This window comes from Sporosarcina sp. P2 (assembly GCF_002743255.1).
Lineage (GTDB): Bacteria > Bacillota > Bacilli > Bacillales_A > Planococcaceae > Sporosarcina.
The window spans coordinates 1-57,245 of the sequence record NZ_PDYY01000008.1 but is presented as its reverse complement, the minus strand read 5'-3'; the positions used below and the strand labels follow the sequence as shown (position 1 = coordinate 57,245).

Below are 57,245 nucleotides of genomic sequence, written 5' to 3'. Positions count from 1 at the left end.
CCTATGATTGAAAAAGGAGCTTCTAAGCGCGATATCCTCGAAAAGACTGGACATACAGTAGGTGTCTATAACGCCAACATGGAAATCATGGAAGGTGAAACTTTCGTAATTATGGGGCTATCCGGCAGTGGTAAATCAACACTTATCCGTTGCTTCAATTTATTGAACAAACCTACATCAGGTGCGATTTATGTAGATGGTGAGAATATTGTCAATTATAATAAAGAGCAGTTAAAATTTTTCCGTCAGAAGAAAGTCGCAATGGTCTTCCAGCACTTTGGTTTATTTAGTCATAGAACGGTTATTGAGAACATTGAATACGGTCTGGAAATTCGCGGTTTATCGAAAAGCGAGCGTCGCGATATCGCACAAAAGCATATCAATACGGTTGGCCTGAAAGGGTATGAAAATCAATATCCTGATGAATTATCAGGTGGGATGCGTCAACGTGTGGGTATTGCCCGCGCCTTGACGAATGATCCGGATATTCTGTTGATGGATGAGCCGTTCAGTGCTCTTGACCCACTCATACGAAGAGAGATGCAAATGGAACTTCTAGATATCCAGACACGTCTTCAAAAAACAATTATCTTTATCACGCATGATGTCAACGAAGCATTCCGTATCGGTGATCGTGTGGCAGTTATGAAAGATGGTCACGTAGAGCAAATCGGTACACCGGAAGAGTTATTGGAAACACCCGCAAACGATTATATCATTGACTTCACCCGTGAAATTGATCGCTCAAAAGTGTTACAAGCAATGAATATTATGTCTAAACCACTAAGTGTCATGAACGGCAAAGATGGCTTACATGTGGCGATTAAGAATATGGAGGAGCACGGTATTTCCAGTGTCTTCATTACGAATCGAGAACGACAGTTGCTTGGATTGGTAACAATAGATGGTGCGATCGAAGGCGTGAAAAAGAAGAAAACGTTAGAGGAAGTTATGACAACCGATGTCTTGACAGCAAATCCAGAGGAATATGTTCAAGATATTATTCCGCGTGTACTAGTTTCTAAATATCCACTTGTTGTCGTAGATGAAACGAACCGAATTGAAGGGATAATTTTACGAGTTCATGTACTTTCCAGCATTATTAGCCACTCTGCTGATGATGAAGAGGAAGGCGACGAAATACTCGGTCCATCCGTTGAAACAGTTGAGATAACTGAATAGTAAATAGGGAAGAATGAGCATCGCTACTCACTCTTCCCTTTTTCATTAACTTTTCCCTGAAACACCGGCACTTTCAAATGTAGCCATTTCATTGACCATCAAAACAGCGGATTGAATGATACTACATGCAACTGCTGCGCCTGTACCTTCCCCTAAGCGCATGGACAAGGACAAAATAGGTTCTTTTTCTAAGTATTGAAATGCCTTTTGATGCCCTGGTTCCATCGATTGATGACCGAGCAACATATATCCAGCTGCGCCTTTGCTTATGGTCTCCGCTACGCAAGCTGCAGCAGTCGAGATAAAGCCGTCTAAGATAATCGGGATGCGTTTAGATGCTGCCGCGAGCATTGCACCTACCATCGCGGCCAATTCTAGACCACCCACCTTACGAAGCACGTCAAAGCCATCTGAAGGATTTGGCTGATGAAGAGCTAGTGCCTCCCGTACTACTTTAATTTTATGAAGATGTTGATCAGATGATATTCCGGTTCCGTAACCAACCAACTCTGCCGGATCTAGCCCTGTAATAGCCGCCACTACAGCACTGCTTGTCGTAGTATTACCGATTCCTACTTCCCCTACTACTAGAAAATCAACACCTTTTTCAAATAGCGCAATCGCTTCTTCATAACCGATTTCCAGTGCTTTTTCTACTTCTTCTTGAGTCATTGCCTCGGTATGTAGAAAGTTCTCCGACCCTTGTCGAATCTTCCGGTCTATCACGGGTTCTGCAAATACATCCCCTATTACACCCACATCAACCAATGAAAATTCTGCTTGCTGCTGTCTGCTGAATACATTGATTGCCGCACCACCTACTGCCATATTCTGTACCATTTGACGAGTAACTAGTTGAGGAAATGCCGAAATCCCCTCTTCCACAATTCCATGATCTGCTGCAAATACCAGTACACCTAGTTGGTTTATGCTAGGCAGTTTTCGACCTTGTATCTCGGCTAATGTGACCACGATTTCTTCAAGCTTTCCTAAACTTCCGATAGGTTTCGTCAATGTGTCTACATACGCCTTCGCTTCCGCTCCTGCAGATACATCCAATGCAGGGATCGTATACTGTTTCAAGTGATAACCTTCCTTCTCATTATGTAAAAACACTCATCTTATTTCACTTATAAGTATATCAGTAGATCGTAATAAGTATCCAATTAAATATCTGGCATGCAAATTATGTCGTTTACAGGTATACTGTAAACAGCGGACATGACATACATTACGCTAGTTACGTTACCATCAGAAAAGGGGCGATACACATGATTAGCGAAAAATTAGCACAAGCTTTGAATGAACAAATGAATAATGAATTTGCCGCGGCACAAACTTACTTATCCATGGCATCTTACTGTGAATATCGAAATTACAGCGGATTTGCGCACTTCTTTCTACAACAAGTAGAAGAAGAGCGGCATCACGCAATGAAAATCTATTCTTATTTGAATGATCGTGGAATCCGTGCGATTATTACAGAAACACCTGCACCAGCTACTTCTTTTGATAACTTGGTACACACGTTTGAAGTGGCATTAGTACAAGAAAAAGAAGTAACCAAATCATTCTATCAAATCATGGATATGGCCTGGGAAGAAAAAGAGCACGCAACGATTTCCTTCCTGAACTGGTTCCTTGACGAACAAGTAGAAGAAGAAGCAACCTTCGATAGACATATCGAGTATTTGAAGCGGATCCGTGAAGATAAGAACGCATTGTTCATTTACGAGAAGGAGCTTTCCACACGTTCGTTTGAAGCCGAATAAAAAACAGGCAAGCTAGAGGTTCATAGACCTTTTGCTTGCCTGTTCTATTTTAGTAATACGGATCAAACACATTTCACATATACACTGTTTATAAAGATGTTCTTCTGGTATTTGCCGAAACACTTCTTCCGGGAAAATCTTCTTTGTACACCAGCAATGCTCATTACTCTCGGTTGAAGTACCACATAAATTATTCCCCAGGCAAATCGGACATTCATTTTTCATATAATCCTCTTCCTATAACCGATGCTTGTCCAGCTCAGCTGTATTTTTCTTCTCTAACTCTTCTACCCGATCTTCCAATTCCTTATTTCTTTTCATACTTTCCATCGAATACAAACCAGCTAGTAAAGCGACCACAAATGTTGCGTAGTTAAACCACTCCATACATCCCGCCCCTTTTTACTTTTGTTTTTTCAAAAATAGTTCATATACTTTTTTCAATGTGTCTGGTGTGAGTTCCATATTATTTTCATACATGTATTTCACTGCATATCCTAGCGCAACTGTCATAGAACCTGCAACACTCGCAGCAACGACCATTCCTGCGCCGGGAATCACTTTAACAATTTGTCGAAATGCTGTTTTCCCGATATTTCCTACAATCGTTGCTATGATCAACTCTTTCGCATGGTCTTTTGTAATCGGTTTTCCATACAATGTCGACAGCTTCAACATGAGGCCCACTTGCAATGTCGTCAATGGAATAAAGTCAGCTCCTGGAATGGGTACTGCTCCAATCGTAGCCGCTGATGCACCGGCTGCGAGAATCCATCGTTTGGCAATCGATGACTTATCCGCCATGTTTGCTGCGAGTAATAGATCCTTATTTGCATCTTTTAATTGATGAAGGATCTCCTTTTGTAGGAATTCCATTTGCTCTCCTGTCTTCGAAGAGATTGGAATAACTGGATAAGCAAACCCAGTATGCTCCAAAACATAGTTCACTAAACTCGGAATATCATCAGCTGCATCTATTTTATTGAGCACGAGAATGATTTTCTTGTTGAGTGTAGCAATCTTATTTAATGACTTTAGTTCCGTATCTGACAATACAGTACCTGCTGCATTCAAGAAAAATAAAATCACATCTGCTTGATTATAAAATTTCAGCGTCTCATTTGAATGTTCTTGATAGATATCATCAAGACCGGGTGTATCAACAAATAGTATATTGTCCGTGTAATAAAACTTTTTAACTTCCTTCGTTTCACCGGGTTGCGCACCCACTTCCGCAACATCTTTTTGCATAAGACGATTTAGTGTAGATGACTTTCCTGCATTAACGTCGCCCACCATTGCTAGTAGAATTTCTTTATTTAATTGCTCATTGATAAGATCAGATTCTTGTTTAAACACTTCATCAAATGATTCATCTGACATAAATTTTGGAGTTTTCATTACAGCACGTCCCTTCAATCAATTTGATTATTCAGATTACCCTATTGTAAAAAAGAGCATCAGTCATTCATCCACTTTTGACTGATGCCCTACGCTATTTATCTGGTTACTTAATAATAAGGTGAAATCAAGATATACACAAGTACCCCGGTGAAACTAACATATAACCAAATAGGCATCGTCCAACGTGCAATTTTGCGGTGACGTGGGATCTCCATATTCCATGCTCTTGCTACACTTGTTAGTGCTAACGGAACGATTGCAGCAGCTAACACGATGTGTGAAAACAGGATGAAGTAATAGAACCCAGCCAAGAAACCACTGCCGCCAAATGGTGTAGACTCCGATAAAAAATGATATGCGACATACGTCACTAAAAATAAAGCGGTTGTGCCAAATGCTGCATAGATAAAGCGTTCATGCAGTTTGACATTTTTCTTCAAGATCGCAACTAAGGCACATACGAGAAACAAAAAAGTGAAACTGTTAAATATGGCATTCAATAAAGGTAAAATCGTAATATCGAATGCTGTGAAATTCTCTACACCTGGCATACCTGCTAAGATGCCAATCGCACCGATAAGAATGACTGAAATAATGATAATCGCCGGACGGTAATTCCGCTTTTTGAAATTCGCGTGCGGTGTTGTTTGATTCGTATAGTTCATCTAGTGACACCCCTAATTCTATATTCATAACTACCCTATATCGTACCATACGTAACACGCTATGCAGGTCAAATTTGTGTCGACTTTTGAAATTGCTCATCTGTTTTTTCTTTGAATTCATCAATAACTTTTATGAACTTAGCAATAGTCGGCGTTAAATAGGAATCAGCACGTCGTACAAAAACGGTTTTAATCTGACCGTATTTCGGTGGCAAATGATAGCAATAGACTAAACCTTGATCTAGAAGATGAGAAACAGTTGATTTCGGAACGAATGTTACACCTAATCCTGCTGCCACACTTCCAAGAATCGTCTCCAGTGTTCCGAACTCCATCATTTTCGTTGGCTTAAACCGCTCATCTTCAAGCCATGACTCTAAACGCGCCCGATAACCACAACCCTTTCTGAAACAAAGAATTGGCTCATCTTTAATATCTTCTATCGATTGAAACGGTTTACTCGAAAGTAACACAAGTTCTTCTTCAAGAACATCGTGTACAGCTAGGTCGGGATGCGTCGTTCCTTCCGATATAAAAGCTCCATCAAGCTGATGGTTTAGAACTTTAAACTGCAATCCTTCTGTTACACCTGTCAATAGTGAAATATCGACTTGCTTATATTTTTTATTATATCTCGATAGAATAATAGGTAATTTGATGACAGTTTCTACCGATCCTAGCTCAAGCTTTCCCGAAGGCTCTTTGTCATTTTGCACGACTTTTCTCATTTCATTGGTTAGTGATAATATCTTCTCGCTGTAAATGAGAAGTCGTTTCCCTTCAGGTGTCAAGATCATTCCACGGTTGTGTCGGTTAAATAATGGGGTCTTTAGTTCCGATTCGAGCTTTTGTATTCGGGACGTGATATTTGACTGTACATAGCGTAATTCTTTAGCAGCCGCTGTGATCGTCCCCTTCTCTGCGACCATCTGAAATATCTCTAAGTCTTTAAATTCCATAAGAACCCTCCTACTAAAAACTCTAATATACATGGTATCAATAAAATCGATAGTTGTCATCAGTATTATTCGTTTTACGTGATGTCTAATATAGTGTTTACTAGATATAGTACTTCAAGGAGGTTAAACCAGTTGAAAAACAAAATTATCTGGGGAGCGTTTCTGTGCTTTTTAGCCAGTGTGTCATGGGGAGCAATGTTCCCAGTTGCCAATAGTGCATTCAAAAATATCGACCCGTTCTATTTCACATTAATTCGTTATATTTCAGTAACATTACTACTTGTTGTCATACTATGGTTTAAAGAAGGTAAACGAGCTTTCCGCTTTGAGAAGAGAGGGTTATCCCTTTGGTTCTTCGGCACGATGGCATTCGTTGTCTATAACCTTTTAATTTTCTGGGGACAAGATCTAATGGGACAACCTGGAACTATGGTGGCGTCTATTTCAGAGGCCATGATGCCGATGATTTCTATTGTTCTTGTATGGGTGATTAGTAGACATAAACCACATGGCTTCACGCTCGCTTGTGTGTTTACTGCATTTGTTGGTGTAATGCTTGTCATCACAAAAGGTGACTTACGTACATTCTTCACGGCAACAGACGACATTGTACCTTCATTACTAATCTTCATTGCGGTAATCGGCTGGGTAATTTATACAATGGGTGGGAATCGTTTCAGTGAATGGTCGGCGTTGCGTTATTCTACGTTAAGCTGTTTACTTGGTACAGTAACTGCTAGCATAATAGTCTTCTTCGTAACATGGACAGGTTATATTTCTGTCCCAACTGTGACAACATTACAAGTGGTAACACCCCATATGTTGTTTATGATTATATTTCCAGGCATTATTGCATTAGTAGGTTGGAATGTGGGCGTACGTATTTTGTCTCCATTAAATGGTTTATTGTTTATTAATTTTGTACCGGTGACTACACTAGTGATTTCATATATACAAGGATATCAGCTAACGATTTTCGATTATATTGGCACACTATTTATCATTGCAGCGCTGTTAGGAAATAATATATTCCTCCGTTTACAGCAGAAACGTAAAGACGAAGCTCGTCAATATAAAAAACATAGTATGCAGCCTAGTGTTTAATTCAAAGTTAGAAAGCTACTATTTAGTCGATCAAAAAAACAAAGATACATTCCAATAATTCGGAGTGTTTCTTTGTTTTAATTTACTATTTTAAATGAAGATCAAAAAGTAAAGCGGTGGACGATACGACTTAACGCTGTTGCTTCGTCTGTTAGTTTGCCTGCATCACTTGCCAACTGCTGGATTCCCTCTACTTGTTCATCCATACCGGCTACAGTTTGAATAACACTTTCTGTGAATTGTTCAGAGATCTTAGTAATTTGTTCAATAATTTTTTCGATTTGCTCACCGTCTTTGATTAATTCTTCCGCGTGAAGACTATTGTTTGTAACGGCTGCTTTTGTATCTACTACAGCGTCATTCATATAATGGATCGATTGTCCGGCTACTTTGACGATTTCTACGCCTTCATCAATAGTATCCGCATTCGATTCTACATGTTGTACCGCAATTTTCACTTCGTTATTTGTTTGTTCTAACGTTCGCACAACATCGTTTGCGAATGCATTCGTTTCTTCGGCTAGTTTACGAACTTCGTTTGCCACGACTGAGAATCCACTCCCCGCTTCTCCGGCTCTTGCTGCTTCAATGGAGGCATTGAGTGCTAATAAGTTCGTTTGTTCAGCGATTTTCGTAATAAGAGAAACTTTTTGAATGACTTGATTGATATCCTCAGCGACCTGCATAATTTTTCGTGAAGATACGTGAACGGCTTCATTGATTTGCCGCATCTTTTCCTCTGTTTCTTCAATTGCTTGACTACCTTCTGTTGCAGCAATCGACGCATTTTCGGACTTGGAAAGTGTTTGCTGTATGCGCAATTCCATTTCCCGAATTCCTGCCATCATCGTTTGAACCATCGCATTGGCGGATTGCAGTGAAGATAGTTGTTGCTCTGTTCCACCTTGGAAGTTTTGCATAGTTTCTCCATATGAAGTGAAGACATTTGATAATCGACCCGCTTCCGAAGCCTGCACTTTACTAATTTGATCCACGATTTCAGAGGAGCGATCGAGTTCCGTAACGATATTCTTTGTCCCAATCACGATTTTATTAATTTCAAAACCAATTTGATTAAATTCAGATCTAGATTTTGCAGTTACTTCGGCTGTTAGGTCACCCGATGAAATTTTCCTTGTAACTTTGCGCCAAGACCGTACACCTTTCATAACCATCTTATAAAGAACAGATGTGAAAATACCCGTAAGTAGTAAAGACGTACTAACAAATGCTACGCCCTGTAGGATAGATAGATTAAATATATACGCAAGTGTCCCCATGGCTAAAGCCGGCAATACAACAGCTAAAGTCGCTCCATATAGAATATATCTTTGATGATTTATTCTGCCTAATCGCAGTGTGAATTGCCTGTTTCCTATTTGAATGATCGGCATAGCCGCATCGATAAGTCGCTCACCGGATTTTCTATCGTACACTTGCAGTAACGGCTTGGTTGTATTTGCAGCACGCAAGCCAATGGCATCGGAAAATACTGTACCTTCCCATAACCGATTAGTATGAATATAGCTTCGACCCATTTCATCCACAATGACAAAGTATTCATCTTCTTTCAGCTGTTCATCCAATAATTGATGAAGTACTTGATAATTCAAAGTAAATGATTGTTCGTTTTCTATTAATGGCTGAATGCGTTTTGTGACCCGTTCTACTTTTTTAAGCGCATTACGTGCAGAAGATGTTCTTAAAAGCTTTTCCAATCACGTCACCTCTTTAGGTCCTTTTATACTATATAATTACTATATCATAAATTATGAGAAAGGTCTTAATGTTTCTTTTGAAGTGTGATTATTCGTAATGTTTGGATATCAAAAAGTATATTCTAACTTGTTTAGTAACATATTACTTCCTCATGGATGTACTACTTTACTCATTCTATTTTTACATTAGCTTTTCGTGTATATGCCTTTCATTAAAGTACGAGACACTAAAAACGTACAGACATCATTGTCTGTACGTTTTCCTCATTTTATATATCTTCTAGCTGAAACATATTCTGATTTATACGGTTCCGCAGTCATTGGAATGATCTCTACAGTACGTTTAGGATTTGGAGCATGGATCATTTGACCGTTCCCTGCGTACATCCCTACATGATGAATGATTCCTTTCCCTTTATTATAGGCAAAGAACAGTAGGTCGCCAGGTTGTAAATCTTTCTTCTGTATCAACGTTCCATTCAGCGCTTGCACGGATGCATCACGTGGTATATCAATACCATGTTGCCGATAGACAGAGTACGTGAATCCAGAACAATCCAAACCAAATCCCGAAGTTCCTGCCCATAGATACGTTAATCCGTCAAAGAGCTTGGCTGTTTCCATGATTTGCTGTGTTGTTGGCTTTGGCATGACACCATCCGCTCTTACTATTTTCACTGCACTTTTATCAATATACTTCACTCCGTCAGCAGGTGTCTGAACAGCAAGTTTATTATCCATGACGTTTACAATAGGCAATGTTGTGTTGAAGCTAATTGAACGAAAAGGCCGCTTGCCATTTTCATCAATCGTAAGTGCGGCTGATTTCGTCGCCACCATGGCTGCGTCGCATGTTGCATAGTTAGGATATACTGTCGTTAAATGATTTTTCAGCATCCATCCTGGATAACCTGCTGCGTTTTTAGGAGACTTTTGGTCCACTACTGCTACTTGAACCCAGTCACCTTTTGTCTGCAGGACTTTTACTGTTTGACCATATATTGCTTGAGTTTCTAATTTACCTACTAGCCATTGTTTTTCACGCAAACTCATCGTAGCAACCCATCTCGTGATATCAGGCGATTTATTTATTGCGTAAGCATCAACTGTTCGTGATTTTCCTGGCTCTTTCCAAAGTGTCGTAACAGGAACATTCACTGTTTGCACTGGTGTGTTATTCGGCTTATAACAAGCAGATTGTTCTCTGAAGTCTGGATCAAGAATTCGTGCAAGAAATACTGCAAAGTGCCCACGTGTTAATGTTTGATTCGGCTTAAAAGTGTTATCTAAATAGCCTGTCGTAATGGCATTTACAGATAATTTTTGTATATCGGATAACCCCCAGTATGTTGTAGGTACATCACGGAATCGATATGTCGAATTACCCGTCAAGTTGAATGCCCGAACGAATACCGCTGCCATCTGTCCACGTTTCAAATTGCCATACGGTTGAAATTCATTTTTCTCGTTACCCATAAAAATACCTTCCTCGACCATTGTGGCGATCAGTGCGTAATGTGGGTGAGACTGCTTTACGTCTGACAGCTTTACTTCTGGTCTATTATCTACAGAGATTTTTAGTGCGCGTTGGATCATTCCTGAAGCTTCGAGACGTGTGATTGGTTCGTTTACACGGTATTTGGCGTTCGGTTTTTCTATGATAATATCATTTTCAACTAGGTATTGTATTTCTTCAGCTGCTGAGTGCTGAGGACGTACATCTTGGAAGACGGTGGCAAGTGAATTCGTTGGGATTGCCAATAGGACTAGCATCATCGTTAGCACTATTGCACTTATCTTTTTCAATTCTAGGACACTTCCATTCTCTTAGGTAGTTTTGCCTTAACTATACCTGAGCAATAATTCTTTGTATAGAAAGAATTCGAAAAATGGATATGATTTTCTTTCGAAAAACTTTTAAAGGAATAAGTGTAATGGAGTAGTATAGTCAGCAAGGACGTAGTTATTACTGGTTGCTATTCATCGATGTTTGAATTGTAATTAGTTTACATCCGACCTGAACTTACACCCACGCAAAAAAGATCTCTCTCGAAGCATTTAGACTTCAAGGGAGATCTTTTGTTTACTGAATAGCAGTTCACAGACTACTTTAATTCAAATATTTCTTAAACCAATATATTTTTTAATATCGCCACTGCCTGGTCGATTTCTTCTTTTGAAACCGTCAATGGTGGTAATAGACGAATGACATTCGTTCCAGCAGGTACAAGGAGCAAGCTTTGTTTTTCGGCTTCTTGGATGTATGAACCGATTTCATTATTTGAATGAATTCCAACTAATAAGCCATTACCGCGAATCGAATATTTATCATTTGGTAGTTCTGATTGGAGTTGTTGCTTCAGATATGCAGACTTTTCTTGAACATCCTTTAAGAATGCTGGAGCAAATACATGATCGACTACTGTTTGGGCAACTGAGATCGCTAATGGATTACCCCCAAAGGTTGTACCGTGTGTGCCAGGTCCGAATGTATTGAACAGCTCTTCTCCAGCTAGCAATGCCCCAATCGGGAAACCGCCACCAAGACCTTTAGCAAGTGAGACGATATCTGGTTTTAGTGCAGTCTGCTCGTAGGCATAGCGAGTTCCTGTGCGTCCAATTCCTGTCTGCACTTCATCGATAATGAGGAGAATATTATGTTCATTACATGCGGCCATAACCGCTTCAGCGAAAGCCGGTTCAATAGAATTGACTCCACCTTCTGCCTGGATGACTTCTAGCATGATGGCAGCTACGTTATCGTTCGTCGCTTGCTTCAAAGCCTCGACGTCATTAAATGGCAATGCTTCAAAACTCTCTAGCATCGGACCGAATCCTTTTTGGATTTTATCTTGACCGGTAGCCGCCATTGCGCCAAATGTTCTCCCATGGAATGACTGTTTGAACGATAAAATGTGATGCTTGCCTGTATGTTTACGTGCGAGTTTAATCGCAGCTTCATTCGCTTCGGCCCCACTGTTACAAAATAACGCATATGACAGATCTGTATTTCTCGTCAATGATTCAGCAAGTTTTTCTTGCTCTGGACTTTCGAATAAATTGGAAATATGCCAAAGCTTTTCACTTTGTTCTTGTAATGCTTTAACAATCGCAGGATGAGCATGACCTAAACTGACGACCGCGATACCGCTAGTAAAGTCTAAATAGTCTTTCCCTTTATCGTCTGTTACTACAGTACCTTTCCCCTTTACGAGATGTACCGCGCGTCTTGCATAGTTATTGAATAAATACGTCACACGATTGCCCCCTCATTGGTAATGACCGTGCCTTTTAATTTTTGACAGACAATTTGTACAGATGGAATACCCGCTTCTAGACAATCGATAGCCGCCATAACTTTCGGGATCATTCCTCCGTAAATATCTTCTGTTTCAATCCAGCCATAAATAGCTTGGGGTCCCACTTCTGCTTGAGGACGATCTTGAATGCGGATTCCCGATGTATCCGTAACTAATAATAAACTTTCTGCCTCGACAGCTAATGCAATTCGACTCGCGACTGTATCCGCGTTAACATTTAGTGGTTCTCCAGAAATCGTTGCACCGATACAAGAAATAACAGGAATAATTTCTGCATCTAGTAGCGCATCCAAGACTTTCGTTTCAACTGTTTTTATTTCTCCCACATAACCATACGTTTCAAAATCCAGGACATCACATGTAAATAAGTTCGCATCGAACCCGCTTAATCCAATCGCTTTGATTCCCGCGTGATTGAAGCGGTGTACGAGCGCTGGATTTACTTGACCTATCATGATTGACTGGACGATACAAATCGCTTCAGCTGACGTAACGCGAAATCCTTTAACTACAGTCGAAGTGACTCCACGATTTTCAAGCTCTTGATTAATATTCGGTCCTCCACCATGAACAATAATTACTTGAACACCATCTTGCTGTAATTTTTTCACACCCTGAAAAAAATCGTCACTTAACTCGTCTAGCATACTGCCACCTAGTTTAATAACCTGTCGTTTACGTGCGGTATGTTGCGTTGATTTGGACGTAGTCATAAGTAAGATCGCACCCCCATGCCATTCCCTGACCAGCTCCCTGGTTTAGTTCTATTGCAAATTTCACTTCGTGTTGTTTAAGATAAATCAACAATTCTTCTTCTGAAAACGGAATAGGTTCCCCGCCTTCTACTACTACAGTGTCACCGATATAGATTTTGATATCTTCAGGATCTATTGTCGCACCGCTATATCCGACTGCCGCAATGATTCTCCCCCAGTTAGCGTCACAGCCAAATACTGCCGTCTTGACAAGTGGTGAACCTACAACAGATTTTGCAATTTGACGCGCTTGTTCATCAGAAACTGCACCCGTCACTTTTGCTTCGATTAATTTGGTAGCACCTTCCCCATCTTTAGCGATCATTTTTGCCAAATCACGTGATACGGCATGCAATGCATCGACGAAAGATTGCCATTCGGGATGATCTGGAGTTAATGAATGATTACCCGCAAGTCCGTTTGCCATAACGAGTACCATATCATTCGTTGATGTATCACCGTCTACTGTAATAGAGTTGAAAGTTACATCCGTAATTTCTTTTAATGCTGTTTGTAAATGTTCTGACTCGATATGGGCATCGGTTGTAATGAAGCCTAGCATCGTCGCCATATTCGGTTCAATCATTCCCGAACCTTTTGCAACACCCGCAACTACTACTTCACGATCATCAATCACCGTTGCATATGCAGTGTTTTTCGTTACGGTATCTGTAGTTAAAATTGCTTGGGAAAATTGAATGGAACCTTCTAATGTATCCAACGGTTGAAGTTTTTCGATACCCGATAGTAAAGGTGCCATATTCATTTGTTCACCTATTACACCTGTTGACGCAATCCCTACAAGATTTTGGTCAATACCTAGGTGATCTGCAGTTTTACGTTGCATACTCACTGCGTCTCGCATGCCTTGCTTTCCAGTACATGCATTGGCGTTACCAGAATTAATAACAATCGCTTGCATTTTTTGAGTTTCGTAGACAACTTTCTTTGTCACTTGAAGTGGAGCTGCCTGGATTACATTCGTTGTGAAGACACCCGCAACACTCGCTGGCACTTCGCTGACTAATAGTGCTAAATCATTTTTCTTATGCTTTAGCCCACAGTGAATGCCGACTGCCTTGAACCCTTTTGGTGAGATAATATTTTTACGCGAGATGCGCTTCATACCTTCGATAGTTTCCATAATCGTGCTCCCCTCAATTCTTGTGTTCAAATTATTTGTTTAAATCCATAATGGAATGAGATCGATTCCTGTTTTTTCATTTAAACCATATTGGATATTCATATTTTGTATAGCTTGTCCCGCGGCGCCTTTCACCACATTATCAATGACTGCTATAATCGTTGCTTGATTTGTGCGTGGATCTACTTTGACATGTATATCGCAATAATTGGAGCCATATACCTGTTTTGTGCTAACCTTTTGCACATCTGTCAAAATCCGAACAAACGGACTATCTTTATATGTCTCTTGCAAGCAATTTATAAGCTGTTCTTGCGTTACTTGTCCATTTACTTTCGCATAGCTCGTCGTCATGATACCTCTTGTCATGGGAACCAGATGCGTAGTGAACATAATGGGTTCCGGCTGATCAGCAAATGTATTCATTGCTTGCTCAATTTCTGGTATATGCTGATGCTGATGAATCTTATATATAGAGAAATTTTCATTCGTTTCACTGAAATGTGTAGCTTGGCTTGGCTTATTCCCCGCACCAGATACACCACTTTTCGCATCGATTATTAATCGGCTCCCATCAATTAGTTTATTTTTCAATAATGGAAGTAAAGATAGTAGAACTGCTGTCGGGTAACACCCTGGATTCGCAATAATTTCCGCATCGGCAATATGATGTTTATTCCATTCAGGAAGTCCATATACACTTTTCTCCAAGTGTTCAAGTGGCGGTGCATCTTTTTGATACCATTGCTCAAAAGCCGCTTGATCTTTCAGTCTAAAATCTCCCGATAGGTCAATTAATTTAGCACCTGCACCCACCAATGGTGGAAGTAACTTAGTTGTTACGCCAGCTGGTGTACTGAAAAACACCGTATCTAACTTGCTAATATGTTCAGGTTCTATAGCTTTCATCGATTGATCGTGAATATTCACGAGATGTGGATATTTCTGGGAAAAGACCGTCCCCACTTCTGAGGAAGTGAATAAATCAATTTGTTCAATTTCCGGATGGTTTTGTAGTAACCGTATTAACTCTAGGCCACCGTATCCAGACGCTCCTACGATTCCAACCTTCAACGTCATCACCTCTTTATTCATTACAGACAAGTATACGTATGTATAATTATAAAGTCAACTGTATTTTTATTTATTAACAGTTAATTTAACGATTCTATTTCCGTTCTTTTAGAAAATCTATAACTTCTTCCTCACTATATGTTATTATTATGGAGAGTATAATATGATCAAATGAATAATAAGATTTCAGGAGGCTATTATGGTAGATTTATTAAAATTATCCGGTAAAAACATTGTGATTATGGGTGTTGCGAATGAACGTAGTATTGGTTGGGGAGTAGCAAAAGCATTATTCTCAGTTGGTGCGAATGTCATTTTCACATACCGTAAAGATCGCTCTCGTGATAAATTAGAAAAAGCATTGGATAAAAGCGAATTTACAGCCACGAAAATTGTTCAATGTGATGTGAATAGTGATGAAAGTATAGAGCAGGCTTTCAAAACGATTGGCGAACAAGTTGGTGTGATCCACGGGGTAGTTCACTCCATTGCATTTGCACATCAACAAGATTTGCATAATCCATTCGTGGAAACGACCCGTGATGGATATGCGTTCGCGCAAGATTCCAGTGCTTATTCATTGGTGGCAACAGCACGTGAAGCCCGTCATTATATGACAGAAGGTGGAGCGATCATTACGATGAGTTATTTAGGCGCAGAACGCGTTCTTGAAGGCTATAATGTAATGGGTGTTGCAAAAGCCGCACTTGAAGCTTCAGTACGCTATTTAGCATCCGAGCTAGGTGAACAAGATATTCGTGTAAATGCGATCTCTGCCGGAGCGGTTCGTACATTGTCCGCAAAAGGTGTTCCTTCCTTTAATACAATCCTCAGTCAAATTGAGGAACGTGCGCCATTAAAACGTAACGTTAAACCTGAAGAAGTTTCGGATATGACCGTGGCGATGCTAAGTAATTTATCGACTGGTGTGACAGGTGAAGTCATCTATGTAGATGCTGGCTACCACATTATGGGGTAATCTTATAAAGGATTCTCTTAGGAGAATCCTTTTTTATGGGCACTTTTCATTAAAATGCCATTAATAATCGAAATACATACACTTTTCAAAGTACCTCAGGAGGAATTACAAATGAATAGATTTACAAAATTCGATACGTTTAAACTGGGGCTGACGATGTTTGCTCTCTTTTTCGGTGCAGGAAATATGATTTTTCCACCGTTACTCGGTCAACTAGCTGGAACGCAAACATGGATTACACTAGCTGGTTTTTTAATAACGGGAGTCGGTCTTCCCTATCTAGGCATAATTGCAGTCACTATGAGCGGCAATCAATTAAATGATTTGGCCAAAAGGGCGTCGCCTTTATTCGCCATGTTTTTTCCATTCGTTATATATTTGGCACTTGGACCGTTCTTCGGAGTTCCTCGTACAGCAACTGTTTCATTTGAAATTGCGGTTTCCCCATTTATGCCCGATTCGTATTCTAAGTTAGCATTGGCGCTCTTTTCCATTTTATTTTTTGCAGTGACGATTTGGCTTTCCTGCAAGCCGAATAAAATTGTCGATCGATTCGGAAGTATTTTAACTCCAATATTGCTAGCTATCGTAACGATTATTGTCGTGATTGGAATGATCAACCCAGTGGGTGAAGCAGGCGCGCCACAAGGATCTTATGTAGAAGATTACTTTTACAAAGGATTTATTGAAGGTTACGGAACAATGGACGCAATGGCAGCGCTCGTCTTCGCTATTATCGTAATTAATGCCGTGAAGGCAAAAGGTATTACCGACAGAAAAGCAATCACTTCCATTACGATGAAAGCAGGATCCATCGCAGTACTCGGGCTGAGTTTTGTTTATGCCGGATTAGCATATTTAGGGATGACGAGCCGCTCTGTAGCGGAAGGTGCAACGAACGGTGGAGATATTTTAGCAAAACTTGCATATGCTTTGATGGGTAATAACGGATTATACCTACTTGGACTTGCAGTAACACTAGCTTGCTTAACAACATCTGTTGGATTGACAACCGCTAGTGCTACATACCTCTCCAAAGTCGTACCTAGGATTTCCTATCAAGCATTCGTGTTTGTTATTTGTTCGTTTTCTATGATACTTGCGAATGTCGGCCTCACGCAGTTGCTTGCAGTGTCCATTCCTGTACTAGTTGGAGTGTATCCTCTAGCCATTGTCCTCATAACTTTCAGATTGTTACATCCGTTATTTAAAGGCTATCATGAAGTGTATAATTACGGTTTACTAGCGGCTGGTCTTATTGGATTCTTCGATGTGTTACGTGCATTCAATGTCAATCTGGTACCGGTTACATATATTTTGGAATTCCTACCATTATATGAACAAGGTATTGGCTGGATTTTGCCTGCAATCGTGTTTGGCGCGGTAGGATTTATAGTCGCTTCTGCCCAAGGCAAGCCCCGTGTTGAATAATAAAAAGCCTGCGGATATTCCGTAGGCTTTTTACATGCTAATTATTGTTTAGTTTTACTTAGGAAGTACTCTCTAGTGTTAGTAAAAAAATGGCTTCCTTGCTAGAATTACTGTTCTTTCATCAATCCTTTGTTACCTTTTGAAATAATTTCTTCATAATCAATGTATTCGTAGATATCCTCATCGATATGATCGCTGTACTTTTTAAGTTCCCCCACTGTTAGATCTTCAATCGCTTTGTTTTCCTGTTCACAATAAAGAATAATTTTTCCGACCACTTCATGAGCATCACGGAATGGCATACCTTTTGCGACTAAATAGTCTGCCACTTCTGTTGCATTTAGGAAACCACCTTTAATCGCTGCTTTCATTTGATCTGCATTTACCTGTAGAGTATCGATCATTTTAGACATGATTTCCAAACAATCCAGAACTGTATCAAGTGCGTCAAAGAATTGTTCTTTGTCTTCTTGCATGTCTTTATTATAGGTTAATGGCAATCCTTTCAACGTCGTGAGTAAAGCGAATAGAGAGCCATATACACGTCCTGTTTTTCCACGGATCAGTTCTGCTGCATCCGGATTTTTCTTCTGTGGCATGATGCTACTTCCTGTTGAATAGGCATCTGAGATGGTGATGAAACGGAACTCTTGGCTGCTCCAAAGAATCAGTTCTTCACTTAAACGGCTCATATGCATCATTATGATGGAGAAATCGGACATCAATTCTACTAAGTAGTCGCGATCACTGACCCCGTCAAGGAAGTTATCAACCGGTTTATCGAACCCTAGTAATGCAGTCGTCACTTGACGATCAATATTATGTGTCGTTCCAGCTAATGCACCACAGCCAAGTGGATTTTCATTCAAAATCTCGGCAGCATTTTGCACACGTTTCTTATCGCGTTTGAACATTTGTGCATAAGCGCCCAAATGATGTCCAAACGTGACAACTTGTGCGCGTTGCAAATGTGTGTAGCCTGGCATAATAACATTGTTTGCTTTTCCCTTTGACTCAAGTGAATCGATTAGGCCCTGAAGCGCGTCTATGACGACAGAAGTTTGATTTCTCGCATATTGCCTCATATCGACAGCTACTTGATCGTTTCGACTACGCGCTGTATGTAATTTCTTGCCTGTCTCTCCTACTCGCTCTGTTAGCTTCATTTCAACGAATGAATGAATATCTTCATAATTACCTTCAATTTGTAATTCGCCCGATTCGATATCCGCCAAAATCGACTGTAAGCCGTTTACAAGTAATTCGCCTTCCACGGGTGACAGTAAATCTGAATGTACTTGCATCGTTACGTGTGCAATACTACCCGCGATGTCTTCTCTGAATAGACGATAATCAACAGGCAAAGAGCTGTTGAATTTCTCCATAATCTTATCTGCTTTGCTACTAAAACGACCGCCCCAAAGTTTCATTATTCATCATTCCTCTCAACGTGTATTTTTATTCGTATTTCTGTATACTGATTATCCCTATTGCCAACTTGCATCAGATCTATTCTTTTATTTTGACACAGTGGACGATTTTTTTCTACTTTGAGTAATGTTGTGTCCGCTTGCATAAACCGTATATTTATGTGATAATAATTGAACAATAAATGAATGAGTGATGACAATGAGAAACTTTTTCCCAATCCAACAATTAAAATTACGTATGACCTCGCCTAAGCTAAGCGAGGTTTTTTTGTTGCTTGTAGGAAACACTCTTAGAGGAGGGAAACTTTTATGACAATTCATATACGCGAACATTCTACTTCTGCCATTTTAGCTATCTGGATTAGTTTATTAAGTAATATCATCTTGACTGTATTAAAACTGGTAGTCGGATTTGTTTTCAGAAGTCCTGTTTTACTCGCAGACGGTTTCCACAACGCAGGTGATGTGGTAGCTTCTGCCGCTGCACTGACATCTATGCAAATTTCAAAACGTCCTGCAGATGAAGATCATCCGTATGGACACGGCAAAGCGGAAGTCATTGGTTCAAGCATAGTCGCTATTATTTTGGGGTTAGCCGCAATCTATATTGCTTTCGAAGCTATAATGGCTTTATTCGAAGATCCTGCTAAAGCGAGTAAAATTGCCTTAATCACTGCGATTGTGTCTCTAATTTGGAAATATATACTCTATGTCTACACCATTCGAATCGGTACCGCGGAGAACAGTAAAGGTCTGATCGCAACGGCCTATGATCACTTGGCAGATGTCTATGCCTCACTTGCCGCAGTGGTAGGAATTGGACTTGCTTTAGTTGGAGATGCTTACGCATTGCCGCTACTCACATACGGTGATCCCATTGCAGGGATTATCGTCTCGATTCTTGTCTTAAAAATTGCTATCGATATCGGTAAGGAAAGTATTGATATATTAATGGAGAAAAGTGTAGGCGATGAACGATTAGTCGCTTTTGAAGAATTGATTCAATCCATTCCAGAAGTGAAACGAATTGATCGCTTGCGTGCAAGAGAACATGGTCATTACGTATTGGTGGATATTCGTATCGGTGTCAGTGGTGATTTAACTATACAAGAAGGTCATGTTATTTCGAGTAGATTACGTAATTTGATCATGGCAAAAAATGAAGATGTCGACGAAGTGTTAATTCACTTAAATCCGTGGTATCCCGAAAAGCAATCCGGTATACTTACAAACGAGGAGTGAAAAAATGAGTACAATAACAATTAAAACAATAGAAGTATGTGTAAAGGAAACGGAGGAAATAGTACGCACTGCGGATGAACGTTTTTCACACGAACCCATCTCGTATTTGAAATCTAATATAGCTGAGTTTCTTTTTGTCGAGTCACCTGAATTTGATGAAATCCAAGTTGATTCGCTAGCACTTGAAGTGGACGATATTTTCAAAACGTATATGGCGTTATTTGGTTTACGAGGCAAGAAAAAAGAAGGCGAACTAATTCGTACATTTATTGAGGAAAAACTTCAGCACAACTTAAATGGTTTTAGTATTTCGTTTTCGGATAACGAAGGTTTCTGGGAATTGAATGTTCCGTTTGATTCTCTTAATGGATTTGATGAGGCGATGTCCATAAAAGATGCATTACAACTTCTATATGTAGTACTGGATGATTTGCATAAAATGAGAGCAAATAGCTGATGGCATTGCAGTTTATCTACACGTATATTCGACACCGTGATGAAAAAGAATTATGTCGGATGGAAATGCGGGCTTTTTTCGGCCAGGACGTAAAGGATAACGTGATCGTAAGTGATATTGCGGTTGACCCGTCACGAAGTCCGTTCATACAAACACGACTCGAAGTCTTACTGGATGCGGACAGCTTGGAATTGCTAGCTGACAAAGCTTCTGAATTGGAGATCGATCAATTATTTAAAGCAGTCTGCTTGAACGATATAACGCTTGCGGAAACAGCTAAAATTGGTCATGATACTCGTCGTGACATTGAGCGCACCATAGGATTACAGATTAACGGTGAACCAGAACTCGATCATCCAGAAGTGTTCATTGGCATTATGAAATTAGATAATCACTGGTACGCAGGGAAATTACTTTATAGTTCTTCTGACTGGCATGTGCACCAACAGAAGCCGCACATGTACTCCACTGCGCTGGGTACCCGTTTAGCTAGAGCCGCCGTCAATATCGCAGTGCCACACCCTGAAGGGAAACGCGTCATCGATCCTTGCTGTGGAATTGGAACTGTCCTTGTTGAAGCACTATCTATGGGGATACCTATTGAAGGTCGTGATATTAATCCACTTGTCGTCTATGGTTCGCGAAAAAATATCGACTACTTCGGTCTGAAAGGCAATGTCACAATAGGTTCAATTGCCGATGTCGTCGAAGCATACGATGTGGCGATCATTGACATGCCGTATAATTTATTTACACATATTACTGCAGAAGGTCAACTCGAGATTTTGAAAGAAGCTCGTCGTTTTTCAAAAAGCTGTTTAATTATCACCATTGAGAATATGGACGAAATGCTCGAAATTGCTGGATTTGAGATAGTAGATCGTTGTCTTGCACATAAAGGTACGTTTTCGCGTGAAGTTGTCCTATGTAAATAATGAAAGACGAGTGAGTTTTTCTCTCACTCGTCTTTTTCATTGTGTATAACTATTTTCTGAAATATGATAAAGACAGATTGGAGGTACGATTATGAAACGTTTTATATCAGCGGTTATAGCCGCTATCTTATTCGCAATTATTTATTCAGCCATTTCCTATGTACCTGAATCACAGCGCGAACCGAATACCTATTATTTTGGGTTCGCTGAAACAATGATATTCGTTATGTTATACGCAGGGCCAATCTTTTTACTGATTGGAATTCCCTTATCTATCATGATTGATAAATTAATGAAAAATAAAAGATTGCAGTATGTAAAGAAGCTAGTTTTTTATTCAGTGGCTGGTCTTCTAATTGGTGCACTATTCCCTCTAATTCTACTGCCCGGACTGAATTCAGCGTCGCTGATTGTCTTATATGCCGGTGTTGGTCTCATGGCGGCGAATATTTATTTTCACACTTTTCTCTTATTGCCTCCTCATAATAACATTTCAACAAATAAAGAGAAATAATCCCATTCGTTCAAATATACGAAAACAGTAAAGAAAGTGTAATAGTTTTTACTGACTTGGATATTCTACTTATAATTTTTATTAGAAGAGTGTGAATTTTGTAAAATAGGGGAAACAAAAGTATCAGAGCATTTATCTATCGCGTCATTCTTTTATACAGGAGCTCTTATTACTATCCAAGGAGTGAAGTCTATGTTTATTAGTATTATGAAGCTTTTGAGTGTTCTCTATTTATGGACATGGTTCGTCTGGCCGTTCGTTTTTGTTATTTCTATAATTTATGCGATCAAGGAGCTCGTGCAGGAAGAGCCTGCATTTATGAAGCCAGCCATTATTGCGTCGGTATCCTTGCTAATCATCCTCTCAGGAATCGCCTCCCCTGCTTTGTTTTTATGAGTCTTTGAAAAGAAGTGATCGAAGTCGTGGTTTTATGACTTCGATCACTTTTTTGTTCTTAATTACATGATTTGCAGATTGTAGATAGAGAGAATGGGTAAGTGTTGGGATGAAGATTGAGTGCAAAGATGTTATCCTAATACTTCACTTTCACTCGCAAAAGCTGCCCTACGCGCCAATCCCTTGCAATGCGGGTGTATGATACTTTTTGCTGTGCATAGAATTTAGAATTGTAAACTATTTTGAACTTGAACTCAAATAAGTTTAGACACAATAATAACTTACATATTAGTTTCAGTGAGTGATCTAAGTACCACCACTCAATAATTAGGATGGAAGCGTCCGCCAACTGGAGCTTCCATCCCCTCGCAGACACTATTTAGCGCTCCTCTTCCAATACTCCCAACCAACACAAAAAAGGATGCCCAGTTAGGACATCCTTTTAAATATTACTTATTTAGTCAATGACACTGTATAATCCGCAAGCAAACGTGCTCCATAGCCTGTTGCAGATTTTGTGTAATACCCCTTCGATTTCTGCTTATCCATGACACCTGCCATGTCCACATGCAACCAGTTATTCTTCGGAGCGAACTTACGCAAGAAGAGACCAGCCGTGATCGAACCTGCCACAGTTAAAGAACTAATATTATTGCAATCCGCATAGGCGCTGTCAAGTGATTCCTCATATTCATCCACTAGCGGAAGTGGCCAAACGAAGTCGCCGTTTTGATCGCCGATTTTCTTCAGTTTATAAGACAACTCCTCATCACCAAAGACTCCACCGACTTCTGTACCTAGAGCAGCTACAACCGCTCCGGTCAATGTAGCGATATCGACTGTGTAATCGGCATGTAATTCTCCTGCTCGAATTAATCCATCAGCCAAAATCAAACGTCCTTCTGCATCTGTATTACCGACTTGTACACTGATGCCGTTCTTATATTGAATCACTTCGCCCGGCATTACAGCGTCGGGTCCAGGTGTATTTTCAACCATTGGAATCAGCACGACTACATTTACTTTTGCATCTGAATGAGCTAGTAGTGATAATGCACCGCTGACAGCTGCTGAACCGCCCATATCCATACGCATGTCACTGTCATCGCGTCCGCCCTTCAAGCTAATACCGCCTGAATCGTACGTTACGCCTTTTCCGACAAGAGCCACGAGTGGTTTTGACGCATCTGTCTGCAAAGTCATCTCAACGAATGAAGGCTCATACTTACTGCCACGGCAAACTGTTAATACGCCGTTCATTTCGTGTTCTTCGATTTCTTTTTTACCTAGTACATTGATTTTCACTTTTGTTCCTATGAAATGGTCTTTTAATACTTCTGGATATGTCTCTGGGTTCAATACATCAGAAAGTTCATTCATCAAATCCCGAGAAAACGCCATAGCGGCAGCACGTACTTCTCCTGATTTGACTGCTGCTTGATCTGCACCTTTTACATCTAACGTAGTGACAGGATCCGCCTTTTTAGATTGGTAGAGATCAAAGTTATAGGCGCCAAGGTGCCACCCTTCAACGAATGCCGTGACTGCTTCGTCTACAGACGACCATTTTTGCGCTAGCTGATCTGCTTGAATCGATGCAGAATGTACCTTTTGTGCCGCGAGCTTGCGAGAGATTTCACCTGCAATACTGCGAATTGCATCTACTGTTTTCCATTCTTTATTTTTTATAACGACTAACTGTTTTCCATCATGTACAAACGTGGAAAATTCTCCAGCTTGATTGTCGACAAATTGCTTCACCAAAAGGTTCTTCGTTATTTGTCCATCAGTTGAGAATAAAATTTCTACATTAATTTGCATAGCTATAATCGCTCCCTTCACTATTTCGGTTTCCTAAATAGTTTATCACTTTTTACCTGATAGAGCTAAGAAGAGAGTGGCCAGCGGTCCTAAAAATAAAGAAAGTATAAACCAGTTCAATCCACTTCTGTTTTTCCCCTGAGCCAATACGGCATTGATTAAAGCTAATGTACCCCATCCTACGAAATATCCTTCATTCATTTTTCATCACTCCGTTATGTAGTTGTATCGTATACATACGATTTGCCTAACAGGTTAGTTTCATTAATAACGGTTAACGCAAAAAAGGAACATCCGTGATGTCCCTAGTATTTTGCATGAATTTATTAGCTACCTATTGATGTGGGTGCGATATCCTCAGTCGCATTTCGGTAGTTATGATTACCGACCTTAGCTCTAACTTCTTCTTCTGTTAACGGTGGTGGAATTTCGTGATCTGCCAATACTCTGTTTTCAAGCGGCACTTCTACGTTCTCCATGGCAGCATTCTTTGCATCCATTTCACGTCCATATTGCTCACGTTGTTCTGCAGTTGTCTGTTGTTCTTTTGATAAATCAGCCACTTCATCACCTCAACCTCATGTTTTTACTTATCTTTCCCGATATTTGCTATACTAAACCTACAAAGAGAAGTAGGAGGAGAGGGATAACGTGACAATGATTTTAGTGGATGCAGATGGCTGTCCGGTAATTAATGAAACGATCGGAATTGCGAAAGAATACGGCCTACCTTGTGTATTAATATGTGACACTGCACATGAAATGCATCGGGAAGGCGCTGAGACGATTACTGTTTCTAAAGGTGCCGACGCAGTCGATTTTGTATTAGTGAACCGTATAAAAAAGGGGGATATCGTCGTCACTCAAGACTATGGATTGGCTGCTATGGCGTTGGCGAAACAAGGTTTGCCTCTTGATCAGAACGGTAGATGGTATACAAATGACAATATTGATCAATTACTTGCAGCACGTCATAAAGCACAGAAAATCCGCCGAGCAGGAGGTCGTTTACGCGGCCCCAAAAAACGAACTGCTGAACAGAATGAAGGATTCGTTTCCAGTTTGCGTGAATTATGTAAAACAATTCAGCCTTAAATTAGTCTACATAATAAACAGAGACTACAAGTACTACTTGCGGTCTCTGTTTATTATCTTCACGGCTTTACTTGAATAACTAAAACGTCTGAATCCTCTACCGCATGCAAACTATGTCTTTCTAGCGGCACCATATGCAAGACATTGTCTGGCGTTACATCAATCGCCTCGCCTTCCACTGTGAATCGTACTTTTCCTTTTCGCACAATGATGAATACTTCTTTATTCGCATCATGCTCTGCCACTTCCTCACCTGCACGCAATTGAATATTCATCAAGATTGCATTGTCGACATCCGCCACTTTTTCAATATGTTTTTTCTTCTCAGTTAGCTGATTCTTAGTATCGATTACATTCATAACTTATCTCCCCTTTCAAAATTTCTTGCATAATCAGTTTATACGATTTTTGTTTACCATAAAAGTGATACGTAATAGAAACAGGCATGATTCCTTAGTGGTTGCACAACGCATCTAACACTTTATAGTTTTCTGCTACCTTAAAAGGGGAATAGTGGGATAGCATGACAACGCCCGATCCATTTTGGATGGTCGAAGTACTGCCAGATGTAATAGGATATTAATCTACTATACTTAATTCTATCTTTAAGACAAGTCCTTCTCTTCTATTGCATATAGTTTACAAGAAGCTACGCCATAATTTACTGCTCGCGCACGCTATTAATTTTATCGGAGGTAACCCTATGCCAATTATTCAATCTGTCAGTACCGTTAGGCCGCCTGTTGATTTACCACAGGAAGAGGCTATGACATTTGCCCGCTCTTTATTTTCGGATTCATTTAAAGATATCGATCGCTTGTTGAAAGTGTTCCAAAACGGTGAAATTGATTCACGACAAGTATGTATGCCGTTGGAATGGTATGCGGAGCCACATGATTTTGAAACAAAAAACAACTTATACATTCAGCACGCCGTGACTCTTGGCAAGCGAGCAGTCGAACAATGTCTCAACAATACAACTTCGCTTGAACGTCCGGTGAATGCTGCTGAAATAGACGCGATATTCTTTGTTTCAAGTAGTGGTATTGCCACACCAAGTATCGATGCCCGTCTTATTAATGAATTACCATTTCGACATGATATTAAACGTATCCCTATTTGGGGTCTTGGTTGCGCAGGTGGGGCTTCGGGTATGAGTCGGGCTTTTGATTACTGTAAAGCTTATCCTGAATCGAATGTTCTCGTTCTGGCTATAGAGCTTTGCAGCTTAACGTTTCAACGGGATGATGTTTCGAAAAGTAACTTGGTCGGTGTTTCATTATTTTCCGATGGTGTTGCTTGTGCACTTGTTTCTGGAGAACAGTCTACCGTTAAAAGCACTCGTCCGATGCCGCATATCCGTGCAACATCTTCACGTTTCATGCCCAATTCAGAGGACGTGATGGGCTGGGACATTAAAAATGATGGCTTGCATGTGGTCTTTTCAAAGAGTATTCCAAACGTTATCAAGAGTTGGTTAGGACCCTTCGTGCATCAATTCGTAGAAGATCATGATCTGTCAATGGAAGACGTACAGCATTTCGTTGCCCATCCAGGCGGTAAAAAAGTATTGGATGCTTATCAAAAAGCCTTGGATATGAATCAAGAGCAAACCGCTACGTCGAAAAAAGTATTGCAATATCATGGGAATATGTCGTCTCCTACTGTGCTCTACGTACTCAAGGATTTCATCGAGCAGCAGCCTGCTAAAGGGGAATACGGGTTAATGGCAGCACTGGGTCCAGGCTTCTGTGGAGAACTACTGTTGTTGGAGTGGCAGTGAAATGGGTAGGCTCTTCCTGTTTGTTTTTATCATCGTCGTTATGCAACGATTAGTAGAATTAGTCGTCGCTAATCGTAATGAAAAGTGGATACGCAGTAAAGGCGCAATAGAAATCGGCGCATCCCATTATAAATGGATGGTTCTGATGCATACGGCATTTTTCATTTCCTTGCTTATCGAAGTTCTGTTATTCAACCGTTCCTTATCACCATTCTCAGGTGCCTTTGTTGCAGTCTTCCTATTGATGCAAGTTCTGCGTGTCTGGTGTCTGTTATCATTAGGGAAGTTTTGGAACACTAAAATTCTCATACTACCAGGAGCGAATGTACGGAAAAAAGGACCTTACCGCTGGATCCGCCACCCGAACTATGTCATTGTCACAACTGAACTGATTGTCTTACCTTTACTATTCAGTGCATACTTCACAGCGGGTCTATTTTTAATACTAAACATCTGGATGCTGTCCGTTCGCATTCCCGCTGAAGAACGTGCATTGCGGGAGTTTACGGATTATAATGAAGTGTTTTGAAAAAAAGAATGAAGGCAATTCCTTAATAAACAGGATTTGCCTTCATTCTTTTTTATTAACATGTATATACAAAAATGCTACGCCCGTAACCGGTAAATGGAAAGCGTTCGCTAATGCGTTCCTTGTACTTACTTCGTATTTCTATTCTTAACAAGCTTGTCCATCACTATTGCCATCTAGATGTTCTTTATATGCAGGGTGTCCTTTCGTAACGCCCTTCGGATATACTTTACGCAGTTCTGTACAATTCTTAAAATCCTGTGTTTCACCATAGACAGGTATCTTCACAGAATCAGCGGGATATTTCTCACTATCAAAACCTCGGTCTGTTGTATAATCTTCCAACGTCCAGATCCCTATGCCTGATTTCTTGGCTTGTTGCTCCGCTTTTTCAAATGCATCCAGATGCCGTGTGTTAGGTGGATACACATAAGCGACTCTCGCTAATCCCTCTTTCAATAACTGCTCTTGCACACTCTTGCCGTCTATGTAAATATACGCTAATAATCTGCCGTATTTATCGTATTTTCCGCCTACATCAAATTCGATTTCAAGACGTCCTTTTTGCAGTAGCTCTTGGTTACGCACTTTAGCTTGCTGCCCGTAAGGTTGCTTGCCAAGACGGGGATGGTTCGTTTCTGGTGTATCAATTAATAGATACCTTACATTTTCTTCTTTACCTTCATACATAATCTTGATCGTATCACCGTCAATTGTTTTGACTAATTCAACAGGTATAAGACCTTGACGACTCGGTTCTTTTTCCTCATCCTCAAATAGTTCTGGGAAATATATTGCAACTATCGCAACCCCTAAAGCAATCAAGAATGATGTAATCATTTTCTTGCGTTTATTTTGTTTCACTTTGGATGTCGTTTTCTTACTCATCAGAACCTCTTTTCTATAAGCTAAAACCTAAAAAGGCCAAGCCTATCCCCACTATGAACGTTACAAGTGTATAACAAATAGCTTGGAGCTTTTGACCTCCAGCCCAGAACGTCCAAATCTCTTTCATTAACGTAGAATAGGTCGTTAAAGCGCCAGCCACACCCGTTGCAGAGAACAACGTCCAACTGAGTGAAAGATTTGAACCTATAATCCAACCAATGAAGAAGCTTCCAATTGAATTAACAAGTAGCGTTCCATATGGCATACGTTTTCGATTGAGCTTGGAAGATACCTCAAAACGCAATAGCGCCCCTATAAATCCGCCACAACCAACTGCTATGAAATGCCAGATCATACCGTTAACCTCCTAGCCAACGAAAAGCCAAGTGCCGCCATAGCTAGTCCACCTAATAAACTGCTAAAAACGTAGGCAACAGCAAGTCCAAAAAATCCATCACTTAGTAATTCAACTGTTTCTACACTGACCGCTGAAAACGTCGTAAATGCACCAAGGAATCCTGAAGTTATCACTGTCACTGCTAGAGAGCTAAGACTACCCAAAAGACGGGCACGTTCCACTATGTAGCAAAGTATAAACGTACCCATCATATTCACTAAGAATGTAGCGATAGGAAAAGAAGCACTGACGATCAACAGGTGACCGATCAGCAGCCTTGTGCTCGCTCCAAAAGCCCCAGCCACACCTATGTACAGACGTTCTCTCATATGTTCACGACCTTATTTCATTCGATAATATATCCTAGCGAGTGAAGCACATTATGGATGAATGATAGTGTATATAAATAGATCCCTTCTTGCTCAGGTGCTTGGATGACATCGTGCTCAACATCTTTCCATCGTTTCCATTGCAGTTCAGATAGATTTTGTGCGAATGCCCACTTGCGTGTGTAATCGGTATTGGTGATTTGATCCGCTTCCCCCGTATGCAGTAATAATGGTACGTCCTGGATAATTAGATCAGGTTGCATAACTGATTTCATAAGCGTCTGTAACTCGCGGTACCAGCCGCCCGTCACAATGGATACATACATTGGATCTTCCGCATATTGCTCCAAGAATTCAGGATTGCGTGATAGAAGTTCAGGCGTAATTTCATGATCCAATGTCATCGTTTGAGACCATTTTGTAAACATTTTCGCACGGATCGGCGGATGATGTTCCAAATGTAGCCAAGGCGATGTGCAAATGACTCCTGCACAATCAATTCGTTCCATCTGTAATAAACGAAGTAAGAACGTCGCACCCAATCCATGTCCAAATAAAAACACAGGCAAATTATCATCTAAACCGCTACGGATCATTTTTTTGATAAATCTACGGTAGTCTCTAAATGCCTCAGCATGCACTTCAACATTTTCTTTGCCGTGACCAGGTAAATCTCCTGCTACGACATGAAAGCCGTCACTTCGAAATTTTTGTATGAGCCATACATATCTTCTATGATGTTCATATGCGTTATGTACAAGAACGATAACACCTTTCGCCTTACCTTCTGCTTCCCACTTCCACAAAGTTACCACTCCTTATTTGACTAGCTTATTCTATCCATTTCATTATTATGTTTCACAAATACTAAATGTTTGTTACGATAAATTATACATGATTATTTAGAAATGAGGAGATTTGATTGATTTATCCATACGAAGGTAAATTACCAGAGATTGACCCATCCGTCTATATTGCGGACTATGTAACGATTTCAGGGGATGTAACTATAGGTCCTGAATCGTCTATATGGTTTAATACCGTTATACGTGGGGATGTATCTCCTACTATTATAGGACGAAGAGTAAATATACAGGATTTCTGCTGTCTACATCAAAGCCCAAAGTACCCATTAATTCTTGAAGATAATGTGACGATCGGTCACAAAGTCATGCTCCATAGTTGCACAATTAAAACCGGTGCACTTGTCGGTATGGGCGCTACCGTTCTCGATGGGGCTGAGGTTGGTGAAGGGGCATTCATCGGTGCTGGCAGCTTGGTAACTCCAGGCAAGAAGATTCCGCCTAACACATTAGCAATCGGTTCTCCAGCTCGTGTTGTTCGTGAGTTGACTGATGAAGATCGCGCAGATATGACAAGAATCGTCAATGATTATGCACGTAAAGGTCAATTATATAAAGCCTTGCAAGAAGAGAATTAATTGAAGCACCCGTAATTAGCGGGTGCTTATTTTAATATCGTCTAAATTTTCGCGGATATTTCGAATGTCGTTGCTTATACATCTACTTCTCCACTATATACATAAATTCTACACTCCACTAACATATCATATTTTGAATGTCTTTTCGTTTCGACTGTTTTTTTTAAGGATAAGAGTGTTACTGTCTTTATTCTGACCAGTTAAAATTTTTCACACTACTTATGACTTATGATAGACCAGAAATGTTTCATCTATATAAGTTGAACTTAAGAAGTAATCATCTCATGGAAACCGTTGATTTCCGTTCCAGGCGGACGCGTTCCGCGGGCACGGCCTCAATCTCCTCGTCCGCTACGCTACCTGCGGGGCTTTCAGCTCGTGCTGTTCCCGCTGGAAGAGCCGTCACGAAGAACGGCTTTTGCGAGTAAAAGCGAAGCGTTAGGAGCACATCTTTGCACTCGCCGCCTTCCTCTCCAATCAACTTAGTGTATCCTAAAATCTTTAATTCAATTTATATACTTATAAAATTAGTAGTTGGCGTTTATTTATAGAAACAAAAAAGCAGCCCGAGAGCTGCTCTTTGTTGAACTTATTTCCAGCCTACTTCATTCATTAATTCTACAGCTTTCGGATTATACTTACCGTAATCTGCGAAGTCCACTTCTTGTGGTTTGAATGTACCCCATTCAGCCATCACTTCTGGTAATTTCGCTTCTTTATTAACTGGGAACTCAAAGTTTTCTGCCGTGAATTGTTCTTGAGCTTCCACAGTCGTTAAGTACTCAATCAATTTTACTGCATTTTCTTTGTTTTTACTGTGTTTAATCAAGCCAGCACCACTAATATTAATATGTGTTCCTGTAGTTTCCTGGTTCGGGAAAAACACACCAATCTGGTCGAACACTTTCACATCTTCTGCTTCGTCTGAAACAGACATGTGACCTACATAGTAACTATTCATAATCGCAACATCACCAACACCTGCAACGATTGCACGCGCTTGGTCGCGGTCTCCACCTTCAGGTTCGCGCGCCAAGTTATTTACAATACCTTGAGCCCATTCTTTCGCTTTGTCTTCGCCATCAATTGCAATCAATGATGCCATCAATGACTGGTTATACAAGCTATCAGATGAACGAACAAGTAATTTATCTTTCCATTTGTCTGTTGCAAGGTCTTCATAAGTTGATAATTCTTCCGGCTTCACGCGATCTTTTGAATAGACAATCACACGCGCACGAGTAGATAATCCAATCCATTCGTTGTCTGTGTCGCGAAGCTCTGCTGGTACTGCCTTATCAATTTCTTCAGATTCAATGGGCTGCAAAAGACCTTCTTCTTTTGCTGTGTTCAAGATCCCGCCATCCACTGTAATAAATAAATCAGCAGGTGTATTTTGTCCTTCACGCTTGAGACGCTCAATTAACTCTGGTGCTTTCGCTTCAATCACATTTACTTTAATGCCAGTCTTTTCTGTGAACTCTTCATAAAGAACTGCATCCACGTCATAGTGTCTAGCCGTATAGACGTTTACTTCTCCGCCCGTTTTCTTATCTTCTGTTGCATCAGTTGTATCTTCAGCAGGAGTCTCTTCTTTTACTGGTTTGTCCTTTTGCTCCTCTTTATCGGAACTTGAGTTACATGCTCCTAGAACTGCTGCAAGCATTAATAGAGCGAATGCCCATAAAAATTTCTTCACATTGATTTCTCTCCTTGTTTTCTCATATCCGTTGCATATCTCCAAACGGTAATGAGAATCATTTTCAGTACTAAAGAAATTGTAATACAATATCGAGTATAAGTCTAGTATTCATTTTCTTTTATTTCTATAAATAAAAGGAGAGTATCGGAAATATATCCGATACTCTCTAGTACAACGTTAAACGGTTATTGATTCTTTGTCCGATCCAATATACGTTGCACAATCAATATAGATGATTCGATCACAAATCGCGTCCACATCAGCTTGATCATGTGATACAAACAGACATGTAATATTTGCCTTTTGCAAGATATCTCGAACTTCCATTCGAATCAATGACTTCAAATTCGTATCCAGATTACTAAACGGCTCATCCATCAACAGGATGGAAGGTGAAGGCGCCAAAGCCCTTGCCAATGCCACACGTTGCTGTTGTCCCCCGCTAAGTTCATGGGGATAACGTTTGGCAAACTCTTGCAATTGAACAAGTTCCAACATTTCATCCAAACGCTTCTTTTTCTCAGGACGCTTCATCTTGTGCAAGCCAAAGCAAATGTTTTCGCTGACTGTCAGATGCGGAAATAGTGCATAGTTTTGAAACACCATACCCACACCGCGCTTCTCTGCCTCGATATATGTGTTATCTCCTACAATCAATCTGCCGTCAAGTTCGATACTGCCTGCCGTAGGATCTTCCAAACCTGCAAGCAATCGTAGCAAAGTACTCTTTCCACTACCACTCGCACCTACAATCCCTACGATTTCCCCTTTTTTAATCGTAAATGAAAAGCGATCAATGACAGGCTGTTGTTTTTTTGAATATCGAAATGATAAGTTTTGAATGTCTACGAACATTGTTCTCACTTCTCCTCAAATCTTAAAATTATAATCACCGACAAGATGCTTAGACAAATTAATAACAGAGAGGATGGTGCAGCTTCATATATTCTTTCATCAATTGCATATTGATATGTCCGTGTCGCGAGCGTATCAAAGTTAAAAGGTCGCAACAGTAAGGTCAGCGGTAGTTCCTTCATAATTTCGAGGAATGCTAACGCAAATCCAATTAAGATCGAACCGCGTAATAATGGAAACTCTACTTTCCAAAATGTGTATGTCATACTTCGTCCTAGTAAGAATGAAGCTTCACGATAAGATGGTGGTACTTTTGTATAACCTGACTCAACCGAGTTGAATCCTTGCGCCATAAACCGAATAACGTATCCTGTGATCAGCATAGCGATCGACATACTTAATACGAGTGAGCCCGATTCTACATCTAACAGTTTCGGATAAATAAATGCCAGTTTCTCATCTAGCGTAATAAATAAAGCAAGTACGCCAATTGCAACGACTGCTCCTGGCACCGCATAACCGGACGTCATAATACGCGCAAGTAAATTTGACGAAGCGGATGGATACAAGTTAATCGTACGGGCAGCCAAAATCGCAAAGAAGCTTATAATCAATGCACCGATGAGGGCGGCTACTAGACTATTGGTTATTAAGGTGATGAAGTCTGCGCGCCATACTTTTTCATATGTTTTTAGTGACCAATAGATCAGTTGAACAAAAGGAATTAAAAAGGCACTGAAGAATACAATAGAACAAGAAAGGGATGCTAACCAAGCAGTCCATCCACGTAATTTTTTACGTGCGAGTGGTCTGCTTTGTGTCACGTTTGTATCATACTTCCGACCTTTTCGTAAAAAGCGTTCGAGCATGAAAATCCCTAATATAATGACGAGCAACCAAGCAGCTAAACGCATAGCCGCATTGATATCATACATCCCGAACCACGTCTGGAAAATCGCCGTGGAAATCGTACGTACGCCAAAGAAACTGGCTACTCCATAATCACTTAACACTTCAAAGATGACGAGCATCGATCCTGCGATGATGGCAGGTCGCGCAATAGGTAATCCCAAACGGAAGAACATTTGGAAACCATTCAATCCAAGAGTTTTAGCACTCTCAATATACGATGCACTTTGTTTTTCAAAATAATTGAGCGCAATCATATACACATACGGGTAAAGGAATAATGTGAGAACAAAAACCGCTCCACGCAATGACATGATCTCGATCGTGCCCGGTGTGAATTGATAATCAAAATAATTACGGAACAACGATTGAATGACGCCAGTATAGCTTGTCATTGTACTGTATGTATAAGCCGCTATATAAGGCGGTATAGCCAAAGGTATTATCAACAGCCATTTAAACTGTTTCCGTAATGGAAATTCATAGGCCGCGACAATCCAGGCCAGTACTAATCCGATGGTCGTCGAGAGGAACCCGACAGATCCAACTAAAATCACTGACCCTTTTACATAGTCAGCAAGCAAAAATTCTTTAATATGTTCCCAGTTTTCGCCTGTCGGCTGGAAGAAACTTAGTACAACATAGGCGACCGGCATAATAATGACGAGTGCACCAAGCATTGTAATGATGAACCAGCTATTTGCCCGACGACGAATCTCTCTTAGCCATATAGATGTTTTCATATACTATAATACCAACTTTACTACGCACGATGGCGGTTATGGTGTACGTTCATGATGACTTGAATAATATAAGTCACACTCAAGTATATACAAACTCTCTGTACATTCCAATGTTTTCACAAGAATTCAACAAATCTTTACTGGTGACGTTCTCCAAAATACTACATGATTATCGAGTGGGATTACACAGTGAATATGTTTAATGTGATGCTTCGTATATAAAAATGAAGACAAACTCTTTTAACGGAGTTTGTCTTCATATGAAAATACACGACAGATTTTCTACTCTAAGCCAGTTTCTCATTTTCCTTTCTAAAGAAACCGAAAATACCTACTGTTTGTACGATATTGGTAAATGCTTGCGGATCCGTCTCATTGATAATCCGTTCCAAGTCGTATAGTTCATATCTTGTGATCACGACATAAAGCATGTTCTTATCTTCTTTAGAGTAAGCACCTTTAGCGGGTAGTATAGTAATTCCACGTACCATTTGACGATGGATTGCTTGTTGGAGATCGTCTGCTTTGTGCGTGATGATCATCGCAGTTACTTTTTCATGTCGCGTATGAATCATGTCAATCACTGAGGTAGTAACGTATAACGCAACCATTGTGTAAAGTGCATTTTCCGGTTCATATAGAATCCCCGCGAATACGATAAGAATACCGTTTAGCACTAGAAAGTATACACCGATTGGTTTATCCTGCATGCGAGATAGGATCATCGCAACGATGTCCATTCCGCCAGTAGACGCACCTAGCTTCAAGGAAATCCCTACACCAACACCTGCCAGTACCCCGCCAAATACCGCATTCAGCATAATGTCTCCTGACATAGAACGCAGTGGCAATAATTCAAGGAAAAGTGTAGTGAACGCAACGGATACTATACTGTAAATAGTGAAACCTTTCCCTACTTTAAACCAACCCAGAATGAAGACCGGTATGTTGAACAGTAATAATAAAATACCTGTACTAATTGTCATGCCTAAGTGGTCTTTTAGAACACTTGATACTAACTGGGCTGCACCCGCAAATCCACTCGCATAGACATTTGCATTGATGAGAAAGAAATTTAATGATAGAGCCATAAGTAGCGATCCAAAAATAACTACCGTCACTCGTTTTGCTTCAATGAAAAACATAGCGACCTCCCCTGGTAAATAACAATTTAATGCACGAACTAGATTATATCTATTCTTACCTCATAATGGTACCCCTAAGCATCATTGGTTATAAAAAAGCCGTTATGAATAGAACTATTCTCTTTTTCATTTTTACCATTCCACTATCGGGTTATTAAGAATGTACTATAAAGCACAAGTGCCTATTACACTGCCAAAACGATATACATAATTAGTAGAACAGTTCGAAAGTTTCAACTATGAATTATACGGTTTAATTCGGGAAAATAACGGCTATATTTAGAGTGGGAATCAAGGAGGAAATGCACGATGAAAACAAACAAAAAGGTAAGTGAATCGAAACGAGACAAAATGATTGAAGAGCTTGTTTCAAATGGGGTATTTAAAATTGATGGGAAACAACTGTACGAATTACCGCTTCAATTACTAATGCAAGAATATGAAGCATTCGGTCAAACTGACATTCAAATGTAATGAAAAGAAGACGTGCCAAATATGGCATGTCTCCTTTTCATTTTCGTTTAGCGATCACACGGTCATTGTGAAGAGAATTCACCGTGTCGTGTGATTTAACGTTAATCATTAGGAACAAAATCTCTTATCTAAAAACAGTCAATGGTATTTTACTATTCTCTACACTCTTACTCGTTTATGCTATGCGTCATATTAAACGGAGCTTTCTAACAGACAGCAGCACTTAAAACAAACAGAATAGCTAGTAAAATCTCATTTGCATGGGTAAACCCAAGACACTACTATCTGGCCAATAGAAAAACTGAAGAACCCCCTTTATTGGCTTGCTCTTCAGTCCCAGATAAAACTTATTCAATTATTAGCGATGTAATCTTTTTTCCACGTCGTTTACGATGTCTTGTACAGAATTGCCTTCAATGCTCACCACAGGAAAGTCGAACTGGTCAATGTTAACGTCGCTCAAGGCACGGATTACGCCCATGTCAAAGCCGCTTAGATGTTCATCACTTGCGAACATCGTCACTTCATGTCCTTTTTCCTCTAGTGCTTGTTTCACATCTTCAAATGGTACTTCTACAGCTATTTTCGCCATATTCTATTCCTCCTCAAAATACTACATGTATTTGGATAATACTTTATAATTTCCCACTCTTACTTAAATTAAACATGGCTTCTTGTGATATGTTTAGAAAATAGTAATAGTAAAACGATTTGTTTTGAGGGAAGTGGGTACTTTACTGTTAAAGCTATTGAATTATTACACAAAGAAGAATTTATAGAAGGAGTCGACATCATATGTTCGGTTTAGCAGATCTCCTTAGCTTGGTAATTTCTTGTTTCATCATTTTACCTGTCGTTACATTTATAAGGGAAGCTGGCTATTTTATTATTAGTGGTCTTTTCGGTGTAAATAATGCCAGATTGACCATTGGGTCTGGACCCAGGCTCTTTAAATTCGGTGTATTTGATATACGTAAATATTATCATATAAATAGCTGGTTTACTTTTGATTCAGTCAAGAGAAAAAGTAATTTTGCTTATATATGCATATATGCTGGGCCGATTTTGATTAACGTTGTCGTGGCGCTCACAATAAATGCGCTCATTGCAAATGGTTTTTTTGAAGAGTCCAAAACATTTTGGAGCCGTTTTATATTCTACGCCTTCTATTTCGTTTTATTTGACTCCATTCCCATGAAAACCGTAAATGGGAAACCGAATAACGGTATGATTATTTATGAACTTCTACGATATGGCAAACGAATTGACTTCAATGAAGATCCCTTTATTCTCGGCACGACAGAGGCGGAAGAAATGTATCAAGAAGAAATGGATAAAATTGAAAAGGTAAAAGAAGAAATTAAAGAAGAAATCATACAAAACGATAGTTCCTCACCTGACAAGAAAGGATGAGATAAAATGATTGTACGTGAACACGAGAAGTCATTCAGCTTCGTCCAACAACATCATCATGGACAACTTGCTGGAGAATTAATGGAAAACTGGAAAAAGGATATGTTTCCTGATGATCAATGGCGTCATTCCGTATTAACTGCCATTCGTAACCACGACATCGGCTGGGCTCCTTTTGATAAACAACCTTTTTGGAATGATGCGAAATCGGCACCTTTTCGATTCACAGATTACCCACTTCTTCCAAAAACAGTACTTTATCGCCAAGGAATCGATGAAGTAGAAAAGCTTGATCACTATGCAGCAATGCTTTGTAGTTTTCATTATGAACAGTTTATACAAGGTAACGATAAAAAAGAAGCTAAGCAATTTATTGAGGATGAACTGAATCGCCGTGAACGATTATGTAAAGAAGTCGAAGGTTTTGATAAGGAACTTTTTGATAGGCATTTTGCTTTGCTTCAGCTTGGAGACAACTTTTCCTTATATTGTTGTGTGAATGATCCAGGTGTCGACAAAGCGAGTGAACATATATTCTTTCGTGATGGCATTCCTTCTACTGGTATTTTCCCTTCATTACCGATAGGACGAATTGGGATATACTTTGCAGATCAGCACACTATTAAAGTGGAGGGTTTTCCATTTAGCTATTCTTTTGATGTTGAAGTAAAACAGAAGACAATCTTGAAAAAAGATATAGAGGATAAAGGCTTGCAAAGGGCTTATGAAGAGGCAGACTATGAAATGATTCCTTTTCGTATTTTACCGGCAAAGAATTAAAAAGTGCAGAAAAAAGGAAATGATTCCTCTTTCTGCACTCATTACTTTATTGCTTCACACGTACTGTACTCGCAAGATCTTTCAACGCTTCCACTTTATCTGTCTGCTCCCATGGCAATTCGATATCAGTGCGGCCAAAGTGACCGTATGCTGCCGTTTGTTTGTAGATTGGACGACGTAGGTCAAGCATTTTAATAATTCCTGCCGGTCGAAGGTCAAATAATTCACGTACGAACTCTACTAATTGAGTCTCCGATAGTATACCGGTATCAAATGTATTGATCGAGATAGAAACCGGGCTCGCTACTCCAATAGCATACGCCAACTGAACTTCACAGTGCTCAGCCAGTCCAGCTGCAACGATATTCTTTGCCACATAACGCGCTGCGTAAGAAGCCGAACGGTCCACTTTCGTAGCATCTTTCCCCGAGAATGCACCGCCACCATGACGGGCATATCCACCATACGTATCAACGATGATTTTACGTCCAGTCAATCCAGAGTCTCCTTGAGGGCCACCAACGACAAAGCTGCCAGTAGGATTAATGAAGTATTTAGTATGCTCGTCCAATAAGTTCTTTGGAACGACTGCATCAATAACAACATTCTTTATATCCTGCTCGATTTGCTCGAGTGTTGCTTCAGGGTGATGTTGTGTGGAAATAACGATTGTGTCAATTCGCACAGGATTATTATCTTGGTCATATTCTACCGTTACTTGTGTTTTACCGTCAGGACGTAAATAGGAAATAAGTTCTTCTTTACGAGCTTGTGCCAGGCGTTGTGCCAATTTATGAGACAGGCTGATTGGCAGAGGCATTAATTCTGGCGTTTCATTACATGCATATCCAAACATCAAGCCTTGGTCTCCTGCACCGATTGCCTCTAATTCTTCATCAGACATAGAGCCTTCACGTGCTTCGAGTGCCACATTGACACTTGCAGCGATTTCAGGTGATTGCTCATCAATGGAAGTAAGTACAGCGGACGTTTCGTAATCGAAGCCGTATTTCGCACGAACATACCCAATTTCTTTAACAGTGTCGCGAACGACTTTTGGAATATCCACATACGTTGTCGTAGTGATTTCTCCCATTACCAATACGAGTCCGGTCGTTATACTCGTTTCACATGCCACACGCGCATTTGGATCTTCCGTTAGGATCGCATCTAAAATTGCATCTGAAATTTGGTCGCACATCTTGTCAGGATGGCCTTCTGTAACTGATTCTGATGTAAACAGTCGACGATTTGTCATGTTATTTCCCCCTATATTAAGCATCATGATACGGTACTCTCATAAGTCCCTGGTAAAGTTCCACGCCTAGACGTCAAGCATATACCATAAGGATTCAGGGCTAGACAATATAAAAAGCCCTCCACTCATAGTCAATCCATGAGTAAAAGGCAAAATTTCACGCGCAGCACCTTTCACTCTTATCGTCCAAGGAATTAAACCTTGCTTCAGGTTTGGCACCTTCGCGTTAGACTTACGTCCATTGCAGGTTGCCGGGTTTCACAGGGCCTGTACCCTCCACCAACTCGGGATAAGAGTATCCGTTCATGTCACATCGTATTAAAAAGTTTGGATTTTGTCAAATTATTTCTTCCAAATCACTTGAGTTTTCCATTAGTATAGATTAATATTCTTAATGTGTTATACTATTTACGAATTAGGATATTCTCAGTAAGATAAAAATAAATCGACTACGCAAAGGACGGTATGTAAACATGATATCTGCAAAAATTGATGATAGTTTAAAAAGTCTTCTTAGTGGAAGCAACGTGACGATCCAAGCGTCTGTGGCAGAACTAACGGAAAAAGCAGTGGCAAGAGGCGAAGCTAAACTTTCTGCTGATGGTGCGATCACTGCTCGTACAGGTAAATACACAGGACGCTCACCTAAGGACAAATTCATCGTTGAAGATGCAGTGTCTAAGGATAAAGTAGATTGGGGTAGCACAAACAGTCCGATTTCAGAGGAGATCTTTGATTCATTATACACAAAAGTCATCGAACATTTGAAGAAAAAAGACGAACTGTTTGTTTTTAAAGGATTTGCAGGAGCAGATAAAGACTCCCAATTGTCTATCCAGGTTATTAATGAATTAGCTTGGCAAAATCAGTTCGTTCACCAACTATTCATCCGTCCAACTGAAGAAGAATTGAAAGCACATGAATCGCAATTCACCATTTTGGCAGCCCCTTCATTTAAAGCGGATCCAAAAGTGGATGGCACAAACTCTGAAACATTCATCATTTTATCGCTTGAAAAGCGAATTGTCTTAATTGGTGGAACAGAGTACGCTGGGGAAATGAAGAAATCTATTTTCTCTGTTATGAACTACTTACTACCCGAGCAAGATATCCTATCCATGCACTGTTCAGCAAACGTTGGAGAAGAAGGCGATGTTGCTTTGTTCTTTGGTCTATCTGGAACAGGTAAAACTACGCTTTCGGCAGATGCTGACCGTAAACTTATTGGTGACGATGAGCACGGCTGGTCTGATAATGGCGTGTTTAACATTGAAGGTGGATGTTACGCAAAATGTATTAACCTTTCTGCTGAAAAAGAACCTGAAATTTTCGGAGCCATTCGTTTCGGTGCTGTTTTAGAAAACGTAGTACTAGATGAAGAAACACGCATTCCTGATTATGATGATAAATCATTAACAGAAAACACACGTGCTGCATATCCAATCGAAAACATTGATAATATCGTGACACCATCTGTTGCTGGTCATCCGAAGAACATCATCTTCCTTACAGCTGATGCTTCTGGCGTATTGCCTCCGATTTCTATTCTTTCAAAAGAACAGGCAATGTATCACTTCTTGAGCGGTTTCACTTCCAAACTTGCTGGAACTGAGCGTGGAATCACTGCTCCTGAACCAACATTCTCTACTTGCTTCGGTTCACCGTTCCTTCCACTCCCTGCAGCAACCTATGCAGAGATGCTTGGAAAGAAAATAGATGAGCATGGTTCAAAAGTATTCCTCGTGAATACAGGATGGACTGGCGGAATCTATGGTGTAGGTTCACGTATGAACTTAGGCTATACACGTACGATGGTACGCGCTGCAATCGCAGGTAAGTTGGATAATATAGAAACAAAGAAGAACGAAATCTTTGGATTAAATATGCCCCTTGAAATCGAAGGTGTGCCAAGCGACGTTCTACACCCTCGTGATGCTTGGGAAGATCCACAAGAATACGATAAAGAAGCAAACCGTTTGGCTGATGCTTTCCGTGAGAACTTCAAGAAGTTTTCTCATGTTTCCGAAGACATCGCAATCAAAGGCGGACCACCTGTCATTAAATAATGTCATACGAAAGAGGCTGACCAATCTGGTCAGCCTCTTTTTGCGTCTTTATTGTAATCACATAAAAGCTAGCAAATGTTCATCATTGCCGCTTCATCCAATTTACTGCTTCTTTCACAAGCTGTCGATTCATTTCAGGAGGAATATAATGCTTATAGCCTTCCAAGTACCAAGTTTCAAACTCTTTATCCGCATCACGTAATGCATTCTCCAACAATATTGCCTGTTGGAAAGACACATTCGTGTCAAGAGTCCCGTGGATAATCAGCGTCGGAATATCGATATTCTCTATCTGGAATAGTGCCGACCTTTCACGATACGCATCCGGTTGATTATTCGGCGTGCCACCGATGACACGTTTCATCATACGCCGCATATCCTGTCGCTCTTTGTACGTAAAGACCACGTCTGAGACTCCAGCCCATGTCACCATAGAAGTTAAATCATCGCGCATTATAGCTGTCCATAATGCCATGATACCGCCTCTGGAAAAAGAAAATAGATGAATGCGATCTGAATTGACTGCACTTTGCTGTTTAAGTACTTCCACTCCCGTCACTGCATCATTGCGATCCTCTCCAGCAAATTCATCCTTTCCTTCACCGCCCCGATTGCCACGATAATAAGGAGCGAATACTACCAGTCCATGCGATGCGAATTGTGCGATACGCGCTGGTCTAACCATCCCTACATGTTGGATGCCGCCGCGTAGATAAAGCAATCCATCATAGCGTCCTTTTGCTTTTGGTGTTGCCAAAAGTCCTTTTACAAGCAAGTTGTCAGAACTATACGTGATTTCTTCCAATCTAACATGGGGGTTTGGGGAGGGATAGTCTTTCCTCCGTATGATTTTACCATCAGATTGTTCTATCATTCGCTTCCACCCACTTCCTAAGTTCACCCATTCCGCGGTCTTTCATGTGAAAGCTGAGTTCAGTACAAGCATCTAGTTCAGCGTCTGTCATCCATACTGCGCCTTCTGTTTCCATTAACGTAAAGTCTTTTTCTACATATGTTATATCTCCTGTGAAAACGGCCTTGCAAAAAGGTGGTTCAGTAAAGACAACATACTCTGCAAATGAATGAATATTTTCTATAGTGACTCCTGTTTCTTCCATCGTTTCACGAATAGCCGCTTGTTCAATTGTCTCTCCTGATTCCGCTTTTCCACCGGGAAACTCAATTCCACGTATTTTATGTTTGGTCAATAACCAACGATTGTCGTCCTTAATCATTATGAGCACATGGCGGGATTCAATATGATGTGGATTAGGTCCAAAAGTCAATTCAACATGGGCTCCTTGTAAATCTTCAAATTTCAGCAATATGAATCACGTCCTTTCCCTTAGTGTAGCGGAAAGGTAAGCGAGGAATCAACGAAATAGCGGTAGCTTCTCGATAAAACGTTTAGACTCATCATCGGTAAATTCATGAATCAAAGCAAAGACCTTTTTCAATCGTACATCCAATTTATCATTGTCTTTATCATAGTGATATTGCGCATACGGTACATGTGAGCGTAGAAAGTTTTGGAATTCCAGTTGTTCCATTTGGGAAAATAGTTTTTCAAATATAGGATATACTTCTCTTGTTACTTCTACTTTGTATTCCCAGGTCGAAGAGTGAGGATCTGTGAGTACTAATTTGTTATTAAGTGATATATACATCGGGTATTTTTCTTCTATCATAATCATCCTACTTTCTTTTTTTACGTAGGATGCCTCATAAAGAAAAAAATATTCTGCAACAAAGAGGCTGGGACAAAACTTAAAAAAACAGTCCGTTCCCCTACGCTACACTCTTGATTACTAACGAATTAAACTTTATAAATACGTTTCAGTGAATTAAAAAAGGTATGAAAGTGTCTTCTCCTTCATACCTTTTGAAGTTGTGTCCCAGCTTCCTTAAAATTAAATTCCTTGATCTTGTTCTTCATACACTACTTTTTCAACTGCCAACGCCACGTTAATGTGTACGTTTGGATCTAATGGATGCGGGACTAAATCGTCACGCTTAGTGCTATCGACAATGGCCAAAGCTGCAGCGATCAGCATGGGATACGTAATGGCTTTCGCATTTGCATTTAATGCGCCACGAAAGATGCCCGGAAAGCCTAGGACGTTATTGACTAGACGACCATCCGCCGCATAGGCTGCGCCTGCTTCCAAAGCGATTTCCGGAGTGATTTCTGCGTTGGGGTTAGATAAAGCCAAAATGATTTGACCTTTACGAATCATTTCTGGCTTGATGAGATTAGCAACACCAGTTGTCGCAATGACTACATCGCATGTCTCCATGATTTCTTCCATTGTTTCAACGACGGTCCCACCGTGCTTCGCTAACATCTCTTTCGCATGGGGATTAGGATCGGTTCCTTTCATTTCCGCTACACCATACGCCATAAACATACGACTGATTGCTAAGCCTGCTGCGCCTAAACCAATTTGTCCAACTGAAGCATTAGCCAAATCCACTTCAACATGCTTGCATGCTGTGAGCGCTGCTGCCAATGCTACGACTGCTGTACCGTGCTGATCATCATGCATAACAGGGATCGGTAATTCTTTTTTCAAACGCTCTTCGATTTCAAAGCAATGCGGGGACCCGATATCTTCTAGTAAAATTGCACCAAATCCTTGATGGATATGTTTGATCGTTTCTACGACTTCATCGGGATTGCTCGTATCAAGTAAAATGGGAATCCCACTAATACCGACGAATTGATCAAACAAGACAGCTTTTCCTTCCATAACAGGCATACCCGCTACAGGACCAATATCTCCAAGCCCTAAAATAGCCGTACCATCCGTCACGATTGCCACTGTATTAGGAATACCTGTGAAATAATTTGCCTGTTCCGGGTCTTCTTGGATCGTTTTGCAAACACTTGCCACACCCGGTGTATACACTCTCCGTAAATCCGCCAGAGAACGGATTTCATGAGTGGCTTTCATATGAATTTTTCCGCCTTCATGCATTTGCAATACATCATCTGTAATCGCTTGAACTTTAATACCTTGTTTCAAGTTTTCAATCGCCACCACGATTTCAGCCAAATGCGCTTGATCATTACATTGCAACGCGATTTCTCTAATCGTAGAAAGCGTTCCTACTTTAATCGTCTGGATGTCACCAATATCTCCATTTAATTGACCAATTGCCATAGTTACCATGCCAAGATTCCCCGGTTTAGAAGGTGTTTCGATAATTAAATTACGCAAATACTGTCCTTGAGCCATCTTCAATATACCCCCTACTATGTTTTAGTATATTTTACAGTATTTCTACCTACTTCCATAAAAAAACACACATCTCTACTTATTCAAGATGTGTGCACTTCATTCAAGCCTTAATATCAATTGAAACGCCCTTTGTTGGATGCGCTACAGATTGGTTTTCAAGGCCGTTCAGCATATCATTCATAGCAGAAGTCTCCATTGAAAGAGCCTTGTTCATAACGCTCATTTGAACGGTTGATTGCAAGCTTCTCAACTGGCTGGACATAATTGAATGGATATCCATATCGTTCAACTCCTTCCTGGTATTCACTTCCTACTATCGGTTGCTATTTTGTTAATTGAAGGTTTTACTCGTTTGTTTCACCGAGAAATGCGTTTAACATCCACTGATGCTTCTCCACGCTCTGATAAACTGCATTTAACATATCTTCTGTCATATCATCTGAATCCTTCGATGCAAGTTCCATACCCTTTTTCAATGATTTCATTACTTTGTCAAAATCATCTACTAACGTTTGCACCATTTCATTCGCTTTTTCTGTGCCTTTTGCTTCGTCGATCACAGATTCGGATAAATGCTGCGATAATGTTGCAGTTGGTTCACCGCCCAAAGTCAGTACGCGTTCCGCAATTTCGTCCATATGCACTGTTGCTTCATTATATAATTCCTCAAATTTGGCGTGTAATGTGAAGAATTGATTTCCTTTTACATACCAGTGGTAGTTATGAAGTTTCGCATACAACACCGACCACGTAGATACTTGTTTGTTTAATTCCTGAATTAGTTCCTTAGACATAAAAAAAACACTCCTCTAATCGTTTTATGCTTCTCTCTTTTCATTTACCACTTATATAGGTAAACTAAACCTTATTACGTCAGAAGGTGATGGATATAGTGAAGAAAGCATTTATACAACTGATCCGGTTCTACCAGAAGTTTATTTCCCCCTTATCACCGCCCTCTTGCCGATTTCATCCCACTTGTTCACATTACGGAGTGGAAGCAATTGAGACACATGGTGCGCTAAAAGGTAGTTGGCTTGCGGTAATGCGGATTTTAAAATGTCATCCATTTCATAAAGGCGGATTTGATCCGGTACCTCCAAAAAAATCAGATACTAAATAATCCGTACTAGGTTGCAAACATACATCATATCTTGTATGATGAGAAAACAATCTAAATAGTAATCATTCCGATTACGTCACGGAGGCTTTTTGAATGAAAAATCGTATACTACTGCTGGCAGCCGCTTTGCTGCTAGTATTAAGTGGTTGTAACAATAGTACAACTACTGAACCGGATGATACGTCATCCGAACAATTACTCATTTACACTACTGTTTACCCATTACAATACTTCACTGAGCGGATTGGTGGAGAGTATGTTGACGTGAGATCCATCTATCCGCCTGGAACAGATGAGCACGTGTTTGAACCTACGCAGAAAGATATGATGACCTTAGCAAAAGGGGATTTATTCTTCTATGTTGGGCTTGGACTTGAGGGTTTTGTGCAAAAAACAGAAAAAACATTGCAGAATGAAGAGGTTCGATTTGTTCCAATCGCTGATTATATTGATTTCGAGGAGTTGGAAGAGGGACATTCCCATGAACACGGAGAAGATGCGCATGATGAGCACGGACATGAAGACACGGTGGATCCACACGTTTGGATATCTCCTTATCTCAGCACGAAGCTCGCGGAAAAAATTACGCAAGAGTTATCTGATGAATTGCCTGAACATGCAGAATCATTCAAGAAGAATTTTGATGTTTTATATGATGAACTAGAAGAATTGGATCGTGAATTTAAAACAATGGCAGATGCAGCGCCAAACAAAACTTTCTTCGTATCTCATGCAGCATTTGGCTACTTAGCAGACGCTTATAGGTTACAGCAACTTGCTGTATCTGGTCTTGATTCTCAGAATGAACCTTCACAAAAAGAACTAGCTTCACTTGTAAAAGATGCAAAAGAACAAGACATCCAGTATATTTTATTTGAACAAAACGTCAGCTCGAAATTAGCTGAAGTCATCAAAAAAGAACTGAATGCCGAAGCTCTTACTCTGCATAATTTGAGTGTCCTTACTGAAGAAGATATTCAGAAGGAAGAAACGTACTTTACTCTCATGGAACAGAATCTGAACGTACTAAAAAAAGCATTAGGTGACTAACAGTGGATGCATACTCCACTGTTTTTTTATAACCATTTTTTCAATTCGAACCGCATTAGTTTATTCGATGCATTACGCGGCAGTCGCTCCACAAAGCGAAATTCTTTCGGTAATTTATAACGCGCTAGACGCTGGGAACAGAATTCTACTAGTTCTTCCGTGTCAGCTGAGCCAACGAGAAATGCGACGGGTACTTGCCCCCACTGCGGATCTTCTTTACCACATACGCCAGCTTCTCTTATAGCAGGATGTGCTAGCAACACATTTTCAATTTCAGCAGGGTACACATTCTCCCCACCTGAAATAATTAAATCAGCACGCCGATCCACAATGAATAAATAGCCTTCCTCATCAAGATAGCCAGCATCCCCTGTAGCAAGCCAACCGTCTTCGGTCAGCGGACTGCGTGTACTTTGACTTCCGATGTAACCCGGCGTCACGTGAGGGCCTTTTATGAGCACTTCTCCTACTTCACCTGGTTGAACGGTATCTTTAATTGCAACTTGATTAAAAAATAACGGTTTACCCGCTGAACCTACCTTTCGCGTTGCATCTGCTTTTCCAAGTGTCGTCGTTTGCGAACAGGTTTCAGTCATACCATATGTCTGAAGTATCGGTAGTCCACATGCAGTCGCGCGCTCCAAATAATCCAGTGGCACCGGTCCGCCACCAACAAGCATAGTACGAAATTGAGGATGCGCTTTGTTATGATCCGCTTCCATCACACGGACAATTTGATCCAACGTCAAGGCAACGACCGAAATGGCTGTTACATTTCCCGCAACAATGTGTGCAGCAGCTTCTTTTGCATCAAATTTTTCGTACAAGCGCATTTCCATTCCGTAGATAACTGCGCGAATGACAATCGAAAGTCCACTGATGTGGAATAAAGGCATCATGCACAGCCAGGAATCGTTATCGGTCAACCCAAGATTCAGCGCAGAAGCAAGTGCGCTCGACGTATGATTGCCTGCTGTCTGACGAACTCCTTTAGGCACACCTGTAGTGCCTGAAGTATACATAATCGATAGCGTCTGATCTTCAGTCCACTGTTCTAGCATGACGAACTCTTTTCGTTCGGACTTTCGAACTGCTGAATAAGATAAGCTCTCGATATCATCTACATTCGGATGGATCTGTATTTGATCATCAACAAGTACAAGTTTTGCTTCGGAATCGCGGACTTGCCAGTGTAATTCTTGTTCTGTCAGCCGATTGTTCAGACAGACTACCTCCACACTTAATAACCAGCATGCATGGACGAAGAGTACCGTTTGTTCATTGGAGTGGCTTAGCAACGCCACTCTACTCTCTGACTGAACACCGAGATGATGAAGTTGTTGTGCGATTTCAAGGGATTGCTCATATAGTTCTCGATAAGACCAGTGTACACGTTCGGTAACTAAAGCGGATGCGTCGGGTGTCAATTTGGCCCGTTGCGCAAGCCAATTTGGGATCATCATAGCTATCTCCTCCAATTGGAATTAACATAATGAAAAAGCTGCCCAAGATAGGCAGCTTTCATTTATTTAAGGGAAACGTGGGAATTGATCGAAGTCTGGTTTACGCTTTTCTTTAAACGCATCGCGTCCTTCTTTCGCTTCATCCGTTGTGTAATAAAGCAATGTAGCGTCTCCAGCTAATTGCTGAAGTCCAGCCAAGCCGTCTGTATCTGCATTCATTGCCGCTTTCAAGAAGCGAAGTGCGGTCGGACTTTTACCTAGCATTTCTTCACACCATTGAACGGTTTCGTCTTCTAGCTGTTCATAAGGAACCACTGTGTTGACTAAGCCCATATCGAGTGCCTCTTGCGCGTCATATTGACGGCATAGGTACCAGATTTCACGTGCTTTTTTGTGACCAACAATGCGTGCAAGATATCCTGAACCGTATCCCGCGTCGAACGAGCCGACAGTAGGTCCTGTTTGTCCGAAACGTGCATTATCTGCAGCAATCGTCAAGTCACATACTACATGTAACACGTGACCGCCACCGATTGCGTATCCCGCTACCATTGCGACAACTGGCTTTGGAATAACGCGAATTAAGCGTTGAAGATCTAAAACGTTCAAGCGTGGAATTTCGTCGTCTCCAACATATCCGCCGTGACCACGAACCGATTGATCGCCTCCTGAACAGAAAGCTTTCTCTCCTTCACCAGTTAACACGATAACTCCAATTCGTTGATCATCTCTTGCACGTGAAAATGCATCGATCAATTCCATTACTGTTTTCGGACGGAATGCATTGCGCACTTCCGGACGATTAATCGTGATTTTTGCGATACCATTGTACATTTCGTACTTGATATCATCATATGTACGAAGCGTTTCCCATTGACGGGTCATAATAAATTCCTCCTCGAGTTTTACACTGTTTTCAGAAAGCTCTTTATCATTGTAGCAAATTCTTGTGGTTTTTCCACGTGAATTGCATGCCCTGCATCTTTTATCGTTTCATGCCGGGCATTTGGCAGCCTTTTCAACATTTCCTGCGCTATCGTTTCGAATTTCTCGTCTTCACTACCGGTAATCAATAATACAGGTAATGAAAGTTGCTCAAGCGTCTGCCAGTATGATGGCTGACTGCCCGTTCCAATCCCCCGTAAACTGTTTGCTAGACCGGTTGGCCGTTGATCAAGGCGTTCATTGCGCACTGCTTGTTGTTGTGATTCAGACAGTTTCTTTTGCGAGTGAAACAACGGAATCTCTTGCCAGAAGTCGACGAATTCTATCATTCCTTGTTGTTCTATCCTATCCGCAAGCTTGGAATCAGCTGTACGTCGTGCGATTTGTTGTTCAGTTGTACATAGACCTGGCGAACTGCTTTCAAGTATAAGACCCGTTACTTTTTCTGGATACGTTGCAGTATAGCCTAGCGCAACACGCCCACCCATCGAATACCCAAGCAAGATCGGCTGCTCAATTTCAAGCTTCTGCAAGACTTCATATAAATCTTTTATCTGCTCTACCATTTTGTAGCGAGTAATCGTTTCAGGCGCTTCTGTTTTACCATGACCGATTAAATCGACTGCCACGATATGATAATCCGCCGCAAGTACTTCAATGGTTTGCTGCCAAGTGGCTGTCGAGCCTGTGAAACCATGCAACATGACGATTGTCGGCAACCGTTTATTACCGTATCGTGCAACATGCGTATCTATACCTCTAATCGTCAATAGGTCAGTCGTCAATGCGTTCCACCCTCTTCGCAATTTCCCGCCACACAGAGCGGTGAGCTTCCACATTGTCTTCACGTACTGTTGTCACTTCAATAATTCGGAGATTAGTCATTTTATCTGTTTGCATTGCTTGTTCAAATGCTTGTATCGTATCTACCGCATCAAATTGCGCTTCATACATCGCTGCGATATGTTGGAACGTTAAATTTGTTGGGGTCCCGAATAATTGCTCATAATGGTGTTCAATAGACGCTTGCGGTAAATAGGAAAATATCCCACCACCGTTGTTATTAATTAGTACAATTGTCAAATCGGTTTGCTGTAAACGGGAAATTATCAATCCGTTGATATCATGTAAAAACGCTAAATCCCCAATCAATAAGTACGTCTTTCGTTGACGACCTTCCTGAATACCAAGGGCAGTCGAGACTACGCCGTCAATTCCATTCGTCCCTCTATTGCAAAACAATGAAATATCGCGTTTCGTCTTTTGAAAATGAGTATCTAAGTCACGAATCGGCATACTGCTGCTACAGACTACATCTGAGCCATCTGGTAAATTGGCGATGAATTGACGAACGAAGTGACCTTCGTCTTGTTTGAAATGTTGATCTTCATTCAGTACATCTGCGGAAATTCGATTGGCTTCAGACCACTGTTCCGTATACTCTGTTCGCTCGTTTCGTACATGTACTTGCTGCCAAATGCTCTCTGCACTCACTTGCAAATGATGCGTAGTTAGACCAATCGGATCACGATAATTTGGTGATTCATCGATCACAATATAGGTTTCTGGACACGTCTTCTTCAAAAATAACAGCAATGGTTTAGAGATGGGTTGCGGACCGAAGCGTATGACGCAATCAGGTCGCACCTTTTCGGTAAACACTTCACTTTTCAGCAAGGCATCGTACTGATCAATACAAAGATCGTCACAATCTGCAGGTACTTGTGAGCGCAGATTAGACAGTGGATCGCAAAGTATGGGCCACTGAAGTGCTTTAGCAAACTGCCAGAAACGTTCTTTATCTAAAGTAGTCGTTTGCTCTCCGATAACGAGTATGCCTTTTTTCGATTGCGTAATGGCCGTTTCGAGTACAGTTTTCATTTCGTCCGTAACAGACAATTCCCCCACCAACTGTCGCTGGAATCGACTGACTTGCGCAGTTGCTTGTAAATCAATCAGTAATGGCTCCCGAAACGGGACATTTAAGTGCACTGGTCCTTGTGGTGCAGTTTTCGCAACGGAAAGAAGTCTAACAGCACGTTGTTCCATGTATCGTAAAATGTCTTCCCGATTTTCTGGCACAGGGAAATCGACGCTATCTTTGACGTGCTCCCCAAACATGCGAATTTGATCAATCGCCTGTGGAGCGCCGACTTCACGTAATTCATGCGGACGGTCCGCTGTGATGACGATTAACGGCAATCTTGCATAAAAAGCTTCTGTAACTGCAGGATGATAGTTCGATGCTGCTGTTCCTGATGTACATAGTAAAACAACCGGTTGCCCAGTCGCTTTCACTAATCCAAGCGCATAAAAAGCCGCCGAACGCTCATCGGTATGCACATAGGTTTGCATATCCTCAGAGTTCGTTAGCGCATACGCAAGTGGTGTCGATCTGGAGCCTGGACTAATGACTGCCTTTTTCGCGCCTTGGCGTATTAGAGCATCCGTTAAGCGGAGCACATAACTCGTTAATCCTATTTCGTGATCATTCATGTAAACGGCCTCCGAGCGCGCGTAGCACGGGACGGAATTTAACCCATGTTTCCTCGTATTCTTCCGTTGCTGTAGAATCGGCTACAATTCCCCCACCAGCATACAAATATGCATCATTGCCAGTTAGCAGTCCAGAACGGATCGCCACCGCAAACTCTCCATTACCTGCAGAATCCACCCAGCCAATCGGGCCGGCATAGTAGCCTCGGTCCATTTGCTCTTCTTCGCGAATGATTTCGAGCGCTTTCTGACGTGGAACTCCACCTAAAGCGGGCGTTGGATGAAGCGCTTCTACTAGGTGGAAAATATCCATGTTCTCCGCAAGTTCTCCTTCAACCGGTGTGAATAAATGCTGAATATCTCGCACTTTCAAAAGCTTTGGTGTTTTGTTTATTCGCAATGATGTGCAAAATTCCGAAAAGACTTGTGTAATCATATCGACTACGTACTGATGCTCTTCACGATTCTTCTTATCACGTAATAGCACTTCGCCAAGTCGCTGATCCTCTTGAGATGTTTTTCCACGCTCAATAGAACCTGCTACACATGCCGAGTACACATGTCCCCTATAAATTTCAACCAATCTCTCTGGCGTTGCACCGAAGAACATTTCATTCCCAATTTGAAGTCCAAAGTGATAACTAGCAGACTGTTCATTCGAAATCGTATGCAGCGCAGCAGCTTTTTGGAATTCTTCTTCGAACGTTAATTTAATTTTACGTGCAATGACTACTTTCTCTGCCTCTTGCGCTTTAATATGCGATGTCACGTGCTCAACAGCATCCATATAGCGGTCCGTAGCCAATTCTGTCTGTTTGATCACGCTCGGATGACCTTGGAACGTGAATTCGTCAACCTGTGCAATATGGATCAAGCGATCACGTTCTTGACGCAATGCTTCAAAGTCTGCCGCCGTTTGTGGTTCATCCGTAATATAATTAATCGATACATACGTTTTACCTCTTTCAATTTTCAGTTGGAATAAAGGCACAGTAAAATAAGCGGCTGGAAAAGCGCTCCACTCGTCATCCTGTCGTGTGTGGGGATCAAAAGAAAACCCTCCAAATAACACCGGATCAACATCTTTTTCTTCCTTAATCAAACCTCCACACAATGTTGCCCATTGTGAAGATATCGACTGAAAACGATCTTTCTCCGCTGTTAGAACTGCAGTCTGACCCAAACCGACAAGTTTTACTGTCTTGTCTGCATTTTGCCAGAAGAAACGATGCTCACCATAATGTGATAGGCCTGCTTCAAAAAAAGCAAGCGGACTTAGCGTTTCTACTTCCAATGTTTCCGTAAAAAAACGAGATTCAGCGCCTGTTGCCGGAACCGTCTTCTCTCGATCGGTCAATTTCCGAATCATCCCACTCTCTCCTTCTCATCATGCAATATGTTTTTCGACAATTTACGCTCAGATATCATTTCACTGAACGATAAGTACCTCTATTCTAGCACATTGGGCGCTGTACTTAATATATAATGTCTCGCTGTCGCCGTATAGAAGAGCATTCGACAATTATCTTTTGTAGTCATCACTTCTTACCTAACTGCTTGTTTTTGTTGTATACTAGCAGATGATGATTACATACATAAGGAGAGATTACCCGTGCAACACACAATAGAAACCGACACTGGCTGGCGGGTTTGGTGGCAACTGACGCGGCCACACACGTTGACTGCTGCTTTTGCACCTGTTTTTTTAGGGACCATGATTGCGCTGCAATACGGTCCACTTCATTTCCTACTATTTTTAGCAATGCTTGTAGCCAGTTTGTTTTTACAGATGGCTACCAATATGTTCAATGAATACTATGATTTTAAAAGAGGACTCGACGATGAACACTCGATCGGTATTGGCGGGACGATCGTCCGGAACGGCGTAAAACCTAAAATCGTGTTAAATTTAGCACTTATTTTGTATGGCTTATCGGTTGTTCTTGGTATTTACATTTGCATGGAAACTTCCTGGTGGCTAGCTGCCGTAGGTTCCGTTGCTATGCTGATTGGTTATTTGTATACGGGCGGACCTTACCCTATTGCATATACTCCATTCGGTGAGCTCGTTTCTGGTTTCATTATGGGCATGTTATTAATTTTGATTGCATTCTATATTCAAACTGGAACTGTTACTGGCAATGCAATATTGCTATCTGTGCCAAGCATGCTTTTAGTCGGTGCCATTATGTTAGCCAATAACATTCGGGATATTGTACAGGATACTAAGGGCGGCAGAAAAACCATGGCGATTCTTATAGGCCGAAATAATGCTATAACGGTATTGGCAATGTTTTTCATCGTGTCATATGGTTGGATTATTGCACTCGTCGTGACAGGCCATGTGTCTGCATGGTCCTTACTCGTCCTACTAAGTATTCCCAAACCATTACATGCTACGAAAACCTTCCGCAAGTATGAACAACCCATTCAAGTCATGCCAGCTATGAAAGATACAGGCGTTACCAATACGCTGTTCGGCCTACTTCTCGGTATCGGCATTCTCATCGCTCACTTCATCTGAATAAACTGTATCCACAACGTCCACACTTAAAAAAGGTGGACGTTTTTTGTTGTAAAGGTTTACTTCAGCTTGTAAAAAGGGAAAGACTGAAATAAGACAGCTTTCTCAGACTTCATTATTCAACTCGGAAAGCCACATAGAAAGGGTCGTGACTATATTGTTAACAACTAAACAAATTCAACAACTGGAAAAAGAATTACGAGCTATGGAAGAACGTTTGACTGAAACCGAAAACGAGACGGAAATTGTAAAAAATGCACAAGAAGATGTAGGCGAATTATCCATGTACGATAATCACCCCGCTGACATGGGAACGGAATTATATGAGCGCGAAAAGGACATGGCACTCCACACACACGCAGAAGGCGAACTAGAGAAAGTTCAGAACGCGCTACAAGCTATCAAGGAGGGCACGTATGGCATTTGTGAGGTCTGTGGCAAGGAAATACAATTGGAGCGCCTAGAAGCAGTCCCTTACACTACTGTATGTATTGATGACGCGAGAAAAGATGTTCCGACCGATCGTCCGGTTGAGGAAGATCTATTAATCATGGCAGATCCTAATTCATTTGCGGCACGAAGAGATGGAGACGCAATTGATTACGAAGATAGCTTTCAAGAAATTGCGCAATCCGGAACATCTGAAACACCTTCAGACTTCTCAGGTAATAAAAATCGTGACTACGGGGATCTGTACGATGAAGAAAATGAAGACAGCGTAGAAGCATATGAAGAGTTTGCCGTGTCCGATATTACAGGTGAACCTGCTGGCTTTGTACGAAATGAAGAAGTAATAGAGTATGAAGAGGAGTTGGATGAAGAAGGTATCGAATCACCTTTAGGTGACATTCCTTATCATGAACGTGATAGCTACATTGATGCGCAGAAAGATAAGTAATTCAAAAATGAGTAAGTCCTACAAGCGCTTCTTGTAGGACTTACTCATTTTGCACGCGCTTTCGTTCCATAAGTTCACTAGAATTTAGATAGTATCGATTGCCAGGTGGAGATAAATAGCATCCCATAGATTGACGACACAACTCTACACTATTGCCCCCTATATTACTCTCAGCGGCCTTCTATATAACTTATGTTGGAAAATAGAAAAAAGGTATTGCACAATTGTGCAATACCCTTTTTATGTATGACCCCTACGGGATTCGAACCCGTGATACCGCCGTGAAAGGGCGGTGTCTTAACCGCTTGACCAAGGGGCCAAAATTATGGCGGAGAAGGAGGGATTCGAACCCTCGCACCGCTTTCGCGATCTACACCCTTAGCAGGGGCGCCTCTTGAGCCACTTGAGTACTTCCCCATAAAAATGGCTCCGCAGGTAAGACTCGAACTTACGACCGATCGGTTAACAGCCGATTGCTCTACCACTGAGCTACTGCGGAATGGTGGGCCTAAGTGGACTCGAACCACCGACCTCACGCTTATCAGGCGTGCGCTCTAACCAGCTGAGCTATAGGCCCCTAATTGGAGCGGGTAGGGAGAATCGAACTCCCATCATCAGCTTGGAAGGCTGAGGTTTTACCACTAAACTATACCCGCATGTATGGTGGCTCAGGACGGAATCGAACCGCCGACACAAGGATTTTCAGTCCTTTGCTCTACCAACTGAGCTACTGAGCCACATTTGTTATTTCCAGAAAGACGCTTTTTGAAGCGTATGTATAAAATGGCGGTCCCGACGGGAATCGAACCCGCGATCTCCTGCGTGACAGGCAGGCATGTTAACCGCTACACCACGGGACCTTGGTTGCGGGGACAGGATTTGAACCTGCGACCTTTGGGTTATGAGCCCAACGAGCTACCACTGCTCCACCCCGCGATAATACAAATGTTTCTTTAATGAATATTTAACGCCTTTATTATCTTAACATAACTTCTTAATAAAGTAAAGCTTATGTTAAGGAAAATATGGCGGAGGAAGAGGGATTCGAACCCCCGCGGGCTTTAACACCCCTGTCGGTTTTCAAGACCGATCCCTTCAGCCGGGCTTGGGTATTCCTCCGTAAAATAAATAATCTGGTGGACCTTGCAGGACTCGAACCTGCGACCGGACGGTTATGAGCCGTCTGCTCTAACCAACTGAGCTAAAGGTCCTTAGGATAGCGGCGGAGGGATTTGAACCCCCGACCCTACGGGTATGAACCGTATGCTCTAGCCAACTGAGCTACGCCGCTGCAATTAGTCAGTCACGTACATTTATTGGTGGAGCCTAACGGGATCGAACCGTTGACCTCCTGCGTGCAAGGCAGGCGCTCTCCCAGCTGAGCTAAGGCCCCAA

At 41.0% G+C, this 57,245-nt stretch carries 60 protein-coding genes, 12 tRNA genes, 1 pseudogene and 1 riboswitch (1 of these 74 running past the window's edge); of the genes and pseudogenes, 22 read left to right on the top strand and 51 right to left on the bottom strand.

The window, feature by feature from the left end; all coding sequences use genetic code 11:
* A protein-coding gene (locus tag CSV67_RS09830; RefSeq protein ID WP_099631413.1) for a quaternary amine ABC transporter ATP-binding protein crosses the window boundary here: on the top strand, positions 1-1,182 show its 3' portion. Its footprint begins 66 nt before the window's first position; the window shows 1,182 of its 1,248 coding nt (coding positions 67-1,248); the start codon falls outside the window, past its left edge; the stop codon is at positions 1,180-1,182.
* A gap of 45 nt (positions 1,183-1,227) precedes the next feature.
* On the opposite strand, the gene cobT is transcribed toward CSV67_RS09830, so the two are convergent.
* Positions 1,228-2,265: a nicotinate-nucleotide--dimethylbenzimidazole phosphoribosyltransferase gene (gene cobT, locus CSV67_RS09825; RefSeq protein ID WP_099631412.1), complete on the bottom strand. Its 1,038-nt coding sequence runs from the start codon at positions 2,263-2,265 to the stop codon at positions 1,228-1,230.
* A gap of 188 nt (positions 2,266-2,453) precedes the next feature.
* On the opposite strand from cobT, the gene CSV67_RS09820 reads away from it, so the two are divergent.
* A complete protein-coding gene (locus tag CSV67_RS09820; RefSeq protein WP_099631411.1) occupies positions 2,454-2,954 on the top strand; it encodes a ferritin in 501 nt (166 codons plus the stop codon).
* Between the two features lie 12 nt (positions 2,955-2,966).
* On the opposite strand, the gene CSV67_RS09815 is transcribed toward CSV67_RS09820, so the two are convergent.
* The 5 genes from CSV67_RS09815 to CSV67_RS09800 form a co-directional block, all read right to left on the bottom strand.
* Positions 2,967-3,179: a cysteine-rich CWC family protein gene (locus CSV67_RS09815; protein ID WP_099631410.1), complete on the bottom strand. Its 213-nt coding sequence runs from the start codon at positions 3,177-3,179 to the stop codon at positions 2,967-2,969.
* Between the two features lie 12 nt (positions 3,180-3,191).
* Entirely contained in the window at positions 3,192-3,341 is a 150-nt protein-coding gene (locus CSV67_RS16665) for a hypothetical protein (protein WP_158231548.1), read from the bottom strand.
* 15 nt (positions 3,342-3,356) lie between these two features.
* Complete coding sequence (locus tag CSV67_RS09810) at positions 3,357-4,337, bottom strand: YcjF family protein (RefSeq protein ID WP_233192592.1); 981 nt, start codon at positions 4,335-4,337, stop codon at positions 3,357-3,359.
* A gap of 128 nt (positions 4,338-4,465) precedes the next feature.
* Positions 4,466-5,023, bottom strand: a complete 558-nt coding sequence (locus CSV67_RS09805) for a DUF420 domain-containing protein (RefSeq protein WP_099631408.1) — start codon at positions 5,021-5,023, stop codon at positions 4,466-4,468.
* 68 nt (positions 5,024-5,091) lie between these two features.
* Positions 5,092-5,982 carry a LysR family transcriptional regulator gene (locus tag CSV67_RS09800; RefSeq protein ID WP_099631407.1) on the bottom strand — a complete coding sequence of 297 codons (891 nt, stop codon included), beginning with the start codon at positions 5,980-5,982 and terminating at the stop codon, positions 5,092-5,094.
* An 81-nt stretch (positions 5,983-6,063) separates the two neighbouring features.
* On the opposite strand from CSV67_RS09800, the gene CSV67_RS09795 reads away from it, so the two are divergent.
* Positions 6,064-7,086: a DMT family transporter gene (locus CSV67_RS09795; RefSeq protein ID WP_199173165.1), complete on the top strand. Its 1,023-nt coding sequence runs from the start codon at positions 6,064-6,066 to the stop codon at positions 7,084-7,086.
* 101 nt (positions 7,087-7,187) lie between these two features.
* On the opposite strand, the gene CSV67_RS09790 is transcribed toward CSV67_RS09795, so the two are convergent.
* The 6 genes from CSV67_RS09790 to argC all read right to left on the bottom strand — a co-directional run bounded on the left by CSV67_RS09790 (position 7,188) and on the right by argC (position 15,103).
* Positions 7,188-8,804 (bottom strand): methyl-accepting chemotaxis protein, encoded by a 1,617-nt coding sequence (locus tag CSV67_RS09790; protein ID WP_099631405.1) that lies wholly within the window; start codon positions 8,802-8,804, stop codon positions 7,188-7,190.
* Positions 8,805-9,068: 264 nt separating this feature from the next.
* A complete protein-coding gene (locus CSV67_RS09785; RefSeq protein WP_099631404.1) occupies positions 9,069-10,610 on the bottom strand; it encodes an NlpC/P60 family protein in 1,542 nt (513 codons plus the stop codon).
* 320 nt (positions 10,611-10,930) lie between these two features.
* Positions 10,931-12,061, bottom strand: coding sequence for an acetylornithine transaminase (locus CSV67_RS09780; protein WP_099631403.1), 1,131 nt, complete (start codon positions 12,059-12,061; stop codon positions 10,931-10,933).
* Positions 12,058-12,837, bottom strand: a complete 780-nt coding sequence (gene argB, locus CSV67_RS09775; protein WP_099631402.1) for an acetylglutamate kinase — start codon at positions 12,835-12,837, stop codon at positions 12,058-12,060. Before argB ends, CSV67_RS09780 begins: the two co-directional genes overlap by 4 nt.
* Positions 12,800-14,023: a bifunctional ornithine acetyltransferase/N-acetylglutamate synthase gene (gene argJ, locus CSV67_RS09770; RefSeq protein ID WP_199173164.1), complete on the bottom strand. Its 1,224-nt coding sequence runs from the start codon at positions 14,021-14,023 to the stop codon at positions 12,800-12,802. The genes argB and argJ overlap by 38 nt, the downstream gene beginning before the upstream one ends.
* A gap of 39 nt (positions 14,024-14,062) precedes the next feature.
* Positions 14,063-15,103 (bottom strand): N-acetyl-gamma-glutamyl-phosphate reductase, encoded by a 1,041-nt coding sequence (gene argC, locus CSV67_RS09765; protein ID WP_233189590.1) that lies wholly within the window; start codon positions 15,101-15,103, stop codon positions 14,063-14,065.
* A gap of 193 nt (positions 15,104-15,296) precedes the next feature.
* Between argC and CSV67_RS09760 the strand changes: the two genes are divergently transcribed.
* Together CSV67_RS09760 and brnQ are read left to right on the top strand one after the other, a co-directional pair.
* Entirely contained in the window at positions 15,297-16,076 is a 780-nt protein-coding gene (locus tag CSV67_RS09760) for an enoyl-ACP reductase FabI (RefSeq protein WP_099631400.1), read from the top strand.
* A 111-nt stretch (positions 16,077-16,187) separates the two neighbouring features.
* Complete coding sequence (gene brnQ / locus CSV67_RS09755; protein ID WP_099631399.1) at positions 16,188-17,507, top strand: branched-chain amino acid transport system II carrier protein; 1,320 nt, start codon at positions 16,188-16,190, stop codon at positions 17,505-17,507.
* Between the two features lie 107 nt (positions 17,508-17,614).
* On the opposite strand, the gene argH is transcribed toward brnQ, so the two are convergent.
* On the bottom strand, positions 17,615-18,937 hold the full coding sequence (argH, locus tag CSV67_RS09750; protein ID WP_099631398.1) for an argininosuccinate lyase: 1,323 nt from the start codon (positions 18,935-18,937) through the stop codon (positions 17,615-17,617).
* Positions 18,938-19,246: 309 nt separating this feature from the next.
* On the opposite strand from argH, the gene CSV67_RS09745 reads away from it, so the two are divergent.
* The 5 genes from CSV67_RS09745 (at position 19,247) to CSV67_RS09725 (ending at position 22,481) form a co-directional block, all read left to right on the top strand.
* A complete protein-coding gene (locus CSV67_RS09745) occupies positions 19,247-20,179 on the top strand; it encodes a cation diffusion facilitator family transporter (protein WP_099631397.1) in 933 nt (310 codons plus the stop codon).
* Between the two features lie 4 nt (positions 20,180-20,183).
* On the top strand, positions 20,184-20,636 hold the full coding sequence (locus CSV67_RS09740) for a protoporphyrinogen oxidase (RefSeq protein WP_099631396.1): 453 nt from the start codon (positions 20,184-20,186) through the stop codon (positions 20,634-20,636).
* Positions 20,636-21,571: a TRM11 family SAM-dependent methyltransferase gene (locus CSV67_RS09735; RefSeq protein ID WP_099631395.1), complete on the top strand. Its 936-nt coding sequence runs from the start codon at positions 20,636-20,638 to the stop codon at positions 21,569-21,571. Before CSV67_RS09740 ends, CSV67_RS09735 begins: the two co-directional genes overlap by 1 nt.
* Before the next feature lie 91 nt (positions 21,572-21,662).
* Entirely contained in the window at positions 21,663-22,085 is a 423-nt protein-coding gene (locus CSV67_RS09730; RefSeq protein WP_099631394.1) for a spermidine synthase family protein, read from the top strand.
* A gap of 192 nt (positions 22,086-22,277) precedes the next feature.
* On the top strand, positions 22,278-22,481 hold the full coding sequence (locus CSV67_RS09725) for a hypothetical protein (protein WP_085426733.1): 204 nt from the start codon (positions 22,278-22,280) through the stop codon (positions 22,479-22,481).
* Between the two features lie 453 nt (positions 22,482-22,934).
* Here the strand turns inward: CSV67_RS09725 and CSV67_RS09715 are convergent, their stop codons facing one another.
* The 3 genes from CSV67_RS09715 to CSV67_RS09710 all read right to left on the bottom strand — a co-directional run bounded on the left by CSV67_RS09715 (position 22,935) and on the right by CSV67_RS09710 (position 24,865).
* The gene (locus tag CSV67_RS09715) at positions 22,935-24,302 is read right to left on the bottom strand and encodes a leucyl aminopeptidase family protein (RefSeq protein WP_099631508.1); all 1,368 of its coding nucleotides are present in this window, start codon (positions 24,300-24,302) and stop codon (positions 22,935-22,937) included.
* Positions 24,303-24,347: 45 nt separating this feature from the next.
* A complete protein-coding gene (locus tag CSV67_RS16810) occupies positions 24,348-24,503 on the bottom strand; it encodes a hypothetical protein (protein ID WP_169535198.1) in 156 nt (51 codons plus the stop codon).
* 125 nt (positions 24,504-24,628) lie between these two features.
* Positions 24,629-24,865 (bottom strand): hypothetical protein, encoded by a 237-nt coding sequence (locus CSV67_RS09710; RefSeq protein WP_099631392.1) that lies wholly within the window; start codon positions 24,863-24,865, stop codon positions 24,629-24,631.
* A gap of 88 nt (positions 24,866-24,953) precedes the next feature.
* Between CSV67_RS09710 and CSV67_RS09705 the strand changes: the two genes are divergently transcribed.
* The gene (locus CSV67_RS09705; RefSeq protein WP_099631391.1) at positions 24,954-25,397 is read left to right on the top strand and encodes a YaiI/YqxD family protein; all 444 of its coding nucleotides are present in this window, start codon (positions 24,954-24,956) and stop codon (positions 25,395-25,397) included.
* A 59-nt stretch (positions 25,398-25,456) separates the two neighbouring features.
* On the opposite strand, the gene CSV67_RS09700 is transcribed toward CSV67_RS09705, so the two are convergent.
* A complete protein-coding gene (locus CSV67_RS09700; RefSeq protein WP_099631390.1) occupies positions 25,457-25,756 on the bottom strand; it encodes a cupin domain-containing protein in 300 nt (99 codons plus the stop codon).
* 106 nt (positions 25,757-25,862) lie between these two features.
* Positions 25,863-25,946: pseudogene (locus CSV67_RS09695) on the bottom strand (MsnO8 family LLM class oxidoreductase); the annotation flags it as partial.
* Positions 25,947-26,100: 154 nt separating this feature from the next.
* On the opposite strand from CSV67_RS09695, the gene CSV67_RS09690 reads away from it, so the two are divergent.
* Together CSV67_RS09690 and CSV67_RS09685 are read left to right on the top strand one after the other, a co-directional pair.
* Complete coding sequence (locus CSV67_RS09690; RefSeq protein ID WP_099631389.1) at positions 26,101-27,180, top strand: type III polyketide synthase; 1,080 nt, start codon at positions 26,101-26,103, stop codon at positions 27,178-27,180.
* Position 27,181: 1 nt separating this feature from the next.
* The gene (locus tag CSV67_RS09685) at positions 27,182-27,709 is read left to right on the top strand and encodes an isoprenylcysteine carboxyl methyltransferase family protein (protein ID WP_099631388.1); all 528 of its coding nucleotides are present in this window, start codon (positions 27,182-27,184) and stop codon (positions 27,707-27,709) included.
* A gap of 147 nt (positions 27,710-27,856) precedes the next feature.
* Here the strand turns inward: CSV67_RS09685 and CSV67_RS09680 are convergent, their stop codons facing one another.
* Genes CSV67_RS09680 through CSV67_RS09665 form a run of 4 tightly spaced genes read right to left on the bottom strand, consistent with a single transcriptional unit; the run spans position 27,857 to position 30,138 of the window.
* The gene (locus tag CSV67_RS09680; RefSeq protein ID WP_099631387.1) at positions 27,857-28,597 is read right to left on the bottom strand and encodes a thermonuclease family protein; all 741 of its coding nucleotides are present in this window, start codon (positions 28,595-28,597) and stop codon (positions 27,857-27,859) included.
* Positions 28,598-28,610: 13 nt separating this feature from the next.
* Positions 28,611-28,952: a fluoride efflux transporter FluC gene (locus CSV67_RS09675; protein ID WP_099631386.1), complete on the bottom strand. Its 342-nt coding sequence runs from the start codon at positions 28,950-28,952 to the stop codon at positions 28,611-28,613.
* Entirely contained in the window at positions 28,949-29,323 is a 375-nt protein-coding gene (locus CSV67_RS09670; protein ID WP_099631385.1) for a fluoride efflux transporter FluC, read from the bottom strand. The genes CSV67_RS09675 and CSV67_RS09670 overlap by 4 nt, the downstream gene beginning before the upstream one ends.
* 17 nt (positions 29,324-29,340) lie before the next feature.
* Positions 29,341-30,138 (bottom strand): alpha/beta hydrolase, encoded by a 798-nt coding sequence (locus CSV67_RS09665; protein ID WP_099631384.1) that lies wholly within the window; start codon positions 30,136-30,138, stop codon positions 29,341-29,343.
* A gap of 107 nt (positions 30,139-30,245) precedes the next feature.
* On the opposite strand from CSV67_RS09665, the gene CSV67_RS09660 reads away from it, so the two are divergent.
* The gene (locus CSV67_RS09660) at positions 30,246-30,764 is read left to right on the top strand and encodes a gamma carbonic anhydrase (RefSeq protein WP_099631383.1); all 519 of its coding nucleotides are present in this window, start codon (positions 30,246-30,248) and stop codon (positions 30,762-30,764) included.
* Between the two features lie 589 nt (positions 30,765-31,353).
* Here the strand turns inward: CSV67_RS09660 and CSV67_RS09650 are convergent.
* From CSV67_RS09650 to CSV67_RS09635, 4 genes are all read right to left on the bottom strand, one after another.
* The gene (locus tag CSV67_RS09650; RefSeq protein WP_233192591.1) at positions 31,354-32,463 is read right to left on the bottom strand and encodes a Fe(3+) ABC transporter substrate-binding protein; all 1,110 of its coding nucleotides are present in this window, start codon (positions 32,461-32,463) and stop codon (positions 31,354-31,356) included.
* Between the two features lie 180 nt (positions 32,464-32,643).
* Positions 32,644-33,321, bottom strand: coding sequence for an ABC transporter ATP-binding protein (locus CSV67_RS09645; protein WP_099631381.1), 678 nt, complete (start codon positions 33,319-33,321; stop codon positions 32,644-32,646).
* A 5-nt stretch (positions 33,322-33,326) separates the two neighbouring features.
* Positions 33,327-34,973, bottom strand: coding sequence for an ABC transporter permease (locus CSV67_RS09640; RefSeq protein ID WP_099631380.1), 1,647 nt, complete (start codon positions 34,971-34,973; stop codon positions 33,327-33,329).
* Between the two features lie 287 nt (positions 34,974-35,260).
* Positions 35,261-36,118: a YitT family protein gene (locus CSV67_RS09635; protein ID WP_099631379.1), complete on the bottom strand. Its 858-nt coding sequence runs from the start codon at positions 36,116-36,118 to the stop codon at positions 35,261-35,263.
* Between the two features lie 309 nt (positions 36,119-36,427).
* Here CSV67_RS09635 and CSV67_RS09630 point away from each other — a divergent pair, with 309 nt between their 5' ends.
* The gene (locus tag CSV67_RS09630) at positions 36,428-36,592 is read left to right on the top strand and encodes a Fur-regulated basic protein FbpA (RefSeq protein ID WP_099631378.1); all 165 of its coding nucleotides are present in this window, start codon (positions 36,428-36,430) and stop codon (positions 36,590-36,592) included.
* Between the two features lie 358 nt (positions 36,593-36,950).
* Here the strand turns inward: CSV67_RS09630 and CSV67_RS09625 are convergent, their stop codons facing one another.
* Positions 36,951-37,184 (bottom strand): YkuS family protein, encoded by a 234-nt coding sequence (locus CSV67_RS09625; RefSeq protein ID WP_099631377.1) that lies wholly within the window; start codon positions 37,182-37,184, stop codon positions 36,951-36,953.
* A gap of 203 nt (positions 37,185-37,387) precedes the next feature.
* Here CSV67_RS09625 and CSV67_RS09620 point away from each other — a divergent pair, with 203 nt between their 5' ends.
* Together CSV67_RS09620 and CSV67_RS09615 are read left to right on the top strand one after the other, a co-directional pair.
* Positions 37,388-38,005 carry a hypothetical protein gene (locus CSV67_RS09620; protein ID WP_099631376.1) on the top strand — a complete coding sequence of 206 codons (618 nt, stop codon included), beginning with the start codon at positions 37,388-37,390 and terminating at the stop codon, positions 38,003-38,005.
* A gap of 6 nt (positions 38,006-38,011) precedes the next feature.
* The gene (locus CSV67_RS09615; RefSeq protein ID WP_099631375.1) at positions 38,012-38,785 is read left to right on the top strand and encodes a DUF3891 family protein; all 774 of its coding nucleotides are present in this window, start codon (positions 38,012-38,014) and stop codon (positions 38,783-38,785) included.
* 46 nt (positions 38,786-38,831) lie between these two features.
* Here CSV67_RS09615 and metK read toward each other — a convergent pair whose 3' ends face one another.
* Positions 38,832-40,043: a methionine adenosyltransferase gene (gene metK, locus CSV67_RS09610; protein WP_099631374.1), complete on the bottom strand. Its 1,212-nt coding sequence runs from the start codon at positions 40,041-40,043 to the stop codon at positions 38,832-38,834.
* A 176-nt stretch (positions 40,044-40,219) separates the two neighbouring features.
* Positions 40,220-40,339, bottom strand: a riboswitch (SAM riboswitch).
* A 177-nt stretch (positions 40,340-40,516) separates the two neighbouring features.
* Between metK and pckA the strand changes: the two genes are divergently transcribed.
* On the top strand, positions 40,517-42,109 hold the full coding sequence (gene pckA, locus CSV67_RS09605; RefSeq protein WP_099631373.1) for a phosphoenolpyruvate carboxykinase (ATP): 1,593 nt from the start codon (positions 40,517-40,519) through the stop codon (positions 42,107-42,109).
* Positions 42,110-42,191: 82 nt separating this feature from the next.
* Here pckA and CSV67_RS09600 read toward each other — a convergent pair whose 3' ends face one another.
* From CSV67_RS09600 to CSV67_RS09575, 6 genes are all read right to left on the bottom strand, one after another.
* The gene (locus tag CSV67_RS09600) at positions 42,192-42,983 is read right to left on the bottom strand and encodes an alpha/beta hydrolase family protein (RefSeq protein ID WP_099631372.1); all 792 of its coding nucleotides are present in this window, start codon (positions 42,981-42,983) and stop codon (positions 42,192-42,194) included.
* A complete protein-coding gene (locus CSV67_RS09595; RefSeq protein WP_099631371.1) occupies positions 42,967-43,434 on the bottom strand; it encodes an NUDIX hydrolase in 468 nt (155 codons plus the stop codon). The genes CSV67_RS09600 and CSV67_RS09595 overlap by 17 nt, the downstream gene beginning before the upstream one ends.
* A 48-nt stretch (positions 43,435-43,482) precedes the next feature.
* On the bottom strand, positions 43,483-43,797 hold the full coding sequence (locus CSV67_RS09590; RefSeq protein ID WP_233189588.1) for a transposase: 315 nt from the start codon (positions 43,795-43,797) through the stop codon (positions 43,483-43,485).
* 222 nt (positions 43,798-44,019) lie between these two features.
* Positions 44,020-45,348: an NAD-dependent malic enzyme gene (locus tag CSV67_RS09585; RefSeq protein ID WP_099631369.1), complete on the bottom strand. Its 1,329-nt coding sequence runs from the start codon at positions 45,346-45,348 to the stop codon at positions 44,020-44,022.
* A gap of 103 nt (positions 45,349-45,451) precedes the next feature.
* Complete coding sequence (locus CSV67_RS09580) at positions 45,452-45,631, bottom strand: putative motility protein (RefSeq protein ID WP_099631368.1); 180 nt, start codon at positions 45,629-45,631, stop codon at positions 45,452-45,454.
* Between the two features lie 64 nt (positions 45,632-45,695).
* Entirely contained in the window at positions 45,696-46,145 is a 450-nt protein-coding gene (locus CSV67_RS09575) for a Dps family protein (RefSeq protein ID WP_099631367.1), read from the bottom strand.
* Positions 46,146-46,243: 98 nt separating this feature from the next.
* On the opposite strand from CSV67_RS09575, the gene yidD reads away from it, so the two are divergent.
* Both yidD and CSV67_RS09565 read left to right on the top strand, forming a co-directional pair.
* Positions 46,244-46,474 carry a membrane protein insertion efficiency factor YidD gene (gene yidD, locus CSV67_RS09570; RefSeq protein WP_099631366.1) on the top strand — a complete coding sequence of 77 codons (231 nt, stop codon included), beginning with the start codon at positions 46,244-46,246 and terminating at the stop codon, positions 46,472-46,474.
* A 93-nt stretch (positions 46,475-46,567) separates the two neighbouring features.
* Positions 46,568-47,524: a metal ABC transporter solute-binding protein, Zn/Mn family gene (locus CSV67_RS09565; RefSeq protein ID WP_099631365.1), complete on the top strand. Its 957-nt coding sequence runs from the start codon at positions 46,568-46,570 to the stop codon at positions 47,522-47,524.
* A 26-nt stretch (positions 47,525-47,550) separates the two neighbouring features.
* Here CSV67_RS09565 and CSV67_RS09560 read toward each other — a convergent pair whose 3' ends face one another.
* The 5 genes from CSV67_RS09560 to CSV67_RS09540 form a co-directional block, all read right to left on the bottom strand.
* Entirely contained in the window at positions 47,551-48,987 is a 1,437-nt protein-coding gene (locus CSV67_RS09560; protein WP_099631364.1) for an o-succinylbenzoate--CoA ligase, read from the bottom strand.
* Positions 48,988-49,053: 66 nt separating this feature from the next.
* On the bottom strand, positions 49,054-49,872 hold the full coding sequence (menB, locus tag CSV67_RS09555; protein ID WP_029055123.1) for a 1,4-dihydroxy-2-naphthoyl-CoA synthase: 819 nt from the start codon (positions 49,870-49,872) through the stop codon (positions 49,054-49,056).
* 20 nt (positions 49,873-49,892) lie between these two features.
* A complete protein-coding gene (menH, locus tag CSV67_RS09550; protein WP_233192590.1) occupies positions 49,893-50,717 on the bottom strand; it encodes a 2-succinyl-6-hydroxy-2,4-cyclohexadiene-1-carboxylate synthase in 825 nt (274 codons plus the stop codon).
* Entirely contained in the window at positions 50,707-52,428 is a 1,722-nt protein-coding gene (gene menD / locus CSV67_RS09545; RefSeq protein ID WP_099631363.1) for a 2-succinyl-5-enolpyruvyl-6-hydroxy-3-cyclohexene-1-carboxylic-acid synthase, read from the bottom strand. Before menD ends, menH begins: the two co-directional genes overlap by 11 nt.
* Positions 52,421-53,797: an isochorismate synthase gene (locus tag CSV67_RS09540; protein WP_099631362.1), complete on the bottom strand. Its 1,377-nt coding sequence runs from the start codon at positions 53,795-53,797 to the stop codon at positions 52,421-52,423. The genes menD and CSV67_RS09540 overlap by 8 nt, the downstream gene beginning before the upstream one ends.
* A 243-nt stretch (positions 53,798-54,040) precedes the next feature.
* Between CSV67_RS09540 and CSV67_RS09535 the strand changes: the two genes are divergently transcribed.
* Positions 54,041-54,952, top strand: a complete 912-nt coding sequence (locus CSV67_RS09535) for a 1,4-dihydroxy-2-naphthoate polyprenyltransferase (protein ID WP_099631361.1) — start codon at positions 54,041-54,043, stop codon at positions 54,950-54,952.
* Between the two features lie 148 nt (positions 54,953-55,100).
* Positions 55,101-55,850, top strand: a complete 750-nt coding sequence (locus tag CSV67_RS09530) for a TraR/DksA C4-type zinc finger protein (RefSeq protein ID WP_233192589.1) — start codon at positions 55,101-55,103, stop codon at positions 55,848-55,850.
* A gap of 247 nt (positions 55,851-56,097) precedes the next feature.
* On the opposite strand, the gene CSV67_RS09525 is transcribed toward CSV67_RS09530, so the two are convergent.
* From CSV67_RS09525 to CSV67_RS09470, 12 genes are all read right to left on the bottom strand, one after another.
* A tRNA-Glu gene (locus CSV67_RS09525) sits at positions 56,098-56,169 on the bottom strand.
* 7 nt (positions 56,170-56,176) lie between these two features.
* Positions 56,177-56,267: transfer RNA gene (locus CSV67_RS09520), tRNA-Ser, on the bottom strand.
* A 7-nt stretch (positions 56,268-56,274) separates the two neighbouring features.
* Positions 56,275-56,349, bottom strand: a tRNA-Asn gene (locus tag CSV67_RS09515).
* Between the two features lies 1 nt (position 56,350).
* A tRNA-Ile gene (locus tag CSV67_RS09510) sits at positions 56,351-56,427 on the bottom strand.
* A 5-nt stretch (positions 56,428-56,432) separates the two neighbouring features.
* A tRNA-Gly gene (locus CSV67_RS09505) sits at positions 56,433-56,506 on the bottom strand.
* A 5-nt stretch (positions 56,507-56,511) separates the two neighbouring features.
* A tRNA-Phe gene (locus CSV67_RS09500) sits at positions 56,512-56,587 on the bottom strand.
* 47 nt (positions 56,588-56,634) lie between these two features.
* Positions 56,635-56,710: transfer RNA gene (locus CSV67_RS09495), tRNA-Asp, on the bottom strand.
* Between the two features lies 1 nt (position 56,711).
* Positions 56,712-56,786 (bottom strand) — tRNA-Met (locus CSV67_RS09490).
* Between the two features lie 90 nt (positions 56,787-56,876).
* Positions 56,877-56,969, bottom strand: a tRNA-Ser gene (locus tag CSV67_RS09485).
* A 15-nt stretch (positions 56,970-56,984) separates the two neighbouring features.
* Positions 56,985-57,061 (bottom strand) — tRNA-Ile (locus tag CSV67_RS09480).
* 6 nt (positions 57,062-57,067) lie between these two features.
* Positions 57,068-57,141 (bottom strand) — tRNA-Met (locus tag CSV67_RS09475).
* Between the two features lie 26 nt (positions 57,142-57,167).
* Positions 57,168-57,243 (bottom strand) — tRNA-Ala (locus CSV67_RS09470).
* Positions 57,244-57,245 lie beyond the last annotated feature (2 nt).

Bases quoted from the DNA above. Each gene is read 5' to 3' on its own strand.
- CSV67_RS09820 (WP_099631411.1), top strand. From the start codon at position 2,454: ATGATTAGCGAAAAATTAGCACAAGCTTTGAATGAACAAATGAATAAT.
- CSV67_RS09815 (WP_099631410.1), bottom strand. From the start codon at position 3,179: ATGAAAAATGAATGTCCGATTTGCCTGGGGAATAATTTATGTGGTACT.
- CSV67_RS16665 (WP_158231548.1), bottom strand. From the start codon at position 3,341: ATGGAGTGGTTTAACTACGCAACATTTGTGGTCGCTTTACTAGCTGGT.
- CSV67_RS09810 (WP_233192592.1), bottom strand. From the start codon at position 4,337: ATGTCAGATGAATCATTTGATGAAGTGTTTAAACAAGAATCTGATCTT.
- CSV67_RS09805 (WP_099631408.1), bottom strand. From the start codon at position 5,023: ATGAACTATACGAATCAAACAACACCGCACGCGAATTTCAAAAAGCGG.
- CSV67_RS09800 (WP_099631407.1), bottom strand. From the start codon at position 5,982: ATGGAATTTAAAGACTTAGAGATATTTCAGATGGTCGCAGAGAAGGGG.
- CSV67_RS09795 (WP_199173165.1), top strand. From the start codon at position 6,064: ATGTCTAATATAGTGTTTACTAGATATAGTACTTCAAGGAGGTTAAAC.
- argB (WP_099631402.1), bottom strand. From the start codon at position 12,837: ATGACTACGTCCAAATCAACGCAACATACCGCACGTAAACGACAGGTT.
- argJ (WP_199173164.1), bottom strand. From the start codon at position 14,023: ATGGAAACTATCGAAGGTATGAAGCGCATCTCGCGTAAAAATATTATC.
- argC (WP_233189590.1), bottom strand. From the start codon at position 15,103: ATGACGTTGAAGGTTGGAATCGTAGGAGCGTCTGGATACGGTGGCCTA.
- CSV67_RS09760 (WP_099631400.1), top strand. From the start codon at position 15,297: ATGGTAGATTTATTAAAATTATCCGGTAAAAACATTGTGATTATGGGT.
- brnQ (WP_099631399.1), top strand. From the start codon at position 16,188: ATGAATAGATTTACAAAATTCGATACGTTTAAACTGGGGCTGACGATG.
- argH (WP_099631398.1), bottom strand. From the start codon at position 18,937: ATGAAACTTTGGGGCGGTCGTTTTAGTAGCAAAGCAGATAAGATTATG.
- CSV67_RS09745 (WP_099631397.1), top strand. From the start codon at position 19,247: ATGACAATTCATATACGCGAACATTCTACTTCTGCCATTTTAGCTATC.
- CSV67_RS09740 (WP_099631396.1), top strand. From the start codon at position 20,184: ATGAGTACAATAACAATTAAAACAATAGAAGTATGTGTAAAGGAAACG.
- CSV67_RS09735 (WP_099631395.1), top strand. From the start codon at position 20,636: ATGGCATTGCAGTTTATCTACACGTATATTCGACACCGTGATGAAAAA.
- CSV67_RS09730 (WP_099631394.1), top strand. From the start codon at position 21,663: ATGAAACGTTTTATATCAGCGGTTATAGCCGCTATCTTATTCGCAATT.
- CSV67_RS09725 (WP_085426733.1), top strand. From the start codon at position 22,278: ATGTTTATTAGTATTATGAAGCTTTTGAGTGTTCTCTATTTATGGACA.
- CSV67_RS09715 (WP_099631508.1), bottom strand. From the start codon at position 24,302: ATGCAAATTAATGTAGAAATTTTATTCTCAACTGATGGACAAATAACG.
- CSV67_RS16810 (WP_169535198.1), bottom strand. From the start codon at position 24,503: ATGAATGAAGGATATTTCGTAGGATGGGGTACATTAGCTTTAATCAAT.
- CSV67_RS09700 (WP_099631390.1), bottom strand. From the start codon at position 25,756: ATGAATGTAATCGATACTAAGAATCAGCTAACTGAGAAGAAAAAACAT.
- CSV67_RS09690 (WP_099631389.1), top strand. From the start codon at position 26,101: ATGCCAATTATTCAATCTGTCAGTACCGTTAGGCCGCCTGTTGATTTA.
- CSV67_RS09685 (WP_099631388.1), top strand. From the start codon at position 27,182: ATGGGTAGGCTCTTCCTGTTTGTTTTTATCATCGTCGTTATGCAACGA.
- CSV67_RS09680 (WP_099631387.1), bottom strand. From the start codon at position 28,597: ATGAGTAAGAAAACGACATCCAAAGTGAAACAAAATAAACGCAAGAAA.
- CSV67_RS09675 (WP_099631386.1), bottom strand. From the start codon at position 28,952: ATGATCTGGCATTTCATAGCAGTTGGTTGTGGCGGATTTATAGGGGCG.
- CSV67_RS09670 (WP_099631385.1), bottom strand. From the start codon at position 29,323: ATGAGAGAACGTCTGTACATAGGTGTGGCTGGGGCTTTTGGAGCGAGC.
- CSV67_RS09645 (WP_099631381.1), bottom strand. From the start codon at position 33,321: ATGTTCGTAGACATTCAAAACTTATCATTTCGATATTCAAAAAAACAA.
- CSV67_RS09640 (WP_099631380.1), bottom strand. From the start codon at position 34,973: ATGAAAACATCTATATGGCTAAGAGAGATTCGTCGTCGGGCAAATAGC.
- CSV67_RS09635 (WP_099631379.1), bottom strand. From the start codon at position 36,118: ATGTTTTTCATTGAAGCAAAACGAGTGACGGTAGTTATTTTTGGATCG.
- CSV67_RS09630 (WP_099631378.1), top strand. From the start codon at position 36,428: ATGAAAACAAACAAAAAGGTAAGTGAATCGAAACGAGACAAAATGATT.
- CSV67_RS09625 (WP_099631377.1), bottom strand. From the start codon at position 37,184: ATGGCGAAAATAGCTGTAGAAGTACCATTTGAAGATGTGAAACAAGCA.
- CSV67_RS09620 (WP_099631376.1), top strand. From the start codon at position 37,388: ATGTTCGGTTTAGCAGATCTCCTTAGCTTGGTAATTTCTTGTTTCATC.
- CSV67_RS09615 (WP_099631375.1), top strand. From the start codon at position 38,012: ATGATTGTACGTGAACACGAGAAGTCATTCAGCTTCGTCCAACAACAT.
- metK (WP_099631374.1), bottom strand. From the start codon at position 40,043: ATGACAAATCGTCGACTGTTTACATCAGAATCAGTTACAGAAGGCCAT.
- pckA (WP_099631373.1), top strand. From the start codon at position 40,517: ATGATATCTGCAAAAATTGATGATAGTTTAAAAAGTCTTCTTAGTGGA.
- CSV67_RS09600 (WP_099631372.1), bottom strand. From the start codon at position 42,983: ATGATAGAACAATCTGATGGTAAAATCATACGGAGGAAAGACTATCCC.
- CSV67_RS09590 (WP_233189588.1), bottom strand. From the start codon at position 43,797: ATGATAGAAGAAAAATACCCGATGTATATATCACTTAATAACAAATTA.
- CSV67_RS09585 (WP_099631369.1), bottom strand. From the start codon at position 45,348: ATGGCTCAAGGACAGTATTTGCGTAATTTAATTATCGAAACACCTTCT.
- CSV67_RS09580 (WP_099631368.1), bottom strand. From the start codon at position 45,631: ATGGATATCCATTCAATTATGTCCAGCCAGTTGAGAAGCTTGCAATCA.
- CSV67_RS09575 (WP_099631367.1), bottom strand. From the start codon at position 46,145: ATGTCTAAGGAACTAATTCAGGAATTAAACAAACAAGTATCTACGTGG.
- CSV67_RS09565 (WP_099631365.1), top strand. From the start codon at position 46,568: ATGAAAAATCGTATACTACTGCTGGCAGCCGCTTTGCTGCTAGTATTA.
- CSV67_RS09560 (WP_099631364.1), bottom strand. From the start codon at position 48,987: ATGATGATCCCAAATTGGCTTGCGCAACGGGCCAAATTGACACCCGAC.
- menB (WP_029055123.1), bottom strand. From the start codon at position 49,872: ATGACCCGTCAATGGGAAACGCTTCGTACATATGATGATATCAAGTAC.
- menD (WP_099631363.1), bottom strand. From the start codon at position 52,428: ATGAATGATCACGAAATAGGATTAACGAGTTATGTGCTCCGCTTAACG.
- CSV67_RS09540 (WP_099631362.1), bottom strand. From the start codon at position 53,797: ATGATTCGGAAATTGACCGATCGAGAGAAGACGGTTCCGGCAACAGGC.